The following is a 56,649-nucleotide window of genomic DNA, read 5'->3' as shown; positions in this document are numbered from 1 at the left end:
CCTCGTCCAGGAGCAGCACCTGCGGGCGCATCGCCAGGGCGCGCGCGATGGCGACGCGCTGCTGCTGACCGCCGGAGAGCTGGTTCGGGTACTTGTCGATGTGCTCGGTGAGCCCGACCAGCTCCAGCAGGCCGCGGGCGCGCTCCTCGGCCTCGTCCTTGGACAGGCCGAGCACCTGGACCGGCGCCTCGGTGATGTTGCGCAGGACCTTCATGTTCGGGAAGAGGTTGAACTGCTGGAACACCATCCCGATGTTCTTGCGGACCTCGCGGACGTACTTCTCGCCCGCGGGCACGAGCTTGCCGTTCTTCTCCTCGTGCGTGAGGTAGCGCCCGCCGACCTTGATGGTGCCCTCCTCGGGCTTCATCAGGGTCATCAGGAGCCGCAGGATCGTGGTCTTGCCCGACCCGGAGGGGCCGATCAGCGTGACGTGCTTGCCCGAGTCCACGGAGAAGTCCAGCTCGTCCAGGACGGTGTTTGACCCGAACCTCTTGGTGACCTTGTCGAAGCGGATCAGCTCGCTGCCGTCGACCGCCGGGTTGGCCGTTTCCTTGGGGGTGGTTTCAGACGACAAGACGACGCTCCAGGGCTCGGAGGAGGAGGGAGGACGGGTAGGCGATGACGATGAAGGCGATGCCGACGACGGTCAGGGCCTCGGTGTACTGGAAGGTCTCCGCAGCCTGGAGCCGCGAGCGCTGCAGCAGCTCAAGGACGCCGATGCTGGCGAGCAGCGGGGTGTCCTTCAGCATGGCGATGACGTAGTTGCCGAGGGCCGGGATCACGCGGCGGATGGCCTGCGGCAGGATCACCGCGGTCCACGTGTGGCGGTAGGGCAGGCTCAGCGCCGTGGCAGCCTCCCACTGGCCGACGGGCACGGCCTCGATGCCCGCGCGGTAGACCTGCGCGGTGTACGTCGAGTAGTGCAGGCCGATCGCGATGATGCCGGTCGTCAGCGCGGAGAACTGGATGTCCCATTCCGGCAGGACGAAGAAGAAGAAGAACAGCTGCACGAGCAGCGGGGTGTTGCGGATGAACTCGGTGATGATGCCCACCGGCCACCGCACGAAGCGGCTGGGGGCGCGGAACAGGAGCGCCCACACCAGGCCGAGCGAGAACGAGATCAGCGAGCCCAGGGCGAGGATCTGCAGGGTGGTGAGGACACCGTCCCAGAAGTGCGGCATGAAGTCGGAGACGGCGCCCCAGTCCCACTTGTCAGCAGCGATGATCATGCGCCGGTGCCTCCGCCCTTCGGAATCTGTGCAACTTCCATCTCCTGACGCCAGTTGAGCCTGGACATCAGGCCCCGGGACTCGGTCTTCTGCCCGATGCCCGCCTTGGTCTTACGCTCCAGGGAGCGCATCCCGCGGGTGAGCAGGAACGCGATCACGAAGTAGATGACCAGGGTGATCGTGTAGATCTCGGCGCTCTCCGTGGTCGCCAGGCGCACCAGGTTCGCGGCGAAGGACACGTCGCCGATGCCGAGCAGCGAGACCAGGGCGGTGCCCTTGAGCAGCTCGACGAGCAGGTTCGAGAACGGCGGGATCATCTCCGGGATGGCCTGCGGCAGCAGGATCAGCCGCATCCGCTGTGCCGGGCTGAAGCTCAACGCGACCCCCGCCTCGCGCTGTGCCGGTGTCACGGAGTTGAGCGATCCGCGCACGATCTCGGCGCCGTACGCGCCGTAGGAGAGCCCGAGGGCGAGTACGGCCGCCCACATCGGGACCAGCGCCCAGCCCACCAGCTGCGGCAGGACGAAGAAGATCCAGAACATCAGCACCAGCGATGAGGTGCCGCGGAAGACCTCGGTGTAGAAACCGGCCAGGAAGCGCACGGTGCGCAGCCGGTGGGTGCGGGCCATGCCGACGCCGAAGGCGACGACGGTCGCGAGGGCCGCGCTGTAGATCGTCAGCTGGATGGTGATCCAGATGCCGGGCAGAACCCAGTGTTCCCACAGTCCCGCTGTCATTTGCACAGCTCCTCTGCGGTCAGCGTGGTCATCTCGTCCTTGGTGAAGCCGAAGCGCTTCAGGATCCGGAAGAGCTCGCCGTTCTTCCTCATCTTGTGGATCTCCACGTTGAAGGCATCGCGCAGCTCCGTGTCGGTCGGCCGGAAGGTGAAGCCGCCGCCGTCGATCTGCTTCTCGCCGTCGACGATGGGCGCGAAGGCCTCGGTCGCCTCCGCCTTCGTGCTCTTGCGGACCACGCCGCGGCCGGTCAGGGCGGTGCCGGCGAAGAAGTCGATGCGCCCCGCCTCGACGGCGTTCATGCCCGCGACCGGGTCCGGGAAGATCGAGATGTCCTCCCGCTTGTAGCCCGCGGCGATGCCGTAGTCGATCTCCGCGTAGGCGGGGCCCGTGCCCATCTTCGCCTTGGCCTTGAAGGCGTCCTGGTAGTTGAAGAGCTTCTTCGGGTTGCCCTTGCGGACGATGAAGGCGTCCAGCATCTGATACTCGGGGTCCGAGAAGATGACCTGCTGACAGCGGTCCTTGTTGATGTACATCCCGGCCGAGACCACATCGAACTGCTGGGTGTTCAGGCCTGGGATGAGCGAGCCGAACTCGGTGGCGACGGGCTGCACCTTGGGCACGCCCAGGCGCCCGAAGATCTCCTTCGCGAGCTCCACCGCCTCACCGGTGAACCCACCGTCCTCGTCGATGTATCCGTACGGCGCCTCTCCCGCGATCCCAAGCCGTACGGTCCCCTGCGACTTCAGGCGCGCCAGCGTGTCCCCCGTGGGCACCTTGCTGCAGCCCGCGGCGCCGAGCGCGCCCACTGCTCCTATCGCGCCCGCGCCGAACAGGAGTGATCGTCGGCGGATCCCGATGTTCCTGGGTGCCGCACTCGGTCCCGGGCCGTCGGCGCGGGAGCTCTCTGTCTCATTGCTCTCTGGGTTGTTCCAAAGTGGTGGAGCCATGGGCGCGCGGCTACCCGACTCGACGCGGAATATGCGGGCCAATTTCAGCCCCTGATGCAATCGTTGTGGTCTTGACCCAGGGAGGAGCATGGGACACATGGCAGACCGATTCATCGAAGTCTCCCTCGCCAAGCGGGGAGTTCAGTGCACGGCAAAGCTGCTCGACGACCGGGCCCCGTTGACCTGCGAGGCGGTGTGGGAGGCGCTTCCGCTCAGCGAGGACGTCTATCACGCGAAGTACGCCCGCAATGAGATCTACGCCCTCTTTCCGGCTTTCGCGGACCGCGAGCCGCCCCTGGAGAACCCGACAGTCACCCCCATTCCCGGCGACCTCTGCTATTTCTCGTTCAACGGGACACAGCTGGGCACGCAGGCCTATGGGTACGAACCGGCCGCGGACGTCAAGGCGGGCGCCACGGTCGTGGACCTGGCCCTCTTCTACGAACGCAACAACCTGCTGCTCAACGGCGACGTCGGCTGGGTCCCCGGCATCGTCTGGGGGCAGGTGGTCGACGGCCTCGACCGGATGGCCGAGGCCTGCAACGACCTGTGGCGCGCTGGCGCGCAGGGCGAGACGCTGAACTTCCGCAGGGCGTAGGCCGCGGGCTCGCGGGTTCAGTCACTCGCAGGTTCAGTCAAGGGCGGGCGGCGCGATCCCCGCGCTGCCCGCTTCGTACAACGTGTGCGCGGCCCGCAGGACGAGCGCGTCCGCGTGCCGCGCCCCCACGATCTGCACGCCGACGGGCAGCCCCTCCCGGTCCACCCCGCACGGGACGGTCGCGGCGGGCTGCTGCGTCAAGTTGAAGGGGTACGTGAAAGGGGTCCATCCGGTCCACCTTCGATGGCCGGAACCTTTCGGTACCTCCGCCCCCGCCTCGAACGCGGTGATCGGCAACGTCGGAGTGACCAGGAGGTCGTACGTCTGGTGGAAGCGGCCCATGCGACGGCCGAGCTCCATGCGTACGTCGACTGCGGCAAGGTAGTCGAGCGCGCTGTACCGGGCGCCCTGCGCACAGATCTCGCGCAGCCCCGGGTCGAGCAACTCCCGCCGTTCCGGCGGCAGATGCTGGGTCACCCGCGCGGCCCCGCTGAACCACAGCGTGTGGAAGGCCTCCACCGGGTCCGTGAAGTCGGGGTCCGTCTCCTCGACGTACGCACCCTGCGCGGCGAGGGACTCCACCGCTTGCCGCACCGCCGCGGCGACCGCGGGCCGCACCGCGACCTGACCGCCGAGCGAGGGCGAGTACGCGATGCGCAGGCCGCGTACGCCGCCTTCGATACCCGCGCTGAAGCTGTCCGCCACCGGCCCGAGCTGCGACCAGTCACGGGGGTCGGGGCCGCTGATGACGTCCATCAGGAGCGCCGCGTCCGCCGCGTCCCGCGTCATGGGGCCGACGTGCGCGAGCGTGCCGAACGCGGAGGCGGGGTACAGCGGCACCCGTCCGTACGTCGGCTTCAGCGCGAAGATGCCGCAGAAGGCGCCCGGGATGCGCACCGAGCCGCCGCCGTCCGTGCCCAGCGAGAGGGGTGCCGCGCCGAGCGCCACGGCCGCCGCGCTGCCGCCGCTCGAACCGCCCGCGGTGCGCGAGGTGTCGTACGGGTTGCGCGTGATCCCGCTCTGCGGGCTGTCCGTGACGCCCTTCCAGCCGAACTCGGGGGTCGTCGTCTTGCCGATGAACACCGCGCCGTGCTCGCGCAGCCGCGCCACCGAGGGCGCGTCCTCGTCCCAAGCCCCCTCCGTACGAACGGTCTTCGAGCCCCGCAGCGTCGGTCCGCCGCGCTGCAGCAGGATGTCCTTGACCGACACCGGCACCCCGTCGAGGAGGCCCTGCGGCTCACCGCGCCGCCACCGCCCGGCGCTCTCCTCGGCCTGTGCGAGGGCCTGTTCGCCGTCCACGCGCACGAAGGCGTTCACCGCGGGCTGCACGTCCTCGGCCCTGCGCAGCGCCGCCCGTGTCGCGTCGACCGGACTCAATTCGCCCTTGCGATAGGCCTCGACGAGTTGCACCGCGGTGAGATCCGTGAGCTCGGTCATGCACGCTCCTCAAGAGTGATCAATTCCCGGGTACATACCCACGTTTTTTGTCGACCACGTTGGAGAGAGGCCGCCCGGCCGCCCACTCCTCGTACAACTCCACGAACTGCGCGCCCAGTTCATCGCGCCAGCCCACCGTGTCGCCGCTCATGTGCGGGGACACCAGGAGCCCCGGCGCCGTCCACAGCGGGCTGTCAGCGGGCAGCGGCTCGTGCTCGAAGACGTCGAGGGCGGCGCCCGCGATCCACCGCTTCGTCAGGGCGGCCGCGAGATCGTCCTCGACGACGAGCGCGCCGCGCCCGATGTTGATGAAGCGCGCGGACGGCTGCATCATCCCGAAGCGCCGCGCGTCGAACATGCCGCGCGTGTCGTCCGTGAGGGGCGCCGCGCACACCACCCAGTCGGCGCGCGCCATCAGCCGGTCGAGCTCGTCGGGCCCGTGCACGCCGTTCCGCGCGCTGCGCCCCACCAGGGCGGTGATGATCCCCAGGCCCTTGAGCATCCGGACGATGGCGTGCCCGATCGGCCCCGAGCCCACGACGCACGCGCGCGTACGCGCGACACGCTGGGTCTCGCGGTGCTGCCAGGTGCGCTCGTCCTGGAGCCGCAGGGTGCGTGGCAGGTCCTTGGCCATGGCGAGGACGAGGGCCGCCACGTACTCGGCGATGGGCTGGTCGAAGACGCCGCGGGCGTTGGTGACAAGCGTGTCGGACTCGGCGAGCTCCGGGCACATGAGGCGGTCCACGCCGGCGCTCGCGGTGTGCACCCAGCGCGGCCGCGGGCCCGCGCCCGGCCACGCGAGCCGTACCGCGTCCGACAGGAAGTCCCACACCAGCAGCACATCGGCGTGGGGGAGTTGCTCCGCCAGGCTGTCCGCGTCCGCGTGCACGATGCGGGCGCGGCCCGTGAGGCTGCCGAGACGGGGCGCCGGGGCGGGAGATGGGGCGTCAAGGACCAGAACGGTTGTTTCGGACATCGGATCAGACGCTGAATCGGACGTTGATTCGGACATCGATGAGAAACCGTTTCGCAATGAGAGTCCGCTTCCCTGAGATTCGTGTCGGCCAGAGCCGTCTGAGATGCGCGGATTGACCACGCTCGCACCTGAAACTACCTTCGTCAACAGAGGTGCTCTATCACAAGCACCCCACGGCTGAGTACGCTCCGTATGAGGCCGTAGCACACTCTGTAGCGCTATCTTCGCGCCTTCTGCCCCATCCCGACGTCCCGGCGCGTCGCCGGTTCCGCATCTCCCGGCCCCCGGCCGGTCCCTCCATTGCACGCACGCACGAACTTGGGGCCTGCTCATGGACGTCTCCTTCCTCGGCGGACCACACCCTCAACGCGGTGTAGGTGTCGTCGCCCCTTTCGACTTCGCCCTCGACCGGGAGCTCTGGCGCTGGGTGCCGGACGAGGTCTCCCTCCATCTGACCCGCACTCCGTACGTGCCCGTCGAGGTAAGCCTTGACCTGGCACGACTCGTCAGCGAGCACGAGACGCTCGGCGAGGCGGTGCGGGCGCTGAGCGCCGCCGAACCCGAAGTCCTCGCATACGCCTGCACGTCGGGCAGCTTCGTCGGCGGCATCGCCGGCGAGCGCGCGATGTGCGAGGCCATGACCCGTGCGGGCGAGGTCTCGTCCGTGACGACCTCGGGCGCGCTGCTCGAAGCGCTGACCGACCTGGGCGCGCGGCGCATCGCGCTCGTCACGCCCTACACCTGGTCGGTCACGCAGTCCCTGGAGCACTACCTGGCCGAATCCGGTGTGTCCGTCACCGGCCGCGCCTACCTGGGCCTGACCAGGCACATCTGGAAGGTGCCGTACAAGGACGTGGCGGACATGGCGCGCCGGGCGGTGCTCGGCGGGGCCGACGCGCTCTTCATCAGCTGCACCAACCTCGCGACGTACGACGTCATCCCGCAGCTGGAGGCCGAGCTGCGGATGCCGGTGATCTCCGCGAACCAGGTGACGATGTGGTCCGCGCTGCGCCGTCTGGGTACGCATGCGGTAGGGCCCTACCAGGCGCTGATCAATCCGAGCGCGCGGCCGGGCGCGGGTCCGGTCTCGGCACCGGGCGAGCTGCCAGGTGTACTTCCGCTCGATCCGGGTCAGGGTCTGCCCGAAGGACCACCAACGCTGCCTTGAAGGAGGCTGGAAGTGACCGCACTTGGTTTCCTCTATCCGGGTCACTCGGCTGAGGACGACTACCCCCGCATGGAGCAGATGCTGGGGAGTGATGTCCGGCTCCAGGTCGTCCACACCGACATCGGCGAGGACGCGCACCGGGTCGACGCTCTCCTGGAGATGGGGTCGCCGAAACGGCTCGCCGCCGGGGTCGAGGAGTTGCGCCTCGCCGGGGCGGAGGCGGTGGTGTGGGCCTGCACCAGCGCGAGCTTCGTCTTCGGCTGGGAGGGCGCGCACGACCAGGTCCGCGCCCTGGCCCGGTCGGCGGGTCTCCCGGCGTCCAGCACGTCCTTCGCGTTCGCCCACGCCGTACGTGAGGTGGGGGTGGGGCGGGTCGCCGTCGCGGCGACGTATCCCGAGGACGTGGCGGGGCTCTTCGCCTCGTTCCTGAAGGCGTCCGGTGTCGAGGTCGTCTCCACGCAGGGGAACGGCATCATCACGGCGGCGGAGGTCGGCACGTGGGGCTGGGACGAGGTGAGAGCCATGGCGCGGGCGGGCGACCACCCTGACGCGGAGGCGCTCCTCCTGCCCGACACGGCGCTGCACACGGCGGCGTACATCCATGACCTGGAGCAGGACCTCGGCAAGCCGGTCCTGACGGCGAACCAGGTGACGGTCTGGGAGGCCCTGCGCCTGGCCACCCGCAGGGTGAACGCGCCGAGCCTGGGCGCACTCTTCACGAAGGAGCCGGTGGTGCAGGTGAAGGGCTAGCGGAAACCCGCCCGCCGGCCCGGGGAATAAAGCGGAGTCCACCTCCTGTTAAGTCTGCGAAGCAGTACGCACCGGACAAGCACGCGCAGCAGGAGGCAGGACCCCCGTGACAGTGGACCCGAGCGACGACATCCGCGGCGAGCGGCACGGCAGCGCGCCGGTGCCGCTTTCCGTGCTCGACCTGGTGACCGTGGGGGCGGGACGGACCGCCACCGACGCCCTGCGCAAGAGCGTGGACATCGCCAAGCTGGCGGAAGGCCGCGGATACCACCGCTACTGGGTGGCCGAGCACCACTCCATGCCGGGAGTGGCCTCCTCGTCCCCGGCGGTCATCCTCGCCCACCTCGCCGCCCACACCGAGCGGATCCGCCTGGGCTCGGGCGGCGTCATGCTGCCCAACCACGCCCCTCTCGTCATCGCGGAACAGTTCGGCACCCTGGAGGCCATGGCCCCGGGCCGGATCGACCTGGGCCTGGGGCGCGCCCCGGGCACGGACGGCGCGACCGCCGCCGCCCTGCGCCGCACGGACCGCCTGAACGAAGGCGCCGACGACTTCCCGCAGCAGCTCGCCGAGCTCACCCGCTTCCTGGACGACGACTTCCCCGACGGCCACCCCTACAGCCGTATCCACGCCGTCCCCGGCCCCGTCCAGGCCACCTCGCCCGGCGGCGTGCAGTCCCCGCACCGCCCGCCCCTGTGGCTGCTCGGCTCCTCCGGGTTCAGCGCACGCCTCGCCGGAGTCCTCGGCCTGCCCTTCGCCTTCGCGCACCACTTCTCCGCGCAGAACACCATCCCGGCGCTCGACCTCTACCGGGAGTCGTTCAAGCCGTCCGCGGTGCTCGACGCCCCGTACGCCCTGATCGGCGTGTCGGCCCTCGCGACCGACGACGAGAAGGAGGCCCGGCGGCAGGTTCTCGCCGCCGCCCTGAACATGGTCCGGCTGCGGACCGGGAAGCCGGGACTCGTCCCGACCCCCGAGGAGGCCGAGGCGTACGAGTTCAGCGAGATGGAGCGGGACTTCGTCAACAGCTGGAACTCCAACGTCATCCACGGCACCGCCGACCAGGTCCGCACCGGCCTCGACGACCTCGCCAAGCGCACCGGCGCCGACGAGTTGATGATTACCGCCAACGCGCACAGCGGCGAAGTGCGTCTGCGCTCCTACGAGTTGATCGCGGACGCCTACGGACTGCCCGCGGCCTGACCGGCGAAGCGGCCCTCAACCCGCCGCCAGCAAGGCGGAGATACGATCCGGCGCCACCGGGCGGGAGTACAGCCACCCCTGCCCGGTGTCGCACCCGATCCGCCGCAGCCGCGCCGCCTGCGACGTGGTCTCCACGCACTCCGCGGTGACGGTCAGGCCCAGCCGGTGCGCGAGTTGCACCAAGGCCTCGACGATGACCTCGTCCGCGGGGTTGATGTGCGCCTCGCCCGCCTCGGCGTCGTACTGGAAGCCGCGCACGAAGGAGCCGTCCAGTTTGAGGACGGACACCGGGAGCCGGCTCAGATACGCCAGGTTCGAGTACCCCGTGCCGAAGTCGTCGATGGCGATGCGCACCCCCATGTCGCTGAGCGACTGCAGGGCCTGCAGCGGGCGGCCCGTCGAGCCCATCACGGCCGACTCGGTGAGCTCCAACTGGAGCAGTTCGGGGGCCAGTCCGGTCTCGGCGAGGATCTCGGCGACATCGGCCACCAGATCCGAGTCCCACACCTGGCGCACCGCGACATTGACGCTCACGAAGACCGGCGGCCGCTCCGGGTGGTCGAGCTGCCACTGCCGGGCCTGGCGGCACGCCGTGCGCAGCACCCAGCGGCCCAGCTGCACGATCGAACCGTCCTCCTCGGCCAGTCCGATGAACCGATTCGGCGTGAGCAGCCCGAAGCGCGGATGCTGCCACCGCACCAGCGCCTCCACCCCGCGCACACCGCCGTCCTCCAGGCGTACCAACGGCTGGTAGTCGAGCAGGAATTCACCGCGGTCGACGGCCGGACGCAGTGAACTCGACAGGGTCTGGCGGGTCATGCGGTGCGCGTTGCGCTCGGGGTCGAACAGCGTCCAGCGTGCCTTGCCGTCCGACTTCGCCCAGTAGAGCGTCGTGTCGGCCGCCTGCATCAGGCAGGTCGTCGTGGTCCCCGCGGCCCGCCGCTCCACGACCCCGATCGACGCCGAGACGGAGAGCCGCTGCCCCGCCAGGTCGAAGGGCTCCTGCAATGCCTTGAGTGCCGTCTCGGCGAGGTCGGCCAGCTGGTCCGTGCCCGTGGAGTCCTCCACGAGCAGCGCGAACTCGTCACCCCCGAGCCGCGCCACCAGCGGCGGCGCCGTCCGGCCGTGGCCCGCGTCGTCGGCGCACCGCGTGAGCCGCTCCGCGACGGCCGCGAGCAGCCGGTCGCCCACCCGGTGCCCGAGCGTGTCGTTGACCGCCTTGAACCCGTCGAGGTCCAGGTAGCACAGGCCGATCCGGCCGGTGCCCGTGTCGTCGTACGCACCCGCTTCGAGCGCGGCGGCGAGCCGCTCGAAGAACAGGCTGCGGTTGGGCAGCCGGGTCACCGGGTCGTGCATCTGCAGATGCCGGAGCCGGGCCTGGAGCTCGCGGCGCGCGCTGATGTCGGTGGCGGCGAGCAGCACCGTACGCCCGCCGGGCATCGGCGAGACCGTGACCTGGACCCACAGCGAGTGCCCGTCGGGGTGTTTCAGGCGCCGGGTGCAGCGCAGCTTCGCCTGGCGGCCGCGGAGCACCTCGCGGTACGCGTGCCAGGTGCGCGCGTCCGACGCCAGGTCCACCAGATCGGCGGCCAGTCGCCCCGCGAGTTCCTCCGGGCTCGCGCCGAGCAGCTCGGCGAGCGCGTCGTTGGCGTCGATGACGAGGCCGTCGCCGTCCACGACGCCGAGGGCGAGCGGGGCGGCGGCGAAAGCTGCCCGGTGGTCGGGCCGCGGCCCTGGATGGCGACGCTCCGTGATGGGCGCCCAGGCGAGGTCGGGTGCTGTGACCGCTGTGGGCGCTTGGCCTTCAGACGTTCCGTTCACCACTTGCTCCCGCAGTGCAGTTGTTCGGCGAGGCCGGGCCCGCGCAGGAAAGTGTGCCGATCATAGGGGCTGGCCCGAGCGCGCATCCAGCCACGGAGCGGTGCCGCGTGGCGGCCGCGCAGGGCATAGGACAGGCGCATGCCCGGCGCGGATGTGGCACCTGCCCGGCGACAGATCATTTCTGCTCGCCCGTGTACTGCTTCCTTTACGCCTCCATCAGCCCGGCGACAACTTGTGACGTTCCGTGAGCGCTCCGGGAGTGGCGCGTCACCCGGCTGGCCCAGACAAACAGGGCACATCAGAAAAAAGCTGCACAGGGTGGGTGGGATGCCCCGTAACCCGCATCCGGAGGTGGACGTGCCGCGTCAGCTACCCCCCTGGGGACTCACCCGTGGAGGGGAGAGACCCCGGTTGCGCAGCACGGCCGCCGTCCTTACGTCCCTGACCGCACTGGCCGCCACGGGGCTCGTCGCGGGCCCCGCGAGCGCCCGGACCTCGGCGGTCCCCTGTGCGCTGCAGCGCACACCGGCCCATCACTCGGAGGGCCTGGACACCTGGAACGCCGCCTATACGCGCCCCGACCGGGCCCTCGACGCCGTGATGGTCTTCCTCTCCTTCCCCGACTCCCCGCCCCAGCTCGCCACCGAGGCTCTGGCGGCCGACTACTTCCCCGCCACCAGCCAGTTCTTCGACCGCGCCTCCTACGGGAAGTTCGCCCTGCGCCCGCATCCGCGGCGCGAGTGGGTGGAGATGCCGGACGCCTCCACCTCGTACGCCATACAGCGTGACTGGAACGCCTCCCGGCGCAGCGCCTATCTGCGGGACGCGGTGGCCGCCGCCGATCCGCACGTCGACTTCTCGCGGTACGACGTCGTCTACTTCGTCGCCGACCCGGACGCCCCCGGCGTCGACTCGGACGCCACGAAGGTCGTCAACTTCGACCAGCCCATGCGGGCCGACGGCGCCGACATCAAGCGCATCGTCACGGTCTTCGAGCGCCATCCGCCGGACCGCAACGTCCTGGCCCACGAGACCGGCCACGTCTTCGACCTGCCCGATCTCTACCACCGGCCGACGGACGGCGACGGCGACTGGGACACGCACGTCGGCGACTGGGACGTCATGGGCAGCCAGTTCGGGCTCTCCCCCGACCTCTTCGCCTGGCACAAGTGGAAGCTCGGCTGGCTGGACCGGCGGCAGGTGGCGTGTGTGGAGGGCGAGGGCCGCCGGCTGACCCTGGAGTCGCTGTCGACGCGGCCCACGCGCGGGGGCATCGGCGGCACCAAGCTGGCGGTCGTCCGCACGGGCCGCGGCAGCGCGATCGCCTTCGAGGCACGCGACGCGGCGGGCAACGACAGCGCCACGTGCAACGAGGGGGTGCTGGTCTACCGCGTACGGAACGAGGCGCCGTCCGGCGGCGGCCCGGTCGAGGTGCTCGACGCCCACCCGGACTCGGAGGCGTGCTGGAGCGACTCGGTGTATCCGCCGCTCGCGGACGCGCCGGTGTCGACGGGGGAGAGCTTCACGGTGCCGGACGAGGGTGTGCGCATCGAGGTGGAGGGGCGTACGGCGTCGGGGGCGTGGAACGTGAAGGTGGTGGTGGGCTGAGGGGGCGCGAGGGTGCCCCGTGGTCCGGATCGGACATGCCGGATCGGACATGCCGGATCGGACATGAAAGAAGCCCCCCGCTCGCGCGAGGGGCTTTTTTCTGTCTGTGCGCCGCCAGGGACTCGAACCCCGGACCCGCTGATTAAGAGTCAGCTGCTCTAACCAACTGAGCTAGCGGCGCCTGCTGACGTCGTAGACCTTAGCACCCTGATCGCCGCCAGGAAAAATCGATATACGGACCGCGGAGCCGGCCGCCGCGCGCGCCGCGCGGACGCACGCCCAGAGCATGACCTCGGGGCCGGGGAGCCAGGGGTGGCGGGCGTCCGGGGCCACCAGCCAGCGCGATTCGAGGTGCCCCTCAAGGCGGCCGGAGGGTGGGCTGGAGGGCGGGCCGGAGGGCGCCGTGGACCGGGTTTCCGGGGTGACCGGCGGCACCGTCACCGCGTCCCCCATGCCGTGGCAGAGGATGCCGGGCACGGCCCTGCCCCACTCCTCCCACTCCAGGAGCGAGGGGAGCCGCTGGGCGGTCCCCGGGGCGGCGAAGAGGAGCATGCGGCCGCGGTGCGCGGCGACGGGGCCCGAGCCGGGGCCGTCCTCCCATAACCGGTCGAGCATCCGGCGGCCGAAGACGGCAGGGACGCTCACCACGTCGAAGACGGCGCCGCAGGGGAGGACGGCGGGGGCGGTGGGTCGGCTGCGCCAGTGGGCGAGCGCGCTGCGCGGATACGTTTCCGCGGAGGCGAGCCAGGCGGCTCCCTCGGTCGTGACGTCGGAGATGTCCTGGACGCGGGCGGGGTCGGGGCCCGGGTGGAGACGTGTGCTGCTCATGGCAACTACATCTACCGGTGGTGAGCGTTCCGATTCCGAGAGTTATCAGAAATGGGGACAGTGGCGGGTGCGGAGGAGTACCTTGCCCCCCTTGGCATATGCCCGTGATCTTTTGGGGCGTCGCTTTCAGGCCTCGGGGCCGCCGCCGCCCGTACCGGCCGCGCGCAGCAGATCCCGGCCGAACTCGACCATCTTCTTCGCGTAGTCCTCGGTCCACTGGGCGCGCTCGGCGATCGCGGCGGGCGTCAGCCGGTCGAAGCGGCGTGGGTCGGCGAGCTGTGCCGCCGCGATGGCCTGGAACTCGACCGAGCGGTCCGTCGCGGCACGGAAGGCGTGCGTCAGCTCGGTGGCGCGGGCCAGCAGCTCCCGGGGGTCCTCCATCGACTCCAGGTCGAAGAAGTGCTCCGGGTCGGCGACGGCTTCCGCGGGCTCGAAGAGCAGGGGCGCGGGTCGAAGACGCTGCTCGGTCCGGGACCGCTCGGGCTCCGCCATGGTTCTCCTCCTCGTACGGTTTCCGGCCGTGGGGCCGTCTCCCATTCTCCCTTGCCGCGCAAGGGGGCCCTGGGGCCTGCGATTACGGCTGCCGCGAGGGCACGTGGGTGCGCGGTGGGGCGCTCTGCGGCTGTGGGCATGGTGCCGGGGGGGGCGTCATCGTGGCTGCCATGGCACGCGGTGTTCTGCGAGGCGGGCCAGTACCGCGTGGTTCGCTTCCCAGCCGTCCGGGAACTTCACCGTGACGCCCAGTTGGACCGGTTCCGTGGACGGGTGGTCGTCGAGCAGTTCGCTGACGCCCGCGCGGCAGATCACGATGCAGGCGTGGCGGTGGCGGGAGGCCAGGACGCACAGGCGGCCCGTCTCCAGGTGGAACGCGGTCGCGTCCGGGCGGCCGGAGAGCGGGTGCAGGACCACCGTCACGTCGAACTCGCGGCCCTGCAGCCGGTTGGCCGTGTCCACCGTCACGTCCGCGACGCCGAGCTCGGCGAGGGCCGCGCGCACCGCCGCCGCCTGGTCGCGGTGGGCGGTGCCGACGGCGATCCGGTCAGCCGTCAGGGGAGCGGGGTCGGGGCCGCGCTCCGAGGTGGCCGCGCCGCCACGGTCCAGGAGGCGCCGGACGACCTGAGCCACCGCGCGCACGGCCTCGGGGTCGGTGCGCGGAGTGTTCCGCGCGGGCAGTTCGAGCAGGCCCCAGCCCGACTCGGCGGCTTCGTCGATCACCCGGTCGGGTGCCGAACCGTCCGACGGCACACCGAAGGTGAGCGCCCTGTCGCCGTGGTCGGTCCCGCTGCGGAAGGGCGTGTACGGATAGAACGCCGCCGAGACCAGCGGCGCCGCCGACGCCGGGAGCCGCCAGGACACCGGGAGGCGGTGCTGCGGCAGCTCGGGATTGTGCGCGAGCAGCGTCGTCACCGCGCTCGCCGAAGGGTCGTACGCGAGGCCGGCCCACTGCTCGGCGCCCACGATCGAGAACGGGTCGAGCTGCCCGGGGTCGCCCACGAACAGGGCCCGCTCGAAGAGCCCGGCCACGGCGAGCAACGCGTCCGACCGCATCTGATACGCCTCGTCCACGATCGCGTGCCGCCACGGCTCCACGTCCTTGACGTGCGCCCACTTCGCGGCGGTCGACACCACGACGTCGAGCCCGGCCAGGTCGGCGGCCTTCGTCGACGTACGGACGAAGGGCAGGTCGTCCAGCGCCTTGTCGTACGCGTCCGGGTCACTGCTGTGCAGACGGCCGACCGGCAGCTCCGGGTCCTTCTCGGCGAGGCGCAGGACCAGGTCGTCGACCTGCGCGTTCGTCTGCGCGATCACCATCAACGGGCGTCCCGCCGCGGCCAGTTCGCGGGCCGCACGGACGACGAGGGTCGACTTGCCCGCGCCGGGCGGCGAGTCGACGACGACGCCGCGGTGCGCGCCGTGCAGCGTGTCGTGCAGGATCGCGTCCGTGGCGCGGCCGGCCGCCGCGCCGGGGTCGAAGGAGGCGCGGTCGAAGGAGGCACGGTCGAAGGGGGCGGTCGGACTCACAGGGTGTCCTCCGGCGTCACGGGGTCAGGGCGCTCGGCGGCCTCGCCCGGCGGGCCGCCGTGAGTCCACGGAGTCGCCTCGGGGTCGGGCAGCTTGGGGCCGCCGCGCTGCTCGTGCTCGAAAAGCGTCCAGCAGATCCGGTCGCCCTTCTCCGGCACGGAGCCGGGCTCGGGCTCCTTGCCGCGGCCCATCTTGTCGGTGATGCGCAGCACCACAGAAGCGACGGCGCCCTCGGTCTCGTACGTCACGAACTCGGCCGACTGCGGCTTGCCCTGGAGCGAGCGGTACACCTTCGCGCGCTCGGCAAGGTGCGGGCGGTCGTCCGTGCGGACGGTGACCAGGGGGCGGGGCCGCGGACTCTTGCCCTCGCTGTACGCCATGACCACCTCGGTCACCTCACCGGCGAACGCCTCGCCCGCGAGCCGGCGGCCCGCCATCACCAGGGGGTCGTCCAGCGCTTCCTGCGCTTCGAGCCTGGCCTGCTCGCGCTCCCGCGTGGCGAGCTTGTTCGCCGCCGTCACCGCGTCGTCGACGCGCGGCTGCGGAGGTTCGCCCGCCGTCACACGGTCCCGGTGGCCGGTGAACGACCAGCGGTCGCGGGTCCAGCGGTCGGCGGCGTGCGGGGCCTCGGGAAGCGTGCAGAGCGCGTCGAGGCCGCGCCACACCGCGTCCCAGGTGGGGCGGGTCCTGCTCTCGATGAGGGAGCGGATCTCCCGCTCGGCCGCGGCCAGTTCGGCGAGGCGAACGTCCGCCTGGATGCCGTCCTGCGCGGTGGCGAGGACGCCGCGCGCGCGGTCGTACCGCTCGATGGCCGGGGCGAGCAGACGGTTGTCGAACGCCGGGTCCGTGGCGGGGCCTGCGGGCGGGCAGAGCAGCTGCCCGTCCTTGTCCCGCGCCAGCTCGGCGCGGAGCGCGGCGTCGGCGCCGGAGGTGTCTTCCGGGGCCTCGATCCAGGCGAGCAGGGCGCCCAGATGCTGGTCCTCGAGGCTGCTCTGCCCGGTGGCCCAGTGCCGGGAGAGCAGGTCGGTCATGGCGACGAGAAGGGAGGAGCCGGGCACGCGGGCCCGCTCCCCGAAGTGGGTCAGCCAGCGGCCCAGGAGGGGGACGCGGGGCGGCGCGGGATACGGGGTCTCCGGGTCCTGCTCGGCGGTGCGGCGGAAGCGGGTGGAGCGGCCGATGAGCCGTACAAAGTCGATGCCCGCGCGGCTCGGCACGATCAACTGCGGTGCGTCCGCGCAGAGTTCGACCTCCACCTTGACGCGCTTGCCGGTCTCGGGGTCCGTCTCGCTGCGTTCCGCCGCTTCGACGTCGTCCGTGAACGAGTCGACGTAATCCAGGACGGTGTCGGCGAGTTGGGCCAGGAAGGTGAAGCGCAGGTCGCGGTCGCGGGGCTGCGGCACGACGAGGACGCGGGGCGAGGTGCGCTCCGTCCCGACGAGCGCACCGAGCGGCGCGCCGGCCTCACCGGCGGTGATGAGGGGGACGAGGACGAGGGGGCGCTGGGTGAGGTGGCGGTGTCGTACGGTCGCGCGTGGCTGAGCACGCCCGGTGGTGACCGCCTCCAGCCGGGCAAGGTCATCGATGAGCGCCATCAGACGGCCCTCCCCTGCGGGTCCGCTGCGCGGGGCTTGGGCGGCGCACTGTCCGCCGCCGGCTGCGGGCCACCCCGCACTGCGCCGCCGCTGCGCGGCGGAATTTCCCCACCCACCCACCCGATCACCCGGCAACATCCGCTCACCGCAGGAAAGGCAACTGCCGCCGCAGGGCACTGGTGTGAGCGGCGGTGGCGTGGGAGGGGGGACCAGTGAGTGGTCGGCGGAAAGCTCCAGAACGGGTGGGCGGGTGGGAAGGAAGCGGCCGCCGCAGGGCACCGGAGCGAGTGGCGGTGAGGTCTGCTGGGCCTTGTCTCAGGGCACCGGCGGTGATGTGTGCCCGCGGGTCGCATCGCAGAGGCGGTCAGCACGACGTGCCCCCCGCCGTGTCCCCACCCGAGGCGCCCACGCCAGACGAGGCGCCCACGCCAGACGAGGCGCCCACGCCAGACGAGGCGCCCACGCCAGACGAGGCGCCCGCGCCAGACAGCGCCTCGGCCCGCAGCGCCGCCGCTCTCCGCAGCGCCGCCACCGTCGGGTCCGTCGGGTCGCCCGTGGTTCCGGCGGCCGCGGACAGGACGGCGCCGATCGTCGTCAGTCCGCCCAACTCTCCGCGCAGCGAGCGGCCCAGGGCTGTCACCGCGCCCTCCTCGCGGGAGCGTTCGCGGCAGTGGAAGGCCAGTTCGCAGGCGGCCAGGCACTCGGGGGCGTAGGTCGCCGGGACCGATTCGACCGCTGCCGTCAGGTCGGCCGCGGGGCGGTTAACGTCGAAGGTGGTGCCTTCGGGGAGCGCGTCCGCGATGTCCTCGACACGGGTCAGGCGCGCCAACTGGCGCCGGGTCACGGAGATCTGCTTGCGCACGTCGATCGCCGACGCCGTGGGGAGGTTCGAGAAGTCCTTGGGGCAGACCAGGAGCACGTGGTGGCGGATGCGGGGCGCGGGGTCCATGTGGGCCGCCACCCGCTCCAGGGCGAGCGCGTACACAGCGGACTGGCGGGCCGCCGCGCCCACCTTCGCGGCGTCCGCCGAGCCGTCGATCATCGGGAAGGACTTGATCTCGACGACCGTCCAGCTGCCGTCCGGATGGACGACCACCGCGTCCGGTTCGAGGAAGGCGGGCGTCCCCGCGACGTCGAGGGCGAGCATCGGGTGGTCGAGGAGGGTCCAGCCCTCCGTCACGGTGGCCTCGCGCAGGGCGAGCGAGGTACGGGCCGCGCGGCCCTCGGGGCCCACCGCGGCGAGGTCGGGGACCGATGATTCGCCCGGCACCGGTTCCGGGCCGCCACCGAGCCTGCCGTGCACCAGACGCAACAGCTCCGCGCCCCCGTCGGCCTTGACCTTCGCCTCGAAGGCGTTGCCCCGCATGAACGCGAACTGCGACTGGCCGAAGGGTGCGGGGGAGCCGAGGGACTGCGCCAGCGTGGCCTTGTTCACACCCGCGCCGTCGAGCAGCGCACGCCGTCGGCAGCCCGGGTTCGCGGCGAGGGCCGCGAGCGCGCGGGCGTCGAGCGGCGACGCGGGGACGTCCGGTCCGCGCAGCTCAGCGAGCCGCTGTCGGAGTGCTGTCCCCCGCTTCGGCGGGTCGGGCACTGGGCTCGGCGCCTGGCTCGGCAGGCCGCTTGCGCGGCCGGGGAATTCGCTCACCCACGGAAGTCTGGCACCCCCCACTGACAATTGAGGACTCTGGGGCGGACGAGACGGACGACGAGCCCGCGTGGGACGCCGGGCCGGCCCCGCCAGCGACCCCCGCGGAAGGCCTCGCGGCATCGAACGGCAGTTTGACCCTGGCCTTCACGCGGTCCGCGATCCGCAGCACGGGACGGGCGAGGAGCAGCCCGAGGCCCATCACCGCGGCGCCCGCGACCGCGTCGAGGAAGTAGTGGTTGGCGGTGCCCATCACGACGATCGTGGTGATCAGCGGGTAGGCCACCGCCGCGGTCTTGACCAGCGGGGAACGGCCCTGCCGCCACAGCACGACCCCGCACCACAGCGCCCACCCCACGTGCAGGCTGGGCATCGCCGCGTACTGGTTGGTCATGCCGCCGAGCCCGCGCGGCGCACTCGCCTCGCCGCCCCACCAGCCGAAGTCGCTGTACTGCGCCATGGTGTCGACGAAGCCGTACCCCTCGCTCAGCAGGCGGGGCGGGCAGGTCGGCAGGAGCGTGAAGCCGACCAGGCCGATCATGGTGGAGGTCATCAGCCACGCGCGCGCCGCGCGGTAGTGGACCGCGCGGCTGCGGAAGAGCCAGACGAGGACCAAGGGCGTGACCAGGTAGTGCAGTGACGCGTACCAGAAGTCGGCGGGGACACCTATCCAGGAATGGTCGGTGAAGAGACGGTTCAGCGGGTGCTCCGCGTTGAGATGCAGGAACTGCTCGACGCGCAGGATGCTCAGGCCGTTGTCGACCGCGCCCGCCACATCGCCGCGGGCCAGCAGGCGTCCCGCCGAGTACGCGGCGTACACCAGCACGATCAGCGGCAACTCCGTCCACCAGCGGAGCCGAAGCCCGCTGATGCCCCCGGTGCCCGGAGCGTCAGTCTGCGGCATCCGGTGGGTCCCCCATCTGTCTTTGGTCATGCGGTGTTCAACGGCGCCTCACCTTACGGCGTACGCGAAAGGACGCTGCGGCGGTCCCCGGTCGTCTTAGACGCAGAGATCGACGGGCGGGTTGCTCCTCACGGGCAGGAGTGATCGCGACATGGCACGTGAGTGATGATGGAGGGTACGGACAGCTGTCTGTCCACAGAATTCGCTCTATGACAGCTGATGGTCTCCACCGTGGCTGTCGGCTCGGAAAGGCTCGACATGGCACCGCGCATCCTGCTGGCCCGCCACGGACAGACGGAGTGGTCCCTCTCCGGGAAGCACACCGGCAGGACGGACGTCCCGCTCCTGGAAGAGGGCCGCAACGGCGCGAAGCTCCTGGGCGAGCGCCTGCACCGGGCACCCTTCGATAGCCTCAAGGACGTCGAGGTGCGCACCAGCCCCCTCGCGCGGGCGCGCGAGACCTGCGAGATCGCCGGCTTCGGGGACCGCGCCACCACCTGGGACAGCCTCATGGAGTGGGACTACGGCTCCTACGAGGGGATGACCCCGGCCGACATCCAGGGCGTGCGCCCCGGCTGGTTCATCTGGCGCGACGGCGTCCCCCGGGGCGAGACCCTGGAGCAGATCACCGCCCGCGCGGACGAGGTCGTGGCCTGGGCGCGCGGCGCGGACCGTGACGTCCTGGTCTTCGCGCACGGGCACATCCTGCGCTCCATCGGCGCGCGCTGGCTCGGCCTCGGCGTCGACTTCGCCGCCCGCATTCGCCTCAACCCGACCTCGATCTCCACCCTGGGCTGGGCCTACGGCGAACCGGCCATCGAGTCGTGGAACGACACCGGACACCTGGCATAGGGCGGTCTACACGGCCCGCGGCAGCGACGCGTGCCGCTCCAGGAAACCGCACACCCCCGAGGCCCGCCGGTGCGGAAGCAGCACCCGGGCCGTCGTGGCGAGCATCGCCTGGATGCGCGACGACTGCACCTCGTCAAGCAACCCGAGCACCCGCATGCCCGCCGTCGCGGCCTCGTCCGGACGGCCCGCGCGAGCCAGGTCGTCGGCCAGCTCCGCGGTGTAGAGGGCGATGTTGCGGGTGAACTGCGGGGTCTGCGCCGACGCGATGCCCGCAGCACGCCGTGCGTGCCGTGCCGCCCGCTCCCAGTCGCCGAGCGCCGACCAGCACTGCGCCTCCAGGACCTCAAGCTCGGCGGGCCCGTAGAAGGTCATCCACTCCGGGTCGGAGTCCGAGGGACCCCGGTCGAACAGGGCGTGGGCGCGGACCAGCGCCCGTTCGCAGCCGGCCCGGTCCCCGAGCCCCGCCCAGCCGCCGCCCTCCCGCAGCGCGAGGAGCGAGAGCAACCGCGGCGACGCGAGCTGCCGGGCGGCCCGCGTCGCCGCCTGGGACGCCCGCACCGCCTCCCGGGGCCGCCCCGCATCGCGCGCGAGGAAGGCCGTGTTGCAGAAGGCGTGCGCCTCCAGGGCCGGGTCCCCGGCCATGCGGGCCGTCGCGAGCGCCTCCGCGTAGTGCGAGCGGGCGTCGTCGAAGCGGCCCGAGTCGTGCGCCAACCACCCGACGGAGATGGACAGTTCCCCCGCGCCCGTGTAGAGCCGGTCGGCCATCGTCTGGCGGGTCGTGCCCGCGTCGAGGAGGGCGTAGGCGGTCCGCAGCGGGGCGGCCGCGCGTCGGTAGAGGCCGTCGGCGCCGTGCCGGTCGTCGAGCAGCCGGATCCTGCGCACGGCCTCCTCGACCGCGGTCGCCTCGGCCTCGCCCGGCCGGCCGCCGCGCTGCGCGGTGGCCTTGGCCGGACTCGGTTCGGTGAACCCGAAGGGCCCCATAGAGGCGGCGGCCACCGTGGCCGTACCGCTCATGAATGCGCGACGCCGCACGTCGATCTCCTCGTGCCTCTGGATCTCGTACGGGTCGCACTCGTGCAGTTCGGGGCTCAACGGCCCGGACGGGGGAGACTCATACAGCTGGATCGTGGTGTGTGGTGCGGGCGCCCCGGACCTGGCGCGCGCCCCCCGCCCGCGCACCGTGGAACGGGGCGCGAACCCCAGATCCGTCAGCGTCCGGCCGGGGAACATGTGCAGGAACACCCGCTCGTAGGCGTAGTTGGGACAGCGGATCTCACCCGCCTCGACGCGTCCGATGTAGCGGGCGTCGCAGCTGACCCGCTCACCGATGTCGCGAGCGGCGCGCCTGATCAAGGCCGCGAACTCGCCCGGAGAGCGCTGTCCGCGCAGCTGCCTGAAGCGAAGATTCGGTCGTGGGGACGGAGTTGACGATGCCATCGGTGACGACGCCATGGCCTGACCCTCTCGTACGGATCGTGCCGGATTGTGCAGAATCCCGCGGATTCAGCAATACTGCCCCTGTTCCGGCGGAGCACGAACGTACCCGCTGTCATGGGCCCGGCACGCAGAGTTTGGCTACAAACCGGATATCTCACCCACGATCCGCCATGAAGTGCCATCCTTTGCGGCGGCATTACGCCGTAGCTGTTGACGCCCTCCCGCGTTGAACCATGCGGAGAGGGAGCGACGCGGCTTCCGCCCTTGCGAGGAGGGGTCCCCTTGTTGGAGATCGGCGTGCAGAACGGCGAATCGAGGGCGTCGCTGACCACGGCGCGGCACCTGCCCTCCCAGGAACGCAGCGCACCACCACAGCAGGGCGTACGGTTCCCCGAGCCCTCCGAGCCCGCCGACTTCTGCGATCTCGTCACCGTGCCGGCCCGCCAGGGCCTCGAAGCGGTCGACATCCTGCGCCGCGGGGCGGGCGACGACGCGGTCGGCCCCGTCCTGCACGACGGGAGCTGCGACACCCTCGGCTTCCTGGTGCCGCCCGGCACCGCCGAGTGCTGGGACCTGCCGGGCAGCGCGTGTACGCAGACCTTCGGCCGCGGCATCCGCGCGCACGCCGAGCCGGCCCCCGTCCCCCCGCCGCCCCCGGTCGCGGGCACCGGCTGGCTGCTGCCCCCCGACGAGACCGACCCGGTCACCGACCCCGCCGTCCTGCGCGAGGCACTGGGCAAGGCGGCCCGCACCATCGAAGCCGCCGACAACTGCCGCTGAGCCCGCGAGGAACCGGTTCTCCAAGGTCATCGGGCCGCGCGCGGGGCGTACGCCGATAATGGTCCGATGGCAAGGAACAGGCGGTCCCGGGAAGAGGCGCAAGCCGTCGTCGAGGAGGTGGACGGGGGGCTCGCCGAGCTGATGCCCGACCGGGACAGGCCGCGTGCGTGGACACTCCTTGTGGACGGCGCCCCGCAGTCCCATGTCGACCTCGACGACCCGGGGTATCTCGACTTCGAGTACCAGCGCAGGCTCGGTCACGTCGCCGACCTGGTCGCGCCGCCCGGCAAGCCGATCCAGGCCCTGCACCTCGGCGGCGGCGCCTTCACCCTCGCCCGCTACACGGCCGCGACCCGCCCCCGCTCCACCCAGCAGGTCATCGAGCGCGACACGGCCCTCATCCAACTCGTGCGCCGCGAACTGCCCTTGGACCCGCAGGCCCGGGTCAGGGTGCGCGGCACCGACGCCCGCGAAGGGCTCGCGAAGATCGCGGACGGCTGGGCGGACCTCGTCATCGCCGACGTCTTCAGCGGCGCCCGCACCCCCGCCCACCTCACCAGCGCCGAGTTCCTCGGTGACGTACGCAGGGTCCTGAAGCCCGGTGGTTTCTACGCCGCGAACCTCGCCGACGGGCCGCCGCTCGCGCACCTGCGCGGCCAGCTCGCCACCGCCGCCACGCTCTTCCCGGAGCTCGCGCTCATCGCCGACCCCGCGGTCCTTCGCGGCAAGCGCTTCGGCAACGCGGTGCTCGTCGCCTCCGACCGGCCGCTGCCGATCGCCGAGCTGACCCGGCGCAGCGCGGGGGACTCACATCCGGCCCGGGTCGAGCACGGCAGGGCGCTCATCGACTTCAGCGGGGGAGCGGCGGCGGTCACGGACGCGAGCGCGGTGGCGTCACCGGCGCCGCCGCCCTCGGTGTTCCGCTGAGGACGATCCGCCGGATTTTCCGAAGTCCGGCCGTTCCACCGAACCAACCGGTCAGTACTCGTTGATCTCCACGGCCGGGGCGTGGTCGTGCCACGTGCAGAACACCGAGACCTTGTCGGCGCCCGACGTGAACTCCACCCGGATCCAGGTGTCCTGCTTCCACACCTGCACCGACCAGCCCGCCGCCGGGGTCGCCGACACCAGCGTCGCGGAGTCCTCGCCCAGGTCGAAGACGACCCGGCCGCCCTCGGAGGAGTAGCTCTTCACGTTGCCCGGTGCGGGCGCGGGGGCGGAGGGGGTGCTCGGCTTGCTCGTCCGCGTCTTCGACGGCTTGCTCTCGGGGGGCTTCGAGGACTTCCGGGGCTTCGTCGACTTCGAGGGCGACGGCGTCGGCGCCGGGTCCGGGCGGTGCGTGGAGGAGGAGAGCGGCTCGGCGCGGTCGCCGTCGGCGGCCAGCGGCACGGCGCGCGGCGGGTCGTAGGCGGTGCCCGCCATGACCGTGTGGACACCCCACCAGGAGAGCGTGACCGCCGCGCCCGTGGCGAGCGACCAAGCCATTGCGTGTATGAGTCCTCTGCGCATCGCGAGCCATACTGCACCACCGGGCCCCTCGGCGTCCCAGGAGGACCGGGCTCACTCATATGGCGTACGGTGCCGCCCATGGCAAGTGTGCTCGTCGTCGAGGATGACCAGTTCGTACGCTCCGCTCTCATCCGGCATCTGACCGAGGCATCGCACACCGTGCGCAGCGTCGGCACGGCCCTCGAGGCGCTGCGCGAGGTGGCCCATTTCCGTTTCGACGTGGTGATCCTGGACCTCGGACTGCCCGATCTGGACGGTTCCGAGGCGCTGAAGATGCTGCGCGGCATCACCGACGTTCCCGTCATCATCGCCACCGCCCGCGACGACGAGACCGAGATCGTCAGGCTCCTGAACGACGGCGCCGACGACTACCTGACCAAGCCGTTCTCCGTCGAGCACCTCTCGGCGCGGATGGCCGCCGTCCTGCGCCGCTCGCGCGTTCCGGCGGGCGAGGCCCCGCCGAGCCGGGAGATACGCGTCGGCGGGCTCGCCATAGACCCGCTGCGCCGCCAGGCCGAGCTGGACGGGGCGCGCCTGGACCTGACCCGGCGCGAGTTCGACCTGCTCGCCTTCCTGGCGGGGCGGCCCGGTGTCGTCGTACCGCGCAAGGAGCTGCTCGCCGAGGTGTGGCAGCAGAGTTACGGGGACGACCAGACCATCGACGTACATCTGTCGTGGCTGCGCAGGAAGCTGGGCGAAACGGCCGCGCGGCCGCGTTATCTGCACACGCTGCGGGGTGTCGGCGTCAAGCTGGAGCCACCGCTGTGAGGTGGGCGCTCGTCAAGGTGTGCCTGGCCGTCACGACGATGGTCGTGGTGGCCTTCGCGGTGCCGCTCGGCCTGGTCATCCAGGAGATGGCGCGGGACAGGGCCTTCTCGAACGCGGAGCGGCACGCGGCCGGCATGGGCCCCACGCTCTCCATCACCACCGACAAGGATCAGCTGACGCGGGCCGTCGCCACGTCCGAGGCGGGCGGTGAGGGGCGGATGGCCGTGTACGTGCCGGCCGTCGGCGACGCGCCCGCCCTGGAGATCGGCGACCGGCGGGCGGACGCGCACGCGGTGGAGACCACGCGCAAGGAGGGCCGGGCCCGGACGACGACGGTCGACGGCGGGTTCGCGCTGCTCCAGCCGACGGCCCTGAGCTCCACCCAGATCGCCGTGGTCGAGATCTTCGTGCCCGAGGGCGACGTCAGCAACGGCGTGACCACGGCCTGGCTGGTGCTCGCGGGCGTCGGCGTCGCGCTGATCATCGGGTCCGTGGCGGTGGCCGACCGGCTCGGCGTACGCATGGTGCAGCCCGCCAAGCGGCTCGTGGGCGCCACGCAGTCCCTCGGGGAGGGAAAGCTGGGGGCGCGGGTCCCGGAGGAGGGGCCTAAGGAACTGCGCCTGGCCGCCGTTGCGTTCAACTCGATGGCCGATCAGGTCGTCCAACTCCTGGCGAACGAGCGGGAACTGGCGGCGGACCTGTCGCACCGCCTGCGTACTCCGCTGACGGTGCTGCGGCTCAACGCGGCCTCGCTGGGGGACGGGCCCGCGGCCGAGCAGACGCGGATCGCGGTGGAGAAGCTGGAGCGCGAGGTCGACACGATCATCCGCACCGCACGCGACGCCAAGCCGCAGACCGCCGCGGTCGGGCCCGGCGCGGGCTGTGACGCGTCCGAGGTGATCCAGGAGCGCATGGCCTTCTGGTCGGCGCTCGCGGAGGACGAGGGGCGTGAGGTGCGGGTCGCGGGGGTGGAGCGGCCGGTGTGGATCCCGGTGGCGCGTCCCGAACTGGTCGCGTCCCTGGACGCGTTGCTCGGCAACGTCTTCCGGCACACGCGGGAGGGGGCGGCGTTCGCGGTGGACGTGCACAGTGGCGAGGACGCGGTGATCGTCCTGGTGTCGGACGCGGGGGCGGGGATCGCCGATCCGGAGGCCGCGTTGGCGCGGGGCGCGGGGTCCGGGGCCGATGGGTCCACCGGACTGGGGCTCGACATCGTGCGGCAGCTGGCGGAGTCCACCGGTGGTGATGTCCGTGTCGGGCGGTCCGTGCTCGGCGGGACCGAGGTCCGCATCTGGATTCAGCTGGACGGGCGGCGGCCGGTCGCCGGGGGGCGGGGGCATCGGGGTGCCGCCGTACGCCGCCGGAAGCGTGCCCCGAGCGCGGGCTAGCCCCTGAACCGCCGCTTCGCGGCGGATATTCTCACGCCCACCCACCCGACTACCCCGCATCCGACTGTGAACGGAGCGCAGGTAGTTCCCGTCCAGGGGCTGACTCCGGGTGCCGGGTCGGTGGGCGGGAAGGCGTCCGCGGCTCCCACCCGGGAGCACCCCGGGGCCCACCCGGGAGCACTCCGGAGCCCACCATTAACCGCCCCCGATCGCTCCCTTAAGCGGACCCTAAGATCCAGTGCAGAGCCCCAATTGCCCGCTATGTCACGCCCTCGCGAGGCTAAGTTGCTGAGGCACCCCCACCCCCCCCCGCACAGCTAAGGCAGGCACGCGATGAGCAGCACGCATCGGCGCACGGTGAGCACCAGGTCCAAGGTCATGGGCGGGCTCGTGGCCGCCGGCCTCGTCGGCGGCGGCGCTTTCCTCTTCTCCGGGACCGCCCTCGCGACCAAGGCCCCCGCGGAGAAGGCCCCCGCCAAGGCTGCCGCCCAGGCCAAGTTCGCCCCCTTCGTGGACACCTCGCTCGCTCCCGCGTACGACCTCGTCGACACCGCGGAGAAGACCGGCGTCAAGGAGTTCACCCTCGCCTTCATCACCTCAGGCGGCAGCTGCGAGCCCCTCTGGGGCGGCACCACCGGGCTCGACGACGACAAGGTCGCCTCGCAGATCGAAGCCCTGCGGGCCAAGGGCGGCGACGTACGCGTGTCCTTCGGTGGCGCGGCGGGCTCCGAGCTGGGCCTCAAGTGCAGCAGCGCCGACGAGCTGGCCAAGGCGTACGGCAAGGTCATCGACAAGTATAAGCTGACCAAGGTCGACTTCGACATCGAGGGCGCGGCCCTTCCGGACACCGCCGCCAACACCCGCCGCGCCCAGGCCATCGCGCAGCTGCAGAAGGACCACGAGGGCCTGGACGTCTCGTTCACGCTGCCCGTCATGCCCGAGGGCCTGACCCAGCCGGGCGTCGACCTCGTGGCGGACGCCAAGAAGAACGGCGTGCAGGTCTCCGCCGTCAACATCATGGCGATGGACTACGGGCCCTCCTACAGCGGCGACATGGGCCAGTACGCCATCGACGCGGCGACCGCCACGCAGAAGCAGATCAAGGGCGCCCTCGACCTGTCCGACGAGGCCGCCTGGAAGGCCGTCGCGGTCACCCCGATGATCGGCGTCAACGACGTCACCACCGAGATCTTCAAGGTCGACGACGCCACGCAGCTGGTGAAGTTCGCCGAGGAGAAGGGTCTCGGCTGGCTCGCGATGTGGTCCTCGACCCGCGACAAGGCCTGCGAGGGCGGCGCCAACAACGGTGCGCAGCCCACCTGTTCGTCGATCGAGCAGGAGCCGCTCGCCTTCACCAAGGCGTTCGGCGCCTACAAGTAGTCCCCTGGACCACCGCCCCCCACGGCGCCTCGACCGGTCCCCCCACATTCCCCCCACCCGGTCGGGGCGCCCCTCATGCTCAGGCCTGATACCTGACGCCTCAGGCCTTGCTCGCCTGCCACTCCGCCGCGTAGTCCTGGAAGATCGCCCGCAGGTGGTGGCCGATCTTCAGGTAGTCGAGGTCGTCCAGGTTCGCCAGGGACACGCGCACCGACCACTCGGGGCCCTCGAAGCCGCCGCCGTTCAGCAGCACCACATGGGTCTGCTCGGCGAGGCGGAACAGTGGGTCGACCGGCTCGTAGTTCTTCTCCAGGAAGTCGGCGAAGTCCTTGCCGTGGACGCGTTCCGCCTCGGCGAGCAGGTCGAGTTCGATGTAGTAGCCGGCCCGGTGCGGATCGTCCGAGATCTTCATCTCGGCGCCCTCAAGCAGGAGTTCGAGCCGCTGCTGCACGATCGCGCGGATACGCCGCTTGTACGCCTGACCCTCCTCCAGCATGTCGAAGAGGGAGAACAGGACCATGATCATCTGCTGCGGGAGCGAAAGCCCCGAGGTGTGGTTCAGGGCCACCTGGCGTGAGTCGGCGACGAGCCGGTCGATGAACTTGATCTTCTCCGGTTCGAGCGTCAGCGTCCCGTACCGCTTGGCCAGCCGGTCCTTCTCGGCCTGCGGCAGCGCCGCGATCAGCTCGTCGATGACGTTGTCGTCGTGCAGCCCGATGACGCCGAGCCGCCAGCCGGTGGCGCCGTAGTGCTTGGAGTACGAGTAGACGAGCAGCGTGTTGCGCGGCAGGTCGGCGGCGATGGAGCGGAAGCCCTCGACGAACGTCCCGTACACGTCGTCCGTCACGATCAGCAGGTTCGGGTTCGAGGTGGCGACGATCTGCTTGATCTGGTCCGCGACCCGCTGACTCAGCGCGAGCGAGGGCGGGTTGGAGGGATTGACCAGGCAGACCATCTTGATGGCGGGGTCGGCGAGCTTCGCGACCTCCTCCTCCGGGTAGCGCCACTCCCGCACGCCCTCCTCGGCGAACTTGCCGGCCTCGACGTACGTCACGTCGAACTCGTACGTGTCGAGCTCGGGAATCTCGATGTACGGCGTGAACACCGGCACCATCAGGGCGATCTTGTCGCCCTTGTGCAGGATGCCGTTCTTCATGAGCGAGTCGAAGATGTAGCACATCGCCGCCGTGCCGCCCTCGGTGGCGAAGAGCGACAGGTTGTCGGCGGGCGGCCTCTTGTCGAACATCTCGTCGGCCACATAGCCGCGCACGATCTGCTCCGCGTGCTTCAGCATCCGGTCCGGCACCGGGTAGTTGTCGCCGACCGAGCTGTCCGTCAGCTCGTGCACGAACTCGTCCTTGTCGAAGCCGAACCGCCCGATGGCGTGCTCCACGCACTTCTGGAGCAGGTCGATGCCGGGCAGGTCCGGGTGCTGACGTACGAAGGTGTCGAAGCGGGCGCCGGAGCCCGCCTTCTCCGGCATGCCGCCCAGGTCGTCCGCGGTCCAGACGCGGCGGGACTCGGAGAGGGCGAAATAGCCGAGCGCGTAGAAGGCCTCGCGGGGGCCCGTGGCGATCCAGTTGGGGTTGCCGCGTCCCGCGTTGAGCATCTGGACGCTGGAGGTCTCCTTCTGCCCCGGCTTGTCGGCCTGCACCGTCTGGGCGATCTGGATGAACTTGTCCTTCAGCTCGAACGGGCTGAGCTGGGCGAACGACTGGATTTCCGCACGGGTGAAGGTGGTCTTGGGCACGGCTCGTTCCTCACGTGGGGGAGCGGGGGGTCAGTGGTGGAGCAGGACGATGACGGCGCCCCAGATGGTCAGGAGCACGTTGCCGACGGCGTACGGGATCGTGTAGCCGAGGGTCGGGATCTGGGACCGCGACGATTCGTTGATCGCGCCGATGGCCGCGGTGGTCGTCTGGCCGCCCGCGAGGACGCCCATCAGGATCGGGAAGCGGATCTTCTGTACGTGGTGGCCGAAGAGGAAGCCGACGATCAGCGGGATCACCGTGGCGACCGCCCCGAACAGGAGCAGCCCCCAGCCCGCCGTCGAGAGGCCGGAGGTGAAGCTCGGCCCGGCGTTGATGCCGACGACGGCGACGAAGAGACAGAGCCCGAGGGTGTCCATGAACCACTGGGCACCGGGCGGGACATTGCCGTACGTCGGGTACTTGCCGCGGATCCACCCGAAGACGAGGCCCATGATCAGCGCGCCGCCGGACGTGGAGAGCGAGATCGGCACGCCGCCGGCGGTGAGCGCCGGGATGCCGATGCAGCCACCGAGGAAGATGCCGAGCCCCACCCAGATCATGTCGGTGGCGAAGGACGTCGGCACGGGCTTGCCGAGCTCCTTGCCCGCCGGGTCCACCAGGCGTTTGGGGCCGGTGAGGATCAGGGTGTCGCCACGCTCCAGCTGCGTGGTGAGGCGGTAGGGGAACTCGGCGCCGGAGCGGTACAGCTTGTCGACGTAGACCCCGACCATGAACGGTTCGCGCCGCAGGTCCCCGATGCTCTTGCCCAGCTGACTCTTCTCGGAGGCCACCACGTGCAGTGACTCGGTCTGGTAGCCGAGGAGTTCGACGTCATCGGTCTCGGCGCCGATGTGCGTACGGGGGTCGAACTCGACGAGGGAGCCGCGCAGCGCGCTCAGCGCGACGACGTCGCCCTCCCGCAAGGCGGTCCGCTGGTCGTGGTCGAGGATGTTCCCCTCTCTGCGTACGCGGGTGATGTAGACCCGGCGGCCCAGCTCGCGCTGCTGGTTCTCGAAGTCCTCGATGGTGCGTCCCGCGAGGTCGGGGCGCTGGATGGTGTAGGCGCGCAGGACGACCTCGTAGTAGCCCTCGGCCAGGTCGGGATTGTCGCCGGGTGCGTCCAACTCGCGGGCCAGTGCCGCCGATTCGGCTGCGAGGTCACGCCGGTAGAGCTTGGGAAGCACGTTGGCGAGCAGCATCGCGCAGAGGATCGTGCCGAGCGGATAGGTCACGGCGTACCCGATGGCGACCAGGTTCGACTCGCTCTTGACCTGCGCGGAGCTGAGCCCCGGCAGATTGGAGATCGCGTCGCCCGCGACACCGATGACGGCGGACTGCGTGAGCGCCCCGCCGAGCAGTCCCGCCGAGAGCCCGGGTCCGTAGCCGAGCATCGCGGCGAAGGCCCAGCAGACGAGGAGGCCGGTCACACAGACGACGACCGCGTTGAGGACCTGCGGGAGGCCGTCCTTCTTCAGGCCGCGGAAGAACTGCGGGCCGACCTTGTAGCCGAGGGCGAAGAGGAACATCGTGAAGAAGAGGTTCTTCACCGTCCCGTCGATCTCGACCTTGAACTGCGCCCCGAGCAGCAGCCCCGCGATGAGGCAGCCGGTGACCGCGCCGAGCCCGATGGCCTTGTAGCGCAGCTTCCCGAAGAGGAAGCCGATGGCCACGGTGATGAAGACGAGCAGCTCGGGGTGGGGCTGGAAGATGTTCCGGTTGAGGAAATCGATCACTGTCTAAGCCCCCAGTACGCCGACGAGGATGGGCCCGGTCAGGGGCAGCAGGAAGTTCGAGAGGGCGTAGGTGATCGTGTAGCCGAGCAGCGGGACCGAGCTCTGGGCCACCTGGGTGACGGAGGTGATCGCCGGGGTCGAGCACTGCTGGCCCGCGATGGCACCGATCAGGAGCGGTTTCTCGATCTTCAGGAGCTTGCGGCCCACGATCAGCGAGATCGTCGCGGGCACCAGGACCATCGCGATCCCGGCGAACGGCAGCAGCGCCCCGTACTCCTTGAGCAGCGGCCAGGCCTGCGGCCCCGAGACGAGCCCCGTACAGGCGATGAAGATGGCGAGGCCCATGTCCTTGAGCGTGTTCGCGGCCTGCGGCGGCAGCGCCCCGAAGGTCTGCTTGCGGGAGCGGAACCAGCCGAAGAGCAGCCCGGAGATCAGGCATCCGCCGCCCGTGCCGAGCGACATGGGCACGTCGCCGAAGTGCACGACGACCTGCCCGAGCAGGGAGCCCGCCGCGATGCCGAGACCCAGATAGATGAAGTCGGTGGCGTCGTTCTTGACGACCGCGCCGATCCTGGCGACCAGCTTGTTCAGGCCCGAGCGCGCGCCCACCAGGGTGAGCACGTCACCGCGGCGCACGGTGGTGCCGCCGGCCGCGGGCAGGTGCTGATCGCCGCGCAGTACGTCGGTGACGTAGACCCCGTCCTTGATGAACTCGGGATGCGCGCGCTGCAGCTCGTCCACGCTCAGGCCGTCCGACGCCTTCTCGGTGACGGCGACCTGGGCGGTGGCCAGCGGGGTGTCGACGCCCGGGATGCCGGGCGTCTCGGGGCCGATGAGGTGCCCGGACTCGATGACGTTGGCGCGGCGGCCGACCACCAGGACCAGGTCGGAGAGGGTGAGCGCCAGGCCGGGCGCGGGGGTCAGCTCCTTGCTGCCGCGCTTGACGGCCTCGACGGTGACCCGTCCGTCGAGCTCCGCCTCCAGGTCGCCGACGGTCCTGCCGTCGCCCGTGGTCACCAGATAGGTGCGGCCGACCATGCCCGGCAGCGCCTGGCGTTCGTCGGACTCCAGACCGCCGTTCGCGCCGCGCAGCTTCTCCCACAGCTCGCGCGAGGCGTCCCGCAGGTTGATCCGCAGCATCATCGGCATGATCTGGCTGGTGTAGAGCACGATGGTGATCAGGCCGAAGAGGTAGCAGACCGTGTACGCGGTGGCGACGTGCCCCTGGTACTGGGTGATCTGGTCCGGGGTGAGGCCGTCCAGCTTGCCGATGGCCTCGGTCGCCGTACCGACGACGGCCGACTCGGTGGCCGCGCCCGCCAGGATGCCCGACGCGGTGCCGACGTCCAGGTCGAAGGCCTTGGCCAGGCCGAGCGCGATGCCCAGGACGCAGACGAGCTCGATGCCGCAGAGCACGAAGAAGCGCAGGCTCTCGCGGTTGAGGTTGGAGAAGAACTGCGGGCCCGCGAGATAGCCCAGGGCGAAGATGAAGAGCGCGAAGAAGATCGTCTTGACGTCGTCGGAGACGACGACCTTGGCCCAGGCGCCGAGCAGCAGCGAGACGATCAGCGTGCCGCAGATGCCGCCCAGGGTGATGGGGCCGACCCGCACCTTGCCGACGAGGTAGCCCAGGGCGAGACAGATGAACAGCGCGAACTCGGGGTGGTCACGGAGTACACCCATCGGCGCTCACCGTGCCGGTTCTATGACGTTATGTGGCATACGGGCAACTTAAGGAGCCGAGTGGCAGGGTGCCACTCGGCTCCTCGGGGCTGCCGGCCCCGCGGGTCAGCTCGCGACGTGCTCCCGCGGCAGCTCACCGCTGGACGCGACACCCGCGTACCAGTGGGCGCTGGACTTGGGGGTGCGGGCCTGCGTCTCGTAGTCGACGTACACCGCGCCGAAGCGCTTGCTGTAGCCGTAGGACCATTCGAAGTTGTCCAGCAGGGACCACAGGTAGTAGCCGCGGACGTCGGCGCCGTCCGTGATGGCCCGGCGCACGGCGGCCAAGTGCCCGTGCAGGTAGGCGATGCGCTCGGGGTCGTGGACGCGGCCCTCCGGGTCGGGCTTGTCGTCGTAGGCCGCGCCGTTCTCCGTGACGTACAGCGGCAGGCCGGGCGCCTCCCGGGTGTAGCGCATGATCAGGTCGTGCAGACCCGTCGGGTCGATGGTCCAGCCCATCTCGGTGCGGTCGCCCGGCGTCTGGTGGAAGGCCACGTCGTCGGAGCCTGGCCACGGCGAGTGGTCGCTGGCGCCATGTCCGTCGTTGCGCGCGTTCGACGGGTCGTTCTGCGCGGCCGACACGAGGGCGGGCGTGTAGTAGTTCAGGCCGAGCGCGTCCAGCGGCTGGTGGGCGGCGGCCAGGTCGCCGTCCTGCACGAAGGACCAGTCGGTGATCCGGGCGGTGTCGGTGAGGAGGTCCGCGGGGTAGTCGCCGTGCAGCATCGGGCCGTGGAAGACGCCGTTGGCGAGGTTGTCGATGCGGCGGCGGGCGTCCTGGTCCTCCGGGCTGTCCGAAACCGCCCTGACCACCGAGGAGTTGAGGCTCACCGCGACCTGGGCGCGGGCCGGCAGCGCGGCACGCAGCGCCTGGGTGCCCAGGCCGTGCGCGAGGTTGAGGTGGTGCGCGGCCTGCAGCGCGGCCGCCGGGTCGGTGCGGCCGGGCGCGTGCACGCCGGAGCCGTAGCCGAGGAAGGCGCTGCACCACGGCTCGTTGAGCGTGATCCAGGACTCGACGCGGTCACCGAGCGCCTCGGCGACGAAGCCCGCGTACTCGGCGAAGCGGTGGGCGGTCTCGCGGGCGGGCCAGCCGCCCGCGTCCTCCAGCTCCTGGGGCAGGTCCCAGTGGTAGAGGGTCAGGGCGGGCTTGATGCCCTTGGCGAGCAGCTCGTCGACGAGCCGACGGTAGAAGTCGAGGCCGCGCTGGACGGCGGGGCCGCGCCCGGTGGGCTGCACCCGCGACCAGGAGACGGAGAAGCGGTAGGCGTTCAGGCCGAGGTCCGCCATGAGCGCCACGTCGTCGCGGTAGCGGTGGTAGTGCTCGACGGCGACATCACCGGTGTCGCCGCCGGCCGTCCTGCCGGGCGTGTGGCTGAAGGTGTCCCAGATGGAGGGGGTGCGGCCGTCTTCACGTACGGCGCCCTCGATCTGGTACGCGGACGTGGCGGCACCCCAGAGAAAGTCGGCCGGAAAGGCAAGGGATTCAGGCATGGAAGCGCTCCCATGGAAAGGGGAAAAGGACAGGGGAAAGAAGGGAGGGGCGGATGGGCGGATGACCAGGGCCGAGGCGGCGGCGGCTCGGCCCTGGCGGGGGAGGAATCGGCGGGCGGCCGGGCCTCAGCCCTTGACGGCGCCCTGCATGATGCCGCTCACGATCTGCTTGCCGAAGAGGATGAACGCCAGGAGCAGCGGCAGGGTGCCGAGCAGGGCACCCGCCATGATCACCGCCCGGTCCGGGATATAGCCCGTACCAAGGGAGTTGAGCGCCACCTGCACGGTGGGGTTCGACTGGTTCAGCGCGATGATCGGCCACAGGAAGTCGTTCCAGGCCATCACGAACGTCAGCAGGCCGAGCACCGCCATCGCGGGCCGCGCCGCGGGGAACACCACGTGCCAGATGATCCGCAGGCTGCTCGCCCCGTCCATCCGCGCCGCCTCGATGAGCTCGCTCGGCAGCGCCTGGAGCAGGTACTGCCGCATGAAGAACACCCCGAAGGCGCTCACGAACGTCGGCAGGATCACCGCCTGGAGCTGGTTGGTCCACTGCAGGTCGGCGACCCAGAGATAGAGCGGTACGACACTCAGCTGCGGCGGCACCATCATCGTGCCGATCGTGAGCAGCAGCAGGAGACCGCTGAACTTGAACTTCAGCTTGGCGAAGGCGAATCCGGCGATCGTGGAGAACAGGACGGTGCCGATGGTGATGCTGCCCGCCACGATCGTGGTGTTCAGCATCGCGTCACCCAGGCTCGCCTCCTCCCAGGCCCGCTCCAGGTTCTTGAAGAGGTTCCCGCCGAACCACAGGGGCGGCGGTGTCTGGGCGAGCCGCCCGCTCGTACGGGACGCCGCGATCGCCGTCCAGATCAGCGGGGCCAGCGACACGGCCGTGAACAGCGCGAGCACGAGGTAGGTCCACGGACCCGCGTGCATCGTGCGCCCGGCCCTGAGCCCCAGCGGGCGGCCCGACTTCGGGCGCGGCGCGGGAGCGGCCTTCGGGCTCGTGATCACGTCGGTCGGCGGGTCCGACGCGACGTCCGTCGTCGGGCCCGAGGTGCGGGACTTCATTGGGCCTTCCTCAGACGTCGGGCGATCAGCAGATTGACCGCGGCGATGAGCAGCAGGATCACGAGCATCAGCCAGGCCACGGCCGAGGCCCGGCCCAGATGGCCGTTGATCCAGCCCTGGTCGTACAGATAGAGGCCAAGGGTCTGGAACTGGTGGTCCGCGCCGCCCTTTGACCCGGCGGTGCCGCCGAAAAGGAGCGGCTCACCGAAGAGCTGGGTCGCCCCGATGGTCGAGACGACCACCGTGAACAGGATCGTCGGCCGCAGCATCGGGATGGTGACGTGCCGGAACTGCTGCCAGCGCGAGGCCCCGTCGAGGGACGCCGACTCGTACAGGTCGTGCGGCACGGCCTGCATCGCCGCCAGATAGATCAGCGCGTTGTAGCCGGTCCACCGCCAGATGACGATCGACGACACCGCGAACTGCGAACCCCAGGAGGATTCACGCCAGTTGATCGGATCGATGCCGATGGACCCGGCCAGCCAGTTGACCATGCCGCCGTCCCACGCGAAGAGCAGCGTGAAGACCAGCGAGGCACTGGCCACCGACGTGGCGTACGGAGCGAGCATCGCCACGCGCCACAGGGTGGAGCCGCGCAGCTTGTAGTTGAGCAGGTGCGCGATGCCGAGGGCGACGCAGAGCTGCGGGACGGTGGAGATGACGCCGATGGTGAAGGTGTTGCCGAGCGCGTTCCAGAAGTACTCGCTCTGCAGCAGGTTGGTGTAGTTCTCCAGGCCGATCCAGGTGCTGTCGTCGAGGTTGGTCAGCGACAGGCGGTGCATCGAGGCCCAGCCCGTGTAGAGCAGCGGGAAAAGCCCGAAGGCACCGAAGAACAGGAAGAACGGGGCGACGAAGACGTACGGCGACGCCTTTATGTCCCAGCGGTACAGGCGGCTGCGCCACGAGGACGTGGGGGAGGACGTGCGCCTCCCGGACGCGGCCGGGGCCGCGCCCCCCTCTTCGGGGGACGCGGTCTCGGCGTACTCAGCGGTCTCGGACATGCGCGTCACTGTCCCAGAACATCCTTGATCTCCTTCTGCGCGGCTTCCCAGCCCTGCGCCGGAGACTTGCCCTGTTGCTCCACCTGGAGCACACCGATGTCCGTGATGGACTGACCGATCTGGGCGTCCTTCAGGCCGTAGATGGCCGAGGGGGTGTTCTTCGCGATGTCGGCGAAGATCTCCGTGATGGGCGCGTCATTGAAGTACGCCTTGGTCGCCGGGGACGGCTTCAGCGTGTCGTACGCCGACGGGGTGGAGGGGAAGCTGGCCTGCTTGGCGAAGACCTTGGCGAGCTGCTCGGGCTGCGTCAGCCAGACGGCGAGCTCGGTCGCCTCCTTCTTGTGCTTGCCCGCGCTCGGCACGCCGAGGAAGGTGCCGCCCCAGTTGCCGTCGGTGGGCGCCTTGGCCATGTCCCACTGGCCCTTGCCCTCCGGGCCCGTCTTCTCCTGGATGTAGCCGGCCATCCACGCGGGGCAGGCCACCGTGGCGAACTTGGCGTTGGCGAAGCCCTGGTCCCACGTCGGGTCGAACTGCTTGAGCTTGGACGACATGTCGCCCTGCGCGACCTTCATCGCCGCGTCCCAGGCGTCCTTGCGGCCCTGGCTCTTCTCGTAGATCTCCTTGCCGCTCTTGTCGTAGTACCGCTCGGTGGCACCGGCGAAGACCGCGTTGTAGACGCTTGAAGCGGAGTCGACGAACTTGGTGTCCTTCGGCGCCTTCTTCATGTACTTCTCGCCGAGCGCGACGTACTTGTCCCAGTCGCCGGACCACTCCTTGGCGAGCTCCTCGCGGTCGGTGGGCAGACCGGCCTTCTTGAAGAGGTCCTTGCGGTAACACAGCGCCGTCGGGCCGATGTCGACGCCGAGGCCGACCGTCTTGCCGTCCTCGGTCGTGGCCTGGTCCCACTTCCAGTCGAGATACGTGGACTTGTCCACGCCCTCGGCCTTGCTCAGGTCCTCGAACTTGGCACCCTGGGTCTGCACGACCTCGGTGATGTTGCTGACCTCGATGGCGGCGACGTCATTGACACCCGCGCCGGACTGGAGCTGGGTGAGGAGCTTCGGGTAGTAGGCGTCGTTCCGCTCGATCACGTTCTCTTTGATCTTGATGTTCGGGTGCGACTTCTCGTACTCGTCGTAGAGACCGGCCTGCTTCAGACCCAGCACACCGAACGTGCCCACATTGAGCGTGATCTTGCCGTCGCCGCCCTCCGAGCTGCTGTCGTCGTCGCTGGAACAACCGGCCAGCAGGCTGCCGGCCAGCGCGGTCACGGCCGCGAAGGCCACCAGCCGACCGGGTCGGCGGGAACTCGTGCGCATTACGTCCTCCTGTTGCCTGACGTGCCGACCCCCCGGCCAACTGCACTTCTTGCCCCGTTGCTTGACTCTTCGGCTCGGGCGGGGAACGTGCGGGATGTGTACGTGTCAGGTACTGTGGGAGCGCTCCCACAAGTGATGAGTTGAAGAGTCGTGGCTCGGAGCGGGGGTGTCAAGGGACCGGACATAGAGATATGTCTTCAGTTATCGGGCTGTTACGAGGAGGCCCGCGCGAGCAGCCCATCCGATCGGCGAAGATCAGGCTGTTACATTCCTCTACATTCCTCGCCCGGGGGAAGTGCGACGGGAGGCGGACAATGCCAGCTCACGGACCGCGCGGCCGCAGCGGCGGACGACCGACCCTGGAGGAGGTCGCCGCGAGGGCGGGAGTGGGCCGCGGGACGGTCTCCCGGGTGATCAACGGCTCGCCGCGGGTGAGCGAGGCGACCCGGACGGCCGTCGAGGCCGCCGTCGCCGAACTCGGTTACGTCCCGAACACGGCGGCCCGCGCCCTGGCCGCCAACCGCACCGACGCCATCGCCCTGGTCGTGCCTGAACCCGAGACCCGCTTCTTCGCCGAGCCGTACTTCTCCGACGTCCTGCGCGGGGTCGGCGCCGAGCTCAGCGAGACGGAGATGCAGCTCCTGCTGATCTTCGCCGGGAACGACCGCAGGCGCCAGCGCCTGGCCCAGTACCTCGCGGCCCACCGCGTCGACGGCGTCCTGCTCGTCTCGGTGCACGCCGACGACCCGCTGCCGGACCTGCTCGCCCAGCTGGAGATCCCCGCGGTGATCAGCGGCCGCCGCTCGGCCGACGAGCAGCTGCCCTCGGTCGACTCCGACAACTTCGCAGGGGCTCACTCCGCGGTCGAACACCTCCTGTCGCGCGGCCGCACGCGGATAGCCACCATCACGGGCCGCCTGGACGTCTACGGCGCCCAGCGCCGCCTCGACGGCTACCGCGCGGCGCTGTCGGACGCGGGCCGGCCCGTGGACGAGCGGCTGATCGCGCCGGGCGACTTCACGGAGGAGGGTGGCCGCAGGGCGATGACGGAGCTGCTCGCGGCCTTCCCGGACGTGGACGCGGTCTTCGCCGGCTCCGACGTGATGGCGGCCGGCGCCCGCCAGGTCCTGCGCGAGGCCGGGCGCCGGATACCCGACGACGTGGCGCTGGTCGGCTTCGACGACTCGGCGATCGCCCGCCACATGGACCCGCCCCTGACGAGCGTGCGCCAGCCGATCGAGGAGATGGGCCGCGCGATGATCGATCTGCTGCTCGCCGAGATCGCCGACGACCGCCCGGCATCGGCCCGCCGCCTGGAGCACCGCCAGCTGGTCCTGCCCACGGAACTGGTGCAGCGGGCGTCGTCCTGAGCGCCCGCGGGTGAGACACGCGGGTGAGACACGAAGAAGGCCCGGTCCGCTTTCGCGGACCGGGCCTTGATCATTCAGGGTGAGTGACGGGACTTGAACCCGCGGCCACCTGGACCACAACCAGGTGCTCTACCAACTGAGCTACACCCACCATGTCCGGTCGTCCTGCGTTCTTCTGACCGGCCGAGAAAAAGTGTACAGGGTCCGAAGGGGTGCTCGCGCACGCGTTTTTCCGGACCCCGTACGAGGGGTGGTCACGGGGCTGGGGGCCCGGGGGTCGCCCCCGGAGGATGCAGCCCGGACCCCGTACAGAGGTGGTCCGCGGAGGTTACTCCGCAGGCAGCACGTACTTCGCCGCGATCGTTTTCGCGGTTTCCGAGTCCGGTCCGGGCTGCGGCACGAAGATCGCCTCGCGGTAGTAGCGCAGCTCGGCGATGGACTCGCGGATGTCGGCGAGTGCCCGGTGGTTGCCGTTCTTGTCCGGGCTGTTGAAGTAGGCCCGGGGGTACCACCGCCGGGCGAGTTCCTTGATGGAGGACACGTCGACGATGCGGTAGTGGAGGAACTCCTCCAGGGTCCGCATGTCACGCAGCAGGAAGCCGCGGTCGGTGCCGACCGAGTTGCCGCAGAGCGGCGCCTTCCGCGGCTCCTTGACGTGCTCACGTACGTACGTCAGGACCTGCTCCTCGGCGTCGGCCAGCGTCGTGCCCGCCGCCAGCTCGTCGAGGAGCCCCGAGGTGGTGTGCATTTTGCGCACCACCTCGGGCATGGTCTCCAGCGCCGCGTCCGGCGGGCGGATCACGATGTCCACACCTTCGCCGAGCACGTTCAGTTCCGAGTCGGTGACCAGTGCGGCCACCTCGATAAGTGCGTCATCCGTCAGCGAGAGCCCGGTCATCTCGCAGTCGATCCACACCATGCGATCGTTCATGCGTCTTACCCTACGGCGCACTCCTCTGGCCGGGCAGTGGCGGACGTCCTGGCGCGTACACATCCGAGTTCGGCTTCCCCGGATCCGCGGTCAGCGAGGCCGACGGGCCGACGGCACTCGCGGCCGCCGTACGCCGGGTCTGCGAGGGCACGGGTCCCGTGCCCTCCGCGTTCACCGTCGCCGTGGCGGGCACGGGCGCCGCCGATTCCAGCAGTGCCCGCTCACCCCCCTGCGGCCTGCGGGCGCGGTAAGCGGCCCGGTAGGCGGCGGGCGACGAGCCCAGCTGGCGCCGGAAGTGGCCGCGCAGGGCCACGGGCGAGCGGAAGCCGCAGCGGCCCGCGACCTCGTCGACGGAGTAGTCGGAGGTCTCGAGCAGCCGCTGTGCCTGCAGCACGCGCTGAGTGATCAGCCACTGCAGGGGAGCGCTCCCGGTGAGCGAGCGGAACCTGCGGTCGAAGGTCCGCCTGCTCATGTACGCGCGCGCGGCCAGGGTCTCCACGTCGAACTGCTCGTGGAGATGCTCCAGGGCCCAGGCGACGACCTCGGCGAGCGGGTCGGCGCCGATCTCCTCAGGTAAAGACCTGTCGAGATAGCGCTCCTGGCCGCCGGCCCGGCGCGGAGGCACGACGAGCCTGCGGGCGAGCGCGCCCGCCGCCTCGTTGCCATGATCCGTGCGCACGATGTGCAGGCACAGATCAATTCCGGCCGCGGTCCCCGCGCTCGTGAGCACGTCGCCGTCGTCGACGAAGAGCTCACGTGGGTCCACGTGGACGGACGGATATCGCTTGGCCAGCGTCGGTGCGTACATCCAGTGCGTGGTCGCCGGACGGCCGTCGAGCAGACCGGCCGCGGCGAGCACGAACGCCCCGGTGCAGAGGCCCACGATGCGGGCGCCCTCTTCGTGCGCGCGGCGCAGCGCGTCGAGTGCCTCCGGCGGTGGCGGTGAGGTGATCGACCGCCAGGCCGGCACCACGACGGTGCCCGCACGCCCTATCGCCTCCAGGCCATGTGGCGCGGTGAGTTCGAGCCCCCCGGTCGTACGCAGCGGTCCCTCTTCACCGGCGCAGACCAGCAGCCGGTAGCGGGGGACCCCGGCGTCCTGCCGGTCGATCCCGAACACGGAGAGCGGTATGGAACTCTCGAAGATGGGGCCACCGCTGAACAGCAGCACCGCGACAATCTCCCTGCGGCGGCGTCCGGAGAGTTTCCGCGACGCGGCTTCTTGCACGGCAGTGGAGTCGTGGCTCATGGTGCTAAGCCCCCCTCGGTCGTCGCGGCTCCCTGTTCTTGGCGTGCTCTGTCTCTGCGTGTCCTGCGTTCTCGGCGCTCTTGGCGTTCCTGTCGGACCTGTCGCTCCTGCACGTTTCCCCTCGGTCCTCCACCAGTCCCCCGCCGTAATACAGTCATGATCGAATCTACTGCGTCCCGTGCTGCCGGGGTGACCAGTTAAGGACCCGGCACTATGTCGACATGGCAACTTGGCGTGAAGCAGTCGATCACGAAGCGTTGCACTCACGGGCGTTGCTGGGAAGTGCGCCTCAGCTCCGTGGCCGGTCCCCGTAGGGTTCAGGCGCCCTCCGCATGCCTTTCAGCCCTGGTGGGACCGGGGTTGGGCACCCCTTCGGCCAAGGAATGCATGGCCATAGGAAGTTGGCTGAAAAGTTACGGGTAGGTGCGCGTGAATCGGTCAGTCCACCGGCGCTGACCCACCAGCATGCCGACCGCTCCTGCGCGCCCCCGGAGCCGTCCGTCCGTGCCGTCCACGGCGCTCGTCCGCCGGCTCGTCGCGCCGCTCGTCGACCAGCCGCGCCGCCCCCCGCTCGGACTGTCGCAGAAGCAGCCGGCAGACCCCCGTCACGGCAAGCAGGCCGAGGGCCGAGCCCGCGGCTCCCGCCAGCGAGGTCCCGTACCCCACGAGGACGACGGGAACCAGGACGCAGCTGAATGCCGCCCAGCGCACGACATCGCTCGCGGAGTCCTGCAAGGGGGTGGGCGGTGTCTCCTCGGCGCGTGGTGCCGGGACGCCCCCGCGCGGGCGCTCACGCGCCCCCTCGGGTAGGCGTCGGTGGCCCTGCGTCGTGACGCGTGGGGGCGTCGTGGCTCGTGAGGTCGTCGTGACTCGTGAGGACACTGGCGGCGGTCCAGGCACGGCGGGCTCCCTGTGGCGGTGGCGTACCGAGGTTCAACGCGTGGTCGCGCGGCCGGTCACTGGCGTGATCCTTGTGGCCGACGACAGCCCCACGGGTGGGTGCCCAAACCGCCTGTACGAGGCAGCAACCATTGCCATACGGGCGCCGCTCATGCATGCTCCGGTGAACGCCGTGAGGCTCCCGCAGGGCCGACAGCAAGCTCTGGGCAGGAGAGGAGTGTCGCCGTACCCTTGGGGGTATGGGGTTGGGAAGATGATTCCCGGACACAGCTCCACTCCCCATTGAGCCGCACGACCCGAACAGAGCCGACCCTCCCACAGAGGACTCCTTCGCCGAGACACCCATGGCCGGTCACGAATTCTCCGAACCAGCGGACCGCAAGCGGCAGGTCGCCGATTCCACGGCGATCCCCCAGGCGGCGGAACAACCACGTCATTCCTGCGATCCGGCCTTCCGGCACGGGGTCGTCGTCGGATTCGACGGCTCGACCTCCAGTGAACGCGCTCTCTCGTACGCGATCGGGATGGCCCATCGCTCGGGCTCGGGCCTGATCATCGTGCATGTCGCCAACCGGCTCCCCACCACGGTGTGGGCGGGCTGTGAGCCACCGGTCTTCGTCGACGTACCGGATCACCGCACGGAAGTGCTCGGTCTGGAGCTGGCCTGTGCGGACTACCTGGCCGAGGTGCCGTGGATTTTGGTCGAGCGCGGCGGCGACATCTGCCACGAGCTCGAAGAGGTCGGCCGGGAGTACTCCGCGGACGCCATCGTCGTCGGATCGACGCACGGGATCGTGGGGCGCATCTTCGGCTCGGTCGCGGGCCGGCTCGCGCGCCGTGCGCAACGCCCCGTCGTGGTCATTCCTTGACGGCCCTGCGTCCCAGGTGAGGTGCGGGTGGCGAGGCGTCAACTCCCTTGCCGTGTAGATAAATCTACTCGTGCGTAGAGGTGCTTTGTGTCCTTGTGAAGGGTACATACAGGGGCACGACCACCTGCCGACCGGGGAGTGACGGCTACCGGCTTGGGCAGGCGTGGGTCGGGGGAATGGGCGCCCCTGGCCCCTGAAGAACGACCCCTCGCACGCTTGGTGGCACGCGCGAGGGGTCGTTCATGTGTGGAGGGTGTTCCGACTACTCGACGGTGACCGACTTGGCCAGGTTGCGCGGCTTGTCGATGTCGCGGCCCAGGGCCAGCGCCGTGTGGTAGGCGAGGAGTTGGAGCGGAATGCCCATCAGGATCGGGTCGAGCTCGTCCTCGTTCTTCGGGACGAGGATCGTCTGGTCGGCCTTCTCCTGCTCCTGGTGCGCGACCGCGAGGATCTTGCCGCTGCGGGCCTTGATCTCCTCCAGGGCGGCGCGGTTCTTCTCCAGGAGGTCGTCGTTCGGGACGATCGCGACCGTGGGGAGCGCGGGCTCGATGAGCGCGAGGGGGCCGTGCTTGAGCTCGGAGGCGGGGTAGGCCTCGGCGTGGATGTACGAGACCTCCTTGAGCTTGAGGGAGGCCTCGCGGGCGACGGGGTAGCCGCGCACGCGCCCGATGAAGAGCATCGAGCGGGCGTCCGCGTATTGCTTGGCGATCTTCTTGATCTCGTCCTCCTGCTTGAGGATCTCCGAGATCTGGCCGGGCAGCTTGCGCAGGCCCTCGATGATCCGCTTGCCGTCGGAGACCGACAGGTCACGGATGCGGCCCAGGTGCAGGGCGAGCAGGCCGAAGGCGACCGTGGTGTTCGTGAAGCACTTGGTGGAGACGACGCAGACCTCCGGGCCCGCGTGGACGTACACGCCCGCGTCGGCCTCACGGGCGATCGCCGAGCCGACGACGTTCACGACGCCGAGGACGCGGGCGCCCTTGCGCTTCAGCTCCTGGACGGCGGCAAGCACGTCGTAGGTCTCGCCGGACTGGGAGACCGCGATGTAGAGGGTGTCGGGGTCCACGACCGCGTTGCGGTAGCGGAACTCGGACGCGGGCTCCGCGTCGGCGGGGATGCGGGCCAGCTCCTCGATCATCTGGGCGCCGATCATGCCCGCGTGGTACGAGGTGCCGCAGCCGAGGATCTTGACGCGGCGCACCTTGCGGGCGTCGTGCGCGTCCAGGTTCAGGCCGCCCAGGTGCACGGTGGAGAAGCGGTCGTCGATGCGGCCGCGCAGGACGCGGTCCACCGCGTCGGGCTGCTCGAAGATCTCCTTGTGCATGTACGTGTCGTGGCCGCCCATGTCGTACGACTCGGCCTCCCACTCCACGGTGGTCGGCGAGGCGGTCGTGCGGGAGCCCTCGGTCGTGTACGTGCGGTAGTCGTCGGCCTTGATGGTGGCCATCTCGCCGTCGTCGAGGGTGACGACCTGGCGGGTGTGCGAGACGAGCGCGGCGACGTCCGAGGCGACGAACATCTCCTTCTCGCCGATGCCGAGGACCACGGGGGAGCCGTTGCGGGCGACCACGATGCGGTCGTTGAAGTCGGCGTGCAGGACGGCGATGCCGTACGTGCCCTCGACGTGGCGCAGGGCCTCGCGGACCTTGTCCTCCAGCTTGTCCGCCTGAGCGCGGGCGATGAGGTGGGTGAGGACCTCGGTGTCCGTCTCGGAGAGGAACTCGACGCCGTCGGCGGTCAGCTTGGCGCGCAGCTCGGAGGCGTTGTCGATGATGCCGTTGTGGACGACGGCGACCTTGTTGTCGCCCGACATGTGCGGGTGGGCGTTCTCGTCGGACGGGGCGCCGTGGGTGGCCCAGCGGGTGTGGGCGATGCCGGTGGTGCCCTTGAAGCGGGCGGGCACCTTCGCCTCGAGGTCACGGACGCGGCCCTTGGCCTTGACCATCTTCAGGCCGGCGGTCTTGGGGCTGGTGATGACGACGCCCGCGGAGTCGTAGCCGCGGTACTCCAGGCGCTGGAGGCCTTCGAGGAGGAGGGGGGCCACGTCACGCTTGCCGATATAACCGACGATTCCGCACATAGAGGGTGTCCTAGCCGTAGATGATGCGACGCAGCTGCCGGAGGGTGAGCTCGGGCGGCGCGACCGCGCGGTATGTGAGATCCGCCGAGATCTGTTCGAAGATCGCCGCGTTCAGCAGGCCCTGACCTTGCAGTTCGCGGTGGCGGCGACGGACGAAGTCTTCGGTCGTCTCGTCGAAGTAGGCGAGCACGTCCTGGATGACCCGCAGCGCTTCGCCCCGCTGGAGCGGGGTGCTGCGGGTCAGGTGATCCACCAGGTCGTCGTGCATTCGTTGATCCTGAAGGAAGAGCCCCGCGCGTGCAACAATCCTGCCCGGTATCGGGCAGGGATGCGTCGAAAACTGGCCCCGACGGCTTACATCCGCTTCAGGATCGCCTGCTTGGCCACGGTGAACTCCTCCTCCGTGAGTATCCCGGCCTTGTGCAGCTCACCCAGCTCACGAAGCCGCCGCAGCAGGGCGTCATGATCGTCTTCCGTCGGAGCGGGCGCGGCAGCCGTCGTCAGGGCGGCCGGGGCCTCCGGCGCCGGCGCGAGGCCCGGCACCCCGGCCGGATGGGGCAACCGCACCTGCACGGCGGCAGCGACCAGCGCCATCAGCGGGTCCTTCTTGAAGCCCCACAGCTCGACCGAGTTCGGGTCGTACTTCGGCGGGGCCTTGGTCGGCGCATGCCGGACGGTGAAGCGGAGGTAGCCGTTCTCCAGGCCCACCGCGGGCTGCCACTCCACCGCCGCGACCTCGGAGAGGGACAGCGTGCGCGTACCGGACGCCGACTTCGCCTCCTCCGTCTTCCAGTTCCACTCCAGGCGGATGGTCTCGCCGTCGAAGCTGGCCGTGCCGTCCCCCGCCGAGACCGAAAGCGGCACCGAGGGACCCGGCAGCAGATAGCTGTCGCAGGGCACGGTCGGCACCTGCTCGAGCAGCAGCGCGTTGCGGACCTCGTCCACGACGTACTCCGCGACCCCGTAGCGGTCCGAGTCCACCGCGAGCTGATACGGGTCGGCGGCGTCCCCGAGCTTGCCCCCCGCGGCCTGCAGCAACGGGTCGGCGCCGTCCCGCAGCCGCAGCCTCAGGCGCCCCGACTTCTTGCCCTGTTCGAAGGCGATGCCCGCCAACGCGCCGAGCGGCACGGCCAGTTCTCCCAGCGCCTTGCGCAGCAGAGACACGTTCTTGTCGCGTCCCGGCACCAGGCGCAGCGTCTCTCCGTCGAAGGTCCAGGTCCCGTCGCGCTGGATGATTTCCGCCATGCGAGGATTCTTCCATTGGCGGGCGGCCGAAGTGGTCTACACCCTTGACCCGCCCCGGGGCGCAAGGTACCCATGGTGACCGTTCGATTGCGATGCACCACAGTGATGGCCCGTCGAAGGGACCCGCTCGTGAGACAGCACCACAGATCGACCCGCCTGTTCGGCTCGTTGCTGCTCGTCGCCGCGGCCGGCTTCTCGTCCGTGGCCGCCGCGCCCGTCGGTGACAGCGCGGCGCGGGACGCGGCCGCCGCCACCACGCCGACCCCGCTCGGCCAGGTGATCCCGGCCCCCGTGTCCGCCGACCCGGGCGGATCCCCGTACGCGATCACTGCCAAGACCCGCATCCGGGTCGACGACTCGCGTGACGCGCGCGGGATCGGCGGCTATCTGGCGGACGTCCTGCGCCCCTCCACCGGTTACTCCCTGAAGGTCACCGACGACGAGGGCCGCGACGGCATCCGGCTCCGGCTGAGCTCCAAGGACAAGTCCCTGGGCAACGAGGGCTACCGGCTCGAGTCCAGGAAGGGCTCGCTCACCATCACGGCCCGCAAGCCCGCCGGGCTCTTCTACGGCGTGCAGACGCTGCGGCAGCAACTGCCCGCGGCCGCCGAGAAGGAGACGAAGCAGAAGGGCCCCTGGCTGGTCGCGGGCGGCACCATCAAGGACGCGCCCCGCTACGCGCACCGCAGCGCGATGCTCGACGTCTCGCGGCACTTCTTCTCGGTCGACAAGGTCAAGCGCTACATCGACCAGATGTCGCTCTACAAGGTCAACAAGCTGCACCTGCACCTGAGCGACGACCAGGGCTGGCGCATCGCCATCGACTCCTGGCCCCGGCTCGCGACGTACGGCGGCTCCACGCAGGTCGGCGGCGGCAAGGGCGGTTACTACACCAAGGCCCAGTACAAGGACATCGTCAAGTACGCGGCATCACGGCAGCTCGAAGTGATCCCCGAGATCGACATGCCGGGCCACACGAACGCGGCGCTCGCCTCGTACGCCGAGCTGAACTGCGACGGCGTCGCGCCCCCGCTCTACACCGGCACCGAGGTCGGCTTCAGCTCGCTGTGCGCCAAGAAGGCGGTGACGTACGACTTCGTGGACGACGTCATCCGCGAGATCGCCGCGCTGACTCCCGGCAAGTACATCCACATCGGCGGTGACGAGGCGCACTCCACGAGCCACGAGGACTACGTGGAGTTCATGAACAAGGTGCAGCCCGTCGTCGCCAAGTACGGCAAGACCGTCATGGGCTGGCATCAACTGACCGGCGCCACGCCCGCCAAGGGCGCCGTCGCGCAGTACTGGGGTTATGACGCCACCGGCGCCGCCGAGCGCGAGCAGGTCGTGAACGCCGCGAAGAACGGCACCAAGCTGCTCCTCTCGCCGGCCGACCGCTCCTACCTCGACATGAAGTACAACAAGGACACCCCGCTCGGCCTCTCCTGGGCGGGCCTGGTCTCGGTGCAGCGCAGCTACGACTGGGACCCGGCGACGTACCTGAAGGGCGCGCCCGCGGACTCGATCCTGGGTGTCGAGGCGCCGCTGTGGTCGGAGACGCTCTCGACCTCGCAGCACATCGAGTTCATGGCGTTCCCGCGCCTGCCCGGCATCGCGGAGCTCGGCTGGTCGCCCGCGTCGACGCACGACTGGGACACGTACAAGGTGCGGCTCGCCCAGCAGGGGCCGCGCTGGGACGCGCTCGGCATCGGGTACTACAAGGCGCCGGACGTGCCTTGGCCCGGCAAGTAGGACAGCACGTACGAAGGTGGGGCTCGGGAGGACCGTCTCCCGAGCCCCACCTGGTTCATGGGCTCTACGCGATCGGGTTCTTCAGCGTCCCGATCAGCTGGAGCGCGCCCGCCGGGTCGGCGAGGTCCACCATCTGTTCGTTGTCCCGCAGCTGGAGCCGGTTCAGGCAGGAGCGCGCGAACTCCGGGGCGAACATGTCGTACTGCTTGAACTTGTCGGCCAGCTGAGGTGTGGCCTCCTGGTACGTCGTCACGCACTCGGCGACGGCGCCCCAGAACGTCTCCTCGTCCACCAGGCCCTCGGTGACGAGGTTCGCGGACAGGAAGCGGAGGAAGCAGTCGAAGACGTCCGTGAAGATCGACAGGAGCTTCTGGTCGTCGGGGACCTCGACCCGCAGCCGCTCGACCGCGGGCGGAAGGACCGCGTCCGGGTCCATGACCGCGATCTCCTCGGCGATGTCCTTGAAGATCGCCCGCTGTACGACGCCGTCCTTGAGGACCAGGATTACGTTCTCGCCGTGCGGCATGTAGACGAGGTCGTACATGTAGAAGCTGTGAAGGAGCGGCGTCAGGTAGGCGTGCAGGTAGCCGCGCAGCCACTCGGTGGGCGTGAGCCCGGAGCGCTCGATGAGGGCGCCCGCGAAGGACGCGCCCTCCAGGTCGGTGTGCAGCAGCGAGGCCATGGTGGCCAGTTGCTCGCCCTCGGCGAGGGAGGGGACGGGGCTCTCGCGCCACAGGGCCGCGAGCATTTTGCGGTACGGGGAGTAGCGGTCGGTGGCGGCCTCGTACTCCAGGTGGCGATAGCCGACGGCCGCGCGCTCGCGGATGATCGTCAGGCCGGTCGACTTCAGGGTCTCGTCGGTGTCGATGAGGTTCGCGAGCCAGTCGTTGATCGCCGGGGTCGCCTCCATGTACGCGGCCGAGAGCCCGCGCATGAAGCCCATGTTGATGACCGATAGGGCCGTTTTGACGTAGTGCTTGGCCGGCTCGCTCTTGTTGAAGAACGTACGGATCGACTGCTGGGCCAGATACTCGTCGTCGCCCTCGCCCAGGCAGACAAGATGCCGCTGGGCGACCTCGGCCGCGAAGGTCACGGAGAGTTTGTTCCACCACTGCCAGGGGTGGGCCGGGATGAGCAGGTAGTCGTCCGGGTCCAGGCTCTGCTCACGCAGTTTGCGGTCGAAGCGGTCCAGGGTCTCCTGGCCCAGCTCGGCCCGCAGGAACGACTCGTACTCGATGCCGGCGCCCGCCGTGAACGCGGCCCGCTCCTTGCTCGCGGCCAGCCACACGAGCCGTACGGGGCTCGCGGTCTCGGGGGCGTACGAGAGGTACTCGTGCACGCCGAAGCCGAGCCGGCCGTTGTTGGCGACGAAGCAGGGGTGGCCCTCGGTCATGCCCGTCTCGATCTCCTGGAAGCCGGAGCGGGAGAGCTCGGCGGAGGGGATCGCGGGCTTGGTCAGTTTGTAGCAGGTGCCGGAGAGGGTGGAGGAGATCTCCTCCAGGTAGACCGGCAGGATCTCGTCGCTCAGGCCCAGCGCCGTGCGCAGCTCGATGAAGAAGTCCAGCGCGTTGAGCGGGAGTTCGGTGCCGTCGCGGTGCCGGGAGATCGAGTCGGCGTCGACCTGCCAGTGGTCCAGGCGCAGCCGCTTGGCGGTGAAGCGGTAGCGGGTCAGGGCGTCGTCGCTGCGGATGACGTATTTGTCCTCGCCGAGCGGCTCCGGGGTGAAGAGTCGCTCGTGGGAGAACTCGGCGATGGCTTTGCGGATGAGGAGGCGGTTGGCCTGCTCCCAGCGCTCGGGGGAGAGGTGCGCCGTTGCGTCGGACAGGGTCATATCGCCGATTCCCTTTCGCGTACTGCTGTGTCGAACTGTTCCCGGGTGCAGAAGCTCAGCAGGGCCTTCTTCTCCGGCTTCTGGATGACATCGGAGGCGCGGAACCCGACGGCTTCGTTGAGGGCGTGCACGGCCTTGTTGTCGACGTCGGGCTCGACGACGACGCGCGCGGTCGCCGGGTCCTCGAAGAGCGTCGCCATGACCTTGGTGATCACGTCCCGGGTGAAGCCGGGGATGCGCACGTCGGAGGGCGCGGTGAGGAAGTGCATGCCCACGTCGCCGGGCTGCGGCTCGTAGAGGCCGACGAGCTCGACGTACCGGGGGTCGTAGCGCTCCATCAGGAAGGCGGGGACGCCTTTGTGCAGGCCGATGAACGCGTCGTGGTGCTCGTGGGCGGCGATGGCCATGTACTCGCGCTCGACGTCCGGCAGCGTCGCGTCCTGCATCATCCAGAACGTGGCCTTGGGGTGGGTCACCCAGCCGTGCAGGAGCTCGGCGTCCTTCAGCGGGTCGAGCGGGCGGAGGGTGAGGTCTGGATTCGTGCTCGGGTTGCTCATACGGCGAACTCCTGGAACGCGATGGACTTCTCGACGGGGTAGTACTCCGCGCCGAGCAGCTCACCGATGATGTACGCGTTGCGGTACGGGCCCATGCCCAGGTCGGGGCTGGTCAGCGAGTGGCTGTGCACGGCACCGTTCTGGAGGAAGATGCCGCGGCCCGTGGTGTCGATGGAGTAGTTGCGGGCGACCTCGAAGCGGCCGCGGCCGTCCCAGCGGATGCGGTCGCGCACGGGCTCCAGGAAGTCGGGCGTGACGTACTGGTAGCCGGTGGCCAGGATCAGGCCCTCGGACTCCAGCTCGAAGTCCTTGCCCTGCTCGTCCTGGTGCAGGCCGAGCGTGTACGTGCCGTTCTCGTGGCGGGCGCTCTGCAGCGAGGAGTTGGTGAGCAGTCGCGTCGGCACCGGGCCGGCGAGGTTCTTCTGGTAGAGCAGGTCGAATATCTCGTTGATCAGGTCGCCGTCGATGCCCTTGAAGAGCGTCTTCTGCTGTTCCTGGAGGCGGTAGCGGGTCGCTTCCGGCAGTGCGTGGAAGTAGTCGACGTACTCCGGGGAGGTCATCTCCAGCGTCAGCTTGGTGTATTCGAGGGGGAAGAAGCGCGGGGAGCGCGTGACCCAGTTGAGCTGGTAGCCGTGGACGTCGATCTCGCTCAGGAGGTCCTGGTAGATCTCGGCGGCGGACTGGCCGCTGCCGACGAGCGTGATCGACTCCTTCTTCTGGAGCTCCCGCTTGGACTGCAGATAGCGGGAGTTGTGGATGAAGTCGCCGCCGAGGCCCGCGCACGACTCGGGGATGTGCGGCGGGGTGCCGGTCCCGAGGACGAGGTGGCGGGCGCGCAGGGTGTCGCCGGTGGAGGTGTGGACGACGTACAGATCGTCCTCGTACGTCACCTCGGTCACCGTCGTGCTGAAGCGGACCGAGGAGAGCTTCGCGGCGGCCCAGCGGCAGTAGTCGTTGTACTCGGTGCGCAGCGGATAGAAGTTCTCGCGGATGTAGAAGGAGTACAACCGCCCCGCTTCCTTCAGGTAGTTGAGGAAGGAGTAGGGGGACGTCGGGTCCGCGAGGGTGACGAGGTCCGACATGAACGGGGTCTGGAGGTGTGCGCCCTCCAGGAACATGCCCGAGTGCCACTCGAAGTCCGGCTTGGACTCCAGGAAGAGGCCGCTGAGCTCGTCGATGGGTTCGGTCAGGCAGGCGAGGCCGAGGTTGAAGGGGCCGAGACCGATGCCGATGAAGTCCAGTGGTTCCATCGGTTCCAGTGGCTGTCGGTGATCAGGAAGCGCGGTCAAGGGTCTCTCCCAGGTACTGCTCGGCGTGGCCGGCGATCAGATCGAGGACGGCCGTGATGTCGGCGACCGTGGTCTCGGGGTTGAGCAGGGTGAACTTGAGGTACTGGCGTTCGCCGACCTTGGTGCCCGCGACGACGGCGTCACCGGAGGCGAACAGGGCCTTGCGGGCGTACAGGTTGGCGCGGTCGATGGCGGACGGGTCGCAGATCGACCCGGGGATGTAGCGGAAGACGAGCGTGGAGAGCTGGGGCTCCACGACGACGTCGTAGCGGGGGTCGGCGGCAAGCAGCTGCCAGCCCTCGTCCGCCATGTCGCAGACGGAGTCGAAGAGCTCGCCGATGGCGTCGGCGCCCATCACGCGCAGCGTCATCCACAGCTTGAGGGCGTCGAAGCGGCGGGTGGTCTGCAGGGACTTGTCGACCTGGTTGGGGATGCGCTCCTGCACCATGCGGCGCGGGTTGAGGTACTCCGCGTGGTAGGTCGCGTGGCTCAGCGTCGTGCGGTCCCGCACCAGGACGGCGGAGGAACTCACCGGCTGGAAGAAGGACTTGTGGTAGTCGACGGTCACGGAGTCGGCGCGGTCGATGCCGTCGATGAGGTGACGGTTCTTGCGCGAGGCGAGCAGACCGCAGCCGTACGCCGCGTCGACGTGCATCCAGGTGCCGTACTGCTCGCAGAGCTCGGCGATCTCGGGGAGCGGGTCGATGGAGCCGAAGTCGGTGGTGCCGGCGGTGGCGACGACCGCCATGGGGGTGAGGCCGTTGTCGCGGCAGCGCTCCAGCTCGCGGGCGAGCGCCACGGTCTGCATGCGCTTGTTGTGATCGGTGGGGACGACGATCACGGCGTCCTCGCCGAGGCCGAGCAGCGTCGCGGCTTTCTGGATGCTGAAGTGGCCGACCTCGGAGGCGAAGATGCGCAGCTCGGAGGCCGGCTTTCCGGCCTTGGCGGCTTCCTCGCGGGCGAGCAGCATGGCCTGGAGGTTGGACTGTGAGCCGCCGCTGGTGAACACGCCGTCGGCGGCCGGGCCGAGCCCGATGCGTTCGGCCGTCCAGTCGATGAGACGGCGCTCGATCAGTGTGCCGCCCGCGGATTGATCCCACGTGTCGAGGGAAGAGTTGACCGCGGACAGCACCGCCTCGCCGAGCACGGCCGGGATGACGACCGGGCAGTTGAGGTGCGCGAGGTAGCGGGGGTGGTGGAAGTACACGGCGTCGCGCAGGTAGAGCTCGTCGAGCTCGTCCAGGGCGGCGATGGTGTCGTGCAGGGGCTCGTCCAGGTCGACGGCCTCGATGCGGGGCGCGAGGTCTTCGACGGAGACGCCGGTAAAGGGGCGTGAGGTGGTGGCGATTCTGGCCGCCACCCGCTCGACTCCTTCGGTCACGGAGCTGCGGTAACGCTCCGCGGTGGTGTCGTTGAGCAGGTGCGAGCGCATGAACTTCCTCTGGGTGAGGGGACTTGGGGGAAGTGAGGTAAGCCTAACCTAACTACCCCTGTGGTTAAACCCAGGGGGTCCCTGCGGTCACAAAGAGCCAGAAAAACGGAACAGCCCTCTCCGGAATGCGGAGAGGGCTGTGGTGCGGGGCGTTCGGAGAAGCGGGTCAGTCGGTCCCGGGGAGGGTCAGCTGACCTTCTTCGCCTTCTCGATCGCGTCGGCGAGGTCCTCGAGGATCGGGGCGCACTTGTCGTACGAGTAAATGGGCTCGGTGACGCGGGGGATGACCTGCCCGGCCTTGACCGCGGGCAGCTTCGCCCAGGTCGGCTCCTCGATGTCGGCGGGCTGGATGGTGGCCGTGCGGTTGTCCATCATGATGATGTCCGCGTCGTGCTTGTTGACGTTCTCCCAGCTCAGGTTCTCGAACCAGCCGCCGCTCGCCTTCTTGGCGGCCACGGACGGCTCGACGAAGTTCACGCCGAGGGACTTGAAGTACTCCAGGTCCGCGGAGAGGTTCGTCCCGGAGACGTAGAAGATGTCCTGGCTCGCCGAGCCGACGAGGACCTTGATGTCCTTGTTCGCCTTGGCGACCTTGCGCAGCCGCTCGGCCGCGGCCTCGAAGCGCTTCTTCGCCTTGACGACCTTCTCGGCCTTCACGTCCGCGCCGAGCGACTCGGCGAGCGCGAGCAGACGCTGGAGGGGCTCGGTCATCTTGCGGTCGTAGACACTGACGCCGACGCTCGGGGCGAGCTTGAGAATCTTGTCCTTGCTCTCCTCCGGGACGGACCAGAGCGTGCCCGCGTCGTCGAACATCGTGGAGACGAGGAGGTCGGGGGCCAGGCTCGCGTACTTCTCGATGTTGAACTTGCCCCACTCATTGCCGAGGATCGTCACCTTGCTGACGTCCATGTCGCCGGCCTGGACGTCGGCCTTGCCGTCCTTGGTCTTCGTCGGACCGAAGACGCCCTTGACCTCGATGCCGTAGTCGAAGAGGGCGGCGGCGACGCCGGTGAAGGCGACGATGTTCTTCGGGGTGCCCTTGGCCTTGGCGGTCGTGCCCCGGTCGTCCTTGAAGCTCCAGGGGCCGGAGTCGCCGGAGTCCGCAGCGCCCGAGTTGTCCTTCTTCTCGTCTCCGCAGGCTGCCAGCAGGGCCGTCAGGCCGAGGGCTCCGCCTGCGGCGAGAAGGCCGCGGCGGGAGGGCTGGGGGAGGCGGGAGTGGGGCATGAGGGTCTCTGCTTTCGTGAGGACGGCGGCACGGTGGGGCCACTGGCCGGAACTAGCGCTTAGGTTAACCTAACCTAAGGTGCTGTCCAGTGGCCCCCGCGGGCGCCTTCCCCGACGCGGGCGTGGTTATCCCGCGAATCCCAGCTCCCTGGCGATCAGCATGCGCTGCACCTCGCTGGTGCCCTCGCCGATCTCCAGGATCTTGGAGTCCCGCCACATGCGGGCCACCGGATACTCGTTCATGAAGCCGTACCCCCCGTGGATCTGGGTGGCCTCGCGTGCGTTGTCGACGGCGACCGTGGAGGAGTAGAGCTTCGCGATCGCCGCCTCCTTCTTGAAGGACTCGCCGCCGACGAGGCGCGACGCCGCGTCCCGCCAGCCGACCCGGGCCATGTGCGCCCGCATCTCCATGTCGGCGATCTTGAACTGGATCGCCTGATTCGCCCCGATCGGCTTGCCGAAGGCGTGCCGCTCCTTGGCGTACTTCACGGACTCGTCGACGCAGCCCTGTGCGAGGCCCGTCGCGAGCGCGGAGATCGCGACCCGGCCCTCGTCGAGGATGCGGAGGAACTGGGCGTACCCGCGGCCCTCTTCACCGAGGAGGTTCTCCGCGGGCACCCGGACGTCCGCGAAGGACAGCTCGCGGGTGTCCGAGGCGTTCCAGCCGACCTTCGAGTACGGGGCGGCGACCGTGAACCCGGGCGTCCCGGACGGCACGATGATCGAGGAGATGAGCGGACGGCCGTCCGGCTTGCGGCCCGTGACGGCGGTGACCGTGACCAGGCCCGTGATGTCCGTGCCGGAGTTGGTGATGAAGCACTTGGAGCCGTTGATCACCCACTCGTCGCCGTCGAGCACCGCGGTCGTGCGGGTGCCGCCCGCGTCCGACCCGCCGTCCGGCTCGGTCAGGCCGAAGGCGCCCAGGAGTTCACCGGAACAGAGCCGCGGCAGCCACTCCTGCTTCTGCGCGTCCGTGCCGAAGAGGTGGATCGGCATGGCGCCGAGCGAGACGCCCGCCTCCAGGGTGATCGCCACCGAGGAGTCGACCCGCGCCAGCTCTTCGAGCGCGATGCCCAGGGCGAGATAGTCGCCGCCCATGCCGCCGTACTCCTCGGGGAAGGGCAGGCCGAACAGGCCCATGCGGCCCATCTCGCGGACGATCTCGTACGGAAACTCGTGCCGCTCGTACAGGTCGCCGATCTTCGGGGCGACCACCTCGTGCGCGAACTCCTCGACGGTGCGGCGGAGTTCCTCGTGCTCAGGGGACAGACGGTGGTCCATCGTTCTTCACTGCTCCTGGTGGGAGGTGCCCGTCAGGGCACGGACGGTGCGGGAGGGGCTGGGTCGGCCCAGTTGCTCGGCCATCCACGCGCTGGTGGCGGTGAGCTTGCCGAGATCGACGCCGGTCTCGATGCCGAGGCCGTCGAGCATCCATACGAGGTCTTCGGTGGCGAGGTTGCCGGTGGCGCTCTTCGCGTACGGACAGCCGCCGAGGCCGCCCGCCGACGAGTCGACCGTGCGCACGCCGTGCTGCAGAGCGGTCAGGGTGTTGGAGAGCGCCTGGCCGTACGTGTCGTGGAAGTGCACGCCGATCCGGTCCGTCGGCACACCCGCCTCGTTCAACCCGGCGAGCAGGGCCAGGACATGGCCGGGGGTGGCCACGCCGATGGTGTCGCCGAGGCTCAGCTCGTCACAGCCCATGTCGAGGAGGGCCTTCGCGGTGCGGACGACCTGGGCGACGGGCACCGGGCCCTCCCACGGGTCGCCGAAGCACATGGAGAGATAGCCGCGCACCCGCACGTCCTGCTCGCGGGCGCGGGCCACGACCGGCTCCGACATGGCGAGCGCCTCGGCCATCGTGCGGTTCAGATTGGCCTTGGCGAAGGACTCCGTGGCGCTGACGAAGACGGCGACGCCGCGGACGCCGAGCGCCAGAGCGCGGTCGAGGCCCCGGTCGTTCGGCACCAGGACGGGGAGCTGTGCCACCCCGTCCCGTTCCAGGTCGCCCACCAGGGGGAACAGCTGCTCGGAGTCGGCCAGTTGGGGCACCCATTTGGGGTGCACGAAGCTGGTGGCCTCGACGGTGGTGAGGCCCGCGGCGGCGAGACGGCGGATGAACTCCGCCTTGATCTCGGTGGGGACGACCGCCTTCTCGTTCTGCAGGCCGTCCCGTGCGCCCACCTCGTAGATACGGACGCGGGGCGGGAGGGACGGGGAGGGGACGGTCATGGGGAGGCCGCCCGTCCGTGCGT

Annotated in this window: 48 protein-coding genes, 2 tRNA genes and 1 pseudogene (2 of these 51 running past the window's edge); 14 read left to right on the top strand and 37 right to left on the bottom strand. The window is 70.1% G+C overall.

Going from position 1 to position 56,649, the window contains the following annotated elements:
• The 4 genes in view from ehuA to ehuB are tightly spaced (each overlapping or abutting the next) and all read right to left on the bottom strand, a layout consistent with a single transcriptional unit that may run on beyond the window.
• Positions 1-574 carry the 5' portion of an ectoine/hydroxyectoine ABC transporter ATP-binding protein EhuA gene (ehuA, locus tag AB0I66_RS31530; protein WP_363211369.1) on the bottom strand. It extends 239 nt beyond the left edge of the window, so only the first 574 of its 813 coding nucleotides appear in the window; the start codon lies at positions 572-574; its stop codon lies beyond the left edge, outside the window.
• On the bottom strand, positions 564-1,229 hold the full coding sequence (gene ehuD, locus AB0I66_RS31525) for an ectoine/hydroxyectoine ABC transporter permease subunit EhuD (protein WP_363211368.1): 666 nt from the start codon (positions 1,227-1,229) through the stop codon (positions 564-566). The genes ehuA and ehuD overlap by 11 nt, the downstream gene beginning before the upstream one ends.
• A complete protein-coding gene (ehuC, locus tag AB0I66_RS31520) occupies positions 1,226-1,966 on the bottom strand; it encodes an ectoine/hydroxyectoine ABC transporter permease subunit EhuC (protein WP_363211367.1) in 741 nt (246 codons plus the stop codon). The genes ehuD and ehuC overlap by 4 nt, the downstream gene beginning before the upstream one ends.
• Positions 1,963-2,817: an ectoine/hydroxyectoine ABC transporter substrate-binding protein EhuB gene (gene ehuB, locus AB0I66_RS31515; RefSeq protein WP_363211564.1), complete on the bottom strand. Its 855-nt coding sequence runs from the start codon at positions 2,815-2,817 to the stop codon at positions 1,963-1,965. The genes ehuC and ehuB overlap by 4 nt, the downstream gene beginning before the upstream one ends.
• A gap of 193 nt (positions 2,818-3,010) precedes the next feature.
• On the opposite strand from ehuB, the gene AB0I66_RS31510 reads away from it, so the two are divergent.
• Positions 3,011-3,511: a DUF3830 family protein gene (locus AB0I66_RS31510; RefSeq protein ID WP_363211366.1), complete on the top strand. Its 501-nt coding sequence runs from the start codon at positions 3,011-3,013 to the stop codon at positions 3,509-3,511.
• A gap of 33 nt (positions 3,512-3,544) precedes the next feature.
• On the opposite strand, the gene AB0I66_RS31505 is transcribed toward AB0I66_RS31510, so the two are convergent.
• Together AB0I66_RS31505 and AB0I66_RS31500 are read right to left on the bottom strand one after the other, a co-directional pair.
• Positions 3,545-4,948: an amidase gene (locus tag AB0I66_RS31505; protein ID WP_363211365.1), complete on the bottom strand. Its 1,404-nt coding sequence runs from the start codon at positions 4,946-4,948 to the stop codon at positions 3,545-3,547.
• 19 nt (positions 4,949-4,967) lie between these two features.
• Positions 4,968-5,924: a D-2-hydroxyacid dehydrogenase gene (locus AB0I66_RS31500; protein ID WP_363211364.1), complete on the bottom strand. Its 957-nt coding sequence runs from the start codon at positions 5,922-5,924 to the stop codon at positions 4,968-4,970.
• Positions 5,925-6,255: 331 nt separating this feature from the next.
• On the opposite strand from AB0I66_RS31500, the gene AB0I66_RS31495 reads away from it, so the two are divergent.
• The 3 genes from AB0I66_RS31495 to AB0I66_RS31485 all read left to right on the top strand — a co-directional run bounded on the left by AB0I66_RS31495 (position 6,256) and on the right by AB0I66_RS31485 (position 9,046).
• The gene (locus AB0I66_RS31495; RefSeq protein ID WP_363211363.1) at positions 6,256-7,092 is read left to right on the top strand and encodes a decarboxylase; all 837 of its coding nucleotides are present in this window, start codon (positions 6,256-6,258) and stop codon (positions 7,090-7,092) included.
• Positions 7,093-7,104: 12 nt separating this feature from the next.
• Positions 7,105-7,842: a decarboxylase gene (locus AB0I66_RS31490; RefSeq protein ID WP_363211362.1), complete on the top strand. Its 738-nt coding sequence runs from the start codon at positions 7,105-7,107 to the stop codon at positions 7,840-7,842.
• A 106-nt stretch (positions 7,843-7,948) separates the two neighbouring features.
• Positions 7,949-9,046 carry an LLM class flavin-dependent oxidoreductase gene (locus AB0I66_RS31485; protein WP_363211361.1) on the top strand — a complete coding sequence of 366 codons (1,098 nt, stop codon included), beginning with the start codon at positions 7,949-7,951 and terminating at the stop codon, positions 9,044-9,046.
• A gap of 15 nt (positions 9,047-9,061) precedes the next feature.
• On the opposite strand, the gene AB0I66_RS31480 is transcribed toward AB0I66_RS31485, so the two are convergent.
• Entirely contained in the window at positions 9,062-10,867 is a 1,806-nt protein-coding gene (locus AB0I66_RS31480; RefSeq protein WP_363211360.1) for an EAL domain-containing protein, read from the bottom strand.
• 327 nt (positions 10,868-11,194) lie between these two features.
• Between AB0I66_RS31480 and AB0I66_RS31475 the strand changes: the two genes are divergently transcribed.
• The gene (locus tag AB0I66_RS31475) at positions 11,195-12,475 is read left to right on the top strand and encodes a M6 family metalloprotease domain-containing protein (protein ID WP_363211359.1); all 1,281 of its coding nucleotides are present in this window, start codon (positions 11,195-11,197) and stop codon (positions 12,473-12,475) included.
• Between the two features lie 107 nt (positions 12,476-12,582).
• Here the strand turns inward: AB0I66_RS31475 and AB0I66_RS31470 are convergent.
• The 7 genes from AB0I66_RS31470 to AB0I66_RS31440 form a co-directional block, all read right to left on the bottom strand.
• Positions 12,583-12,656: transfer RNA gene (locus AB0I66_RS31470), tRNA-Lys, on the bottom strand.
• Complete coding sequence (locus AB0I66_RS31465) at positions 12,647-13,303, bottom strand: bifunctional DNA primase/polymerase (protein ID WP_363211358.1); 657 nt, start codon at positions 13,301-13,303, stop codon at positions 12,647-12,649. Before AB0I66_RS31465 ends, AB0I66_RS31470 begins: the two co-directional genes overlap by 10 nt.
• Before the next feature lie 126 nt (positions 13,304-13,429).
• Positions 13,430-13,795 carry a hypothetical protein gene (locus AB0I66_RS31460; protein WP_363211357.1) on the bottom strand — a complete coding sequence of 122 codons (366 nt, stop codon included), beginning with the start codon at positions 13,793-13,795 and terminating at the stop codon, positions 13,430-13,432.
• A gap of 156 nt (positions 13,796-13,951) precedes the next feature.
• On the bottom strand, positions 13,952-15,325 hold the full coding sequence (locus tag AB0I66_RS31455) for an AAA domain-containing protein (protein WP_363211355.1): 1,374 nt from the start codon (positions 15,323-15,325) through the stop codon (positions 13,952-13,954).
• Positions 15,322-16,917 (bottom strand): hypothetical protein, encoded by a 1,596-nt coding sequence (locus tag AB0I66_RS31450; RefSeq protein WP_363211354.1) that lies wholly within the window; start codon positions 16,915-16,917, stop codon positions 15,322-15,324. The genes AB0I66_RS31455 and AB0I66_RS31450 overlap by 4 nt, the downstream gene beginning before the upstream one ends.
• 364 nt (positions 16,918-17,281) lie before the next feature.
• Positions 17,282-18,508 (bottom strand): hypothetical protein, encoded by a 1,227-nt coding sequence (locus AB0I66_RS31445; protein ID WP_363211563.1) that lies wholly within the window; start codon positions 18,506-18,508, stop codon positions 17,282-17,284.
• Positions 18,459-19,466, bottom strand: a complete 1,008-nt coding sequence (locus AB0I66_RS31440; protein ID WP_363211353.1) for a phosphatase PAP2 family protein — start codon at positions 19,464-19,466, stop codon at positions 18,459-18,461. Before AB0I66_RS31440 ends, AB0I66_RS31445 begins: the two co-directional genes overlap by 50 nt.
• A gap of 258 nt (positions 19,467-19,724) precedes the next feature.
• On the opposite strand from AB0I66_RS31440, the gene AB0I66_RS31435 reads away from it, so the two are divergent.
• Positions 19,725-20,318: a histidine phosphatase family protein gene (locus AB0I66_RS31435; RefSeq protein ID WP_363211352.1), complete on the top strand. Its 594-nt coding sequence runs from the start codon at positions 19,725-19,727 to the stop codon at positions 20,316-20,318.
• Between the two features lie 6 nt (positions 20,319-20,324).
• Here AB0I66_RS31435 and AB0I66_RS31430 read toward each other — a convergent pair whose 3' ends face one another.
• On the bottom strand, positions 20,325-21,770 hold the full coding sequence (locus tag AB0I66_RS31430; protein WP_363211351.1) for a tetratricopeptide repeat protein: 1,446 nt from the start codon (positions 21,768-21,770) through the stop codon (positions 20,325-20,327).
• A gap of 267 nt (positions 21,771-22,037) precedes the next feature.
• Here AB0I66_RS31430 and AB0I66_RS31425 point away from each other — a divergent pair, with 267 nt between their 5' ends.
• The gene (locus AB0I66_RS31425) at positions 22,038-22,535 is read left to right on the top strand and encodes a hypothetical protein (protein WP_363211350.1); all 498 of its coding nucleotides are present in this window, start codon (positions 22,038-22,040) and stop codon (positions 22,533-22,535) included.
• A 66-nt stretch (positions 22,536-22,601) separates the two neighbouring features.
• A complete protein-coding gene (locus AB0I66_RS31420) occupies positions 22,602-23,462 on the top strand; it encodes a fused MFS/spermidine synthase (protein WP_363211349.1) in 861 nt (286 codons plus the stop codon).
• Positions 23,463-23,513: 51 nt separating this feature from the next.
• Here the strand turns inward: AB0I66_RS31420 and AB0I66_RS31415 are convergent, their stop codons facing one another.
• On the bottom strand, positions 23,514-24,044 hold the full coding sequence (locus AB0I66_RS31415) for a hypothetical protein (protein WP_363211348.1): 531 nt from the start codon (positions 24,042-24,044) through the stop codon (positions 23,514-23,516).
• Positions 24,045-24,122: 78 nt separating this feature from the next.
• Between AB0I66_RS31415 and AB0I66_RS31410 the strand changes: the two genes are divergently transcribed.
• The 3 genes and pseudogenes from AB0I66_RS31410 to AB0I66_RS31400 form a co-directional block, all read left to right on the top strand.
• The gene (locus AB0I66_RS31410; protein ID WP_363211347.1) at positions 24,123-24,812 is read left to right on the top strand and encodes a response regulator transcription factor; all 690 of its coding nucleotides are present in this window, start codon (positions 24,123-24,125) and stop codon (positions 24,810-24,812) included.
• Positions 24,809-26,200 carry a HAMP domain-containing sensor histidine kinase gene (locus AB0I66_RS31405; protein WP_363211346.1) on the top strand — a complete coding sequence of 464 codons (1,392 nt, stop codon included), beginning with the start codon at positions 24,809-24,811 and terminating at the stop codon, positions 26,198-26,200. Before AB0I66_RS31410 ends, AB0I66_RS31405 begins: the two co-directional genes overlap by 4 nt.
• A gap of 483 nt (positions 26,201-26,683) precedes the next feature.
• A pseudogene (locus AB0I66_RS31400) lies at positions 26,684-27,580 on the top strand (chitinase); the annotation flags it as partial.
• A gap of 100 nt (positions 27,581-27,680) precedes the next feature.
• Here the strand turns inward: AB0I66_RS31400 and AB0I66_RS31395 are convergent.
• From AB0I66_RS31395 to AB0I66_RS31365, 7 genes are all read right to left on the bottom strand, one after another.
• On the bottom strand, positions 27,681-29,330 hold the full coding sequence (locus AB0I66_RS31395) for a bifunctional aspartate transaminase/aspartate 4-decarboxylase (protein WP_363211345.1): 1,650 nt from the start codon (positions 29,328-29,330) through the stop codon (positions 27,681-27,683).
• A 30-nt stretch (positions 29,331-29,360) separates the two neighbouring features.
• Complete coding sequence (gene aspT / locus AB0I66_RS31390) at positions 29,361-31,064, bottom strand: aspartate-alanine antiporter (RefSeq protein WP_363211344.1); 1,704 nt, start codon at positions 31,062-31,064, stop codon at positions 29,361-29,363.
• Between the two features lie 3 nt (positions 31,065-31,067).
• Positions 31,068-32,747, bottom strand: a complete 1,680-nt coding sequence (aspT, locus tag AB0I66_RS31385) for an aspartate-alanine antiporter (RefSeq protein WP_363211343.1) — start codon at positions 32,745-32,747, stop codon at positions 31,068-31,070.
• A gap of 105 nt (positions 32,748-32,852) precedes the next feature.
• On the bottom strand, positions 32,853-34,274 hold the full coding sequence (locus AB0I66_RS31380; RefSeq protein WP_363211342.1) for a GH1 family beta-glucosidase: 1,422 nt from the start codon (positions 34,272-34,274) through the stop codon (positions 32,853-32,855).
• A 126-nt stretch (positions 34,275-34,400) separates the two neighbouring features.
• Positions 34,401-35,213: a carbohydrate ABC transporter permease gene (locus AB0I66_RS31375; RefSeq protein WP_363211562.1), complete on the bottom strand. Its 813-nt coding sequence runs from the start codon at positions 35,211-35,213 to the stop codon at positions 34,401-34,403.
• Between the two features lie 131 nt (positions 35,214-35,344).
• Positions 35,345-36,349 (bottom strand): sugar ABC transporter permease, encoded by a 1,005-nt coding sequence (locus AB0I66_RS31370; protein WP_363211341.1) that lies wholly within the window; start codon positions 36,347-36,349, stop codon positions 35,345-35,347.
• Positions 36,350-36,354: 5 nt separating this feature from the next.
• Positions 36,355-37,668 (bottom strand): extracellular solute-binding protein, encoded by a 1,314-nt coding sequence (locus AB0I66_RS31365; RefSeq protein ID WP_363211340.1) that lies wholly within the window; start codon positions 37,666-37,668, stop codon positions 36,355-36,357.
• A 314-nt stretch (positions 37,669-37,982) separates the two neighbouring features.
• Here AB0I66_RS31365 and AB0I66_RS31360 point away from each other — a divergent pair, with 314 nt between their 5' ends.
• Positions 37,983-39,038 carry a LacI family DNA-binding transcriptional regulator gene (locus tag AB0I66_RS31360; RefSeq protein WP_363211339.1) on the top strand — a complete coding sequence of 352 codons (1,056 nt, stop codon included), beginning with the start codon at positions 37,983-37,985 and terminating at the stop codon, positions 39,036-39,038.
• A 78-nt stretch (positions 39,039-39,116) separates the two neighbouring features.
• Here AB0I66_RS31360 and AB0I66_RS31355 read toward each other — a convergent pair.
• From AB0I66_RS31355 to AB0I66_RS31340, 4 genes are all read right to left on the bottom strand, one after another.
• A tRNA-His gene (locus AB0I66_RS31355) sits at positions 39,117-39,189 on the bottom strand.
• 177 nt (positions 39,190-39,366) lie between these two features.
• Entirely contained in the window at positions 39,367-39,969 is a 603-nt protein-coding gene (gene orn, locus AB0I66_RS31350; RefSeq protein WP_363211338.1) for an oligoribonuclease, read from the bottom strand.
• A 10-nt stretch (positions 39,970-39,979) separates the two neighbouring features.
• A complete protein-coding gene (locus tag AB0I66_RS31345; RefSeq protein ID WP_363211337.1) occupies positions 39,980-41,218 on the bottom strand; it encodes a helix-turn-helix domain-containing protein in 1,239 nt (412 codons plus the stop codon).
• A gap of 438 nt (positions 41,219-41,656) precedes the next feature.
• Positions 41,657-41,953 (bottom strand): hypothetical protein, encoded by a 297-nt coding sequence (locus AB0I66_RS31340; protein WP_363211561.1) that lies wholly within the window; start codon positions 41,951-41,953, stop codon positions 41,657-41,659.
• 509 nt (positions 41,954-42,462) lie between these two features.
• On the opposite strand from AB0I66_RS31340, the gene AB0I66_RS31335 reads away from it, so the two are divergent.
• Entirely contained in the window at positions 42,463-42,987 is a 525-nt protein-coding gene (locus AB0I66_RS31335; protein ID WP_363211336.1) for a universal stress protein, read from the top strand.
• 262 nt (positions 42,988-43,249) lie between these two features.
• Here the strand turns inward: AB0I66_RS31335 and glmS are convergent, their stop codons facing one another.
• The 3 genes from glmS to AB0I66_RS31320 form a co-directional block, all read right to left on the bottom strand.
• Complete coding sequence (gene glmS / locus AB0I66_RS31330) at positions 43,250-45,067, bottom strand: glutamine--fructose-6-phosphate transaminase (isomerizing) (protein ID WP_363211335.1); 1,818 nt, start codon at positions 45,065-45,067, stop codon at positions 43,250-43,252.
• 10 nt (positions 45,068-45,077) lie between these two features.
• On the bottom strand, positions 45,078-45,335 hold the full coding sequence (locus AB0I66_RS31325; RefSeq protein WP_363211334.1) for a hypothetical protein: 258 nt from the start codon (positions 45,333-45,335) through the stop codon (positions 45,078-45,080).
• Positions 45,336-45,421: 86 nt separating this feature from the next.
• Positions 45,422-46,312, bottom strand: coding sequence for a DUF4429 domain-containing protein (locus AB0I66_RS31320; protein ID WP_363211333.1), 891 nt, complete (start codon positions 46,310-46,312; stop codon positions 45,422-45,424).
• Positions 46,313-46,441: 129 nt separating this feature from the next.
• Here AB0I66_RS31320 and AB0I66_RS31315 point away from each other — a divergent pair, with 129 nt between their 5' ends.
• Complete coding sequence (locus AB0I66_RS31315) at positions 46,442-48,064, top strand: beta-N-acetylhexosaminidase (protein WP_363211332.1); 1,623 nt, start codon at positions 46,442-46,444, stop codon at positions 48,062-48,064.
• A gap of 64 nt (positions 48,065-48,128) precedes the next feature.
• Here AB0I66_RS31315 and AB0I66_RS31310 read toward each other — a convergent pair whose 3' ends face one another.
• From AB0I66_RS31310 to AB0I66_RS31280, 7 genes are all read right to left on the bottom strand, one after another.
• On the bottom strand, positions 48,129-49,895 hold the full coding sequence (locus AB0I66_RS31310) for an IucA/IucC family siderophore biosynthesis protein (RefSeq protein WP_363211331.1): 1,767 nt from the start codon (positions 49,893-49,895) through the stop codon (positions 48,129-48,131).
• On the bottom strand, positions 49,892-50,452 hold the full coding sequence (locus tag AB0I66_RS31305) for a GNAT family N-acetyltransferase (protein ID WP_363211330.1): 561 nt from the start codon (positions 50,450-50,452) through the stop codon (positions 49,892-49,894). Before AB0I66_RS31305 ends, AB0I66_RS31310 begins: the two co-directional genes overlap by 4 nt.
• Positions 50,449-51,702 carry a lysine N(6)-hydroxylase/L-ornithine N(5)-oxygenase family protein gene (locus AB0I66_RS31300; RefSeq protein WP_363211329.1) on the bottom strand — a complete coding sequence of 418 codons (1,254 nt, stop codon included), beginning with the start codon at positions 51,700-51,702 and terminating at the stop codon, positions 50,449-50,451. Before AB0I66_RS31300 ends, AB0I66_RS31305 begins: the two co-directional genes overlap by 4 nt.
• 22 nt (positions 51,703-51,724) lie before the next feature.
• Positions 51,725-53,173 carry an aspartate aminotransferase family protein gene (locus AB0I66_RS31295; RefSeq protein WP_363211328.1) on the bottom strand — a complete coding sequence of 483 codons (1,449 nt, stop codon included), beginning with the start codon at positions 53,171-53,173 and terminating at the stop codon, positions 51,725-51,727.
• 186 nt (positions 53,174-53,359) lie between these two features.
• Positions 53,360-54,397, bottom strand: a complete 1,038-nt coding sequence (locus AB0I66_RS31290) for an ABC transporter substrate-binding protein (protein WP_363211327.1) — start codon at positions 54,395-54,397, stop codon at positions 53,360-53,362.
• 126 nt (positions 54,398-54,523) lie between these two features.
• Positions 54,524-55,678, bottom strand: a complete 1,155-nt coding sequence (locus AB0I66_RS31285; RefSeq protein ID WP_363211326.1) for an acyl-CoA dehydrogenase family protein — start codon at positions 55,676-55,678, stop codon at positions 54,524-54,526.
• Positions 55,679-55,684: 6 nt separating this feature from the next.
• Positions 55,685-56,649, bottom strand: partial view of a hydroxymethylglutaryl-CoA lyase gene (locus AB0I66_RS31280; protein WP_363211325.1) — the 3' portion only. Its footprint extends 10 nt past the window's final position; the window shows 965 of its 975 coding nt (coding positions 11-975); the start codon falls outside the window, past its right edge; it ends in the stop codon at positions 55,685-55,687.

The organism is Streptomyces sp. NPDC050439 (assembly GCF_040655335.1).
Lineage (GTDB): Bacteria > Actinomycetota > Actinomycetes > Streptomycetales > Streptomycetaceae > Streptomyces.
The sequence above is the reverse complement of the archived record's forward strand: the minus strand, read 5'-3'. Positions and strand labels throughout refer to the sequence as shown.

Excerpts from the sequence above, each read along its gene's own strand:
- ehuD (WP_363211368.1), bottom strand. The coding sequence starts at position 1,229 with ATGATCATCGCTGCTGACAAGTGGGACTGGGGCGCCGTCTCCGACTTC.
- ehuC (WP_363211367.1), bottom strand. The coding sequence starts at position 1,966 with ATGACAGCGGGACTGTGGGAACACTGGGTTCTGCCCGGCATCTGGATC.
- AB0I66_RS31510 (WP_363211366.1), top strand. The coding sequence starts at position 3,011 with ATGGCAGACCGATTCATCGAAGTCTCCCTCGCCAAGCGGGGAGTTCAG.
- AB0I66_RS31505 (WP_363211365.1), bottom strand. The coding sequence starts at position 4,948 with ATGACCGAGCTCACGGATCTCACCGCGGTGCAACTCGTCGAGGCCTAT.
- AB0I66_RS31500 (WP_363211364.1), bottom strand. The coding sequence starts at position 5,924 with ATGTCCGAAACAACCGTTCTGGTCCTTGACGCCCCATCTCCCGCCCCG.
- AB0I66_RS31495 (WP_363211363.1), top strand. The coding sequence starts at position 6,256 with ATGGACGTCTCCTTCCTCGGCGGACCACACCCTCAACGCGGTGTAGGT.
- AB0I66_RS31475 (WP_363211359.1), top strand. The coding sequence starts at position 11,195 with ATGCCCCGTAACCCGCATCCGGAGGTGGACGTGCCGCGTCAGCTACCC.
- AB0I66_RS31465 (WP_363211358.1), bottom strand. The coding sequence starts at position 13,303 with ATGAGCAGCACACGTCTCCACCCGGGCCCCGACCCCGCCCGCGTCCAG.
- AB0I66_RS31460 (WP_363211357.1), bottom strand. The coding sequence starts at position 13,795 with ATGGCGGAGCCCGAGCGGTCCCGGACCGAGCAGCGTCTTCGACCCGCG.
- AB0I66_RS31450 (WP_363211354.1), bottom strand. The coding sequence starts at position 16,917 with ATGGCGCTCATCGATGACCTTGCCCGGCTGGAGGCGGTCACCACCGGG.
- AB0I66_RS31440 (WP_363211353.1), bottom strand. The coding sequence starts at position 19,466 with ATGCCGCAGACTGACGCTCCGGGCACCGGGGGCATCAGCGGGCTTCGG.
- AB0I66_RS31435 (WP_363211352.1), top strand. The coding sequence starts at position 19,725 with ATGGCACCGCGCATCCTGCTGGCCCGCCACGGACAGACGGAGTGGTCC.
- AB0I66_RS31430 (WP_363211351.1), bottom strand. The coding sequence starts at position 21,770 with ATGGCGTCGTCACCGATGGCATCGTCAACTCCGTCCCCACGACCGAAT.
- AB0I66_RS31420 (WP_363211349.1), top strand. The coding sequence starts at position 22,602 with ATGGCAAGGAACAGGCGGTCCCGGGAAGAGGCGCAAGCCGTCGTCGAG.
- AB0I66_RS31415 (WP_363211348.1), bottom strand. The coding sequence starts at position 24,044 with ATGCGCAGAGGACTCATACACGCAATGGCTTGGTCGCTCGCCACGGGC.
- AB0I66_RS31410 (WP_363211347.1), top strand. The coding sequence starts at position 24,123 with ATGGCAAGTGTGCTCGTCGTCGAGGATGACCAGTTCGTACGCTCCGCT.
- aspT (WP_363211343.1), bottom strand. The coding sequence starts at position 32,747 with ATGGGTGTACTCCGTGACCACCCCGAGTTCGCGCTGTTCATCTGTCTC.
- AB0I66_RS31380 (WP_363211342.1), bottom strand. The coding sequence starts at position 34,274 with ATGCCTGAATCCCTTGCCTTTCCGGCCGACTTTCTCTGGGGTGCCGCC.
- AB0I66_RS31375 (WP_363211562.1), bottom strand. The coding sequence starts at position 35,213 with ATGCACGCGGGTCCGTGGACCTACCTCGTGCTCGCGCTGTTCACGGCC.
- AB0I66_RS31370 (WP_363211341.1), bottom strand. The coding sequence starts at position 36,349 with ATGTCCGAGACCGCTGAGTACGCCGAGACCGCGTCCCCCGAAGAGGGG.
- AB0I66_RS31365 (WP_363211340.1), bottom strand. The coding sequence starts at position 37,668 with ATGCGCACGAGTTCCCGCCGACCCGGTCGGCTGGTGGCCTTCGCGGCC.
- AB0I66_RS31360 (WP_363211339.1), top strand. The coding sequence starts at position 37,983 with ATGCCAGCTCACGGACCGCGCGGCCGCAGCGGCGGACGACCGACCCTG.
- orn (WP_363211338.1), bottom strand. The coding sequence starts at position 39,969 with ATGAACGATCGCATGGTGTGGATCGACTGCGAGATGACCGGGCTCTCG.
- AB0I66_RS31345 (WP_363211337.1), bottom strand. The coding sequence starts at position 41,218 with ATGAGCCACGACTCCACTGCCGTGCAAGAAGCCGCGTCGCGGAAACTC.
- AB0I66_RS31335 (WP_363211336.1), top strand. The coding sequence starts at position 42,463 with ATGGCCGGTCACGAATTCTCCGAACCAGCGGACCGCAAGCGGCAGGTC.
- glmS (WP_363211335.1), bottom strand. The coding sequence starts at position 45,067 with ATGTGCGGAATCGTCGGTTATATCGGCAAGCGTGACGTGGCCCCCCTC.
- AB0I66_RS31325 (WP_363211334.1), bottom strand. The coding sequence starts at position 45,335 with ATGCACGACGACCTGGTGGATCACCTGACCCGCAGCACCCCGCTCCAG.
- AB0I66_RS31320 (WP_363211333.1), bottom strand. The coding sequence starts at position 46,312 with ATGGCGGAAATCATCCAGCGCGACGGGACCTGGACCTTCGACGGAGAG.
- AB0I66_RS31310 (WP_363211331.1), bottom strand. The coding sequence starts at position 49,895 with ATGACCCTGTCCGACGCAACGGCGCACCTCTCCCCCGAGCGCTGGGAG.
- AB0I66_RS31305 (WP_363211330.1), bottom strand. The coding sequence starts at position 50,452 with ATGAGCAACCCGAGCACGAATCCAGACCTCACCCTCCGCCCGCTCGAC.
- AB0I66_RS31300 (WP_363211329.1), bottom strand. The coding sequence starts at position 51,702 with ATGGAACCACTGGACTTCATCGGCATCGGTCTCGGCCCCTTCAACCTC.
- AB0I66_RS31295 (WP_363211328.1), bottom strand. The coding sequence starts at position 53,173 with ATGCGCTCGCACCTGCTCAACGACACCACCGCGGAGCGTTACCGCAGC.
- AB0I66_RS31290 (WP_363211327.1), bottom strand. The coding sequence starts at position 54,397 with ATGCCCCACTCCCGCCTCCCCCAGCCCTCCCGCCGCGGCCTTCTCGCC.
- AB0I66_RS31285 (WP_363211326.1), bottom strand. The coding sequence starts at position 55,678 with ATGGACCACCGTCTGTCCCCTGAGCACGAGGAACTCCGCCGCACCGTC.